The organism is Pedobacter sp. UYP30, assembly GCF_040547165.1.
In the GTDB taxonomy this organism is placed as follows: Bacteria; Bacteroidota; Bacteroidia; order Sphingobacteriales; family Sphingobacteriaceae; genus Pedobacter.
On sequence record NZ_JBEPPD010000011.1, the window covers coordinates 57,672 to 115,342 of the forward strand.

General features: G+C 38.3%; 28 protein-coding genes and 1 pseudogene (2 of these 29 cut by a window edge). 5 read left to right on the forward strand and 24 right to left on the reverse strand.

Annotated features, from left to right (window positions below; translation table 11 throughout):
• The 7 genes from ABIB40_RS13160 to ABIB40_RS13195 all read right to left on the reverse strand — a co-directional run.
• Positions 1-160, reverse strand: the start of a protein-coding gene (locus tag ABIB40_RS13160) for a RagB/SusD family nutrient uptake outer membrane protein (RefSeq protein ID WP_354359801.1). The gene continues 1,568 nt to the left of window position 1, outside the view; 160 of the gene's 1,728 nt are visible here — the first part of the coding sequence; it begins with the start codon at positions 158-160; its stop codon lies off the left edge, out of view.
• Positions 161-190: 30 nt separating this feature from the next.
• A complete protein-coding gene (locus ABIB40_RS13165; RefSeq protein WP_502931062.1) occupies positions 191-3,364 on the reverse strand; it encodes a SusC/RagA family TonB-linked outer membrane protein in 3,174 nt (1,057 codons plus the stop codon).
• An 827-nt stretch (positions 3,365-4,191) separates the two neighbouring features.
• Entirely contained in the window at positions 4,192-5,637 is a 1,446-nt protein-coding gene (locus tag ABIB40_RS13175) for an arylsulfatase B (RefSeq protein ID WP_354359803.1), read from the reverse strand.
• A 372-nt stretch (positions 5,638-6,009) separates the two neighbouring features.
• Positions 6,010-7,521 (reverse strand): rhamnogalacturonidase, encoded by a 1,512-nt coding sequence (locus tag ABIB40_RS13180; RefSeq protein WP_354359805.1) that lies wholly within the window; start codon positions 7,519-7,521, stop codon positions 6,010-6,012.
• A gap of 71 nt (positions 7,522-7,592) precedes the next feature.
• On the reverse strand, positions 7,593-9,734 hold the full coding sequence (locus ABIB40_RS13185; protein WP_354359807.1) for a glycoside hydrolase family 31 protein: 2,142 nt from the start codon (positions 9,732-9,734) through the stop codon (positions 7,593-7,595).
• A gap of 221 nt (positions 9,735-9,955) precedes the next feature.
• Positions 9,956-10,159 (reverse strand): hypothetical protein, encoded by a 204-nt coding sequence (locus ABIB40_RS13190; RefSeq protein ID WP_354359809.1) that lies wholly within the window; start codon positions 10,157-10,159, stop codon positions 9,956-9,958.
• Between the two features lie 173 nt (positions 10,160-10,332).
• The gene (locus ABIB40_RS13195; RefSeq protein ID WP_354359811.1) at positions 10,333-12,324 is read right to left on the reverse strand and encodes a sialate O-acetylesterase; all 1,992 of its coding nucleotides are present in this window, start codon (positions 12,322-12,324) and stop codon (positions 10,333-10,335) included.
• Positions 12,325-12,827: 503 nt separating this feature from the next.
• Here ABIB40_RS13195 and ABIB40_RS13200 point away from each other — a divergent pair.
• The gene (locus ABIB40_RS13200; RefSeq protein WP_354359813.1) at positions 12,828-17,003 is read left to right on the forward strand and encodes a hybrid sensor histidine kinase/response regulator transcription factor; all 4,176 of its coding nucleotides are present in this window, start codon (positions 12,828-12,830) and stop codon (positions 17,001-17,003) included.
• A 356-nt stretch (positions 17,004-17,359) separates the two neighbouring features.
• Here ABIB40_RS13200 and ABIB40_RS13205 read toward each other — a convergent pair whose 3' ends face one another.
• The 11 genes from ABIB40_RS13205 to ABIB40_RS13255 all read right to left on the reverse strand — a co-directional run bounded on the left by ABIB40_RS13205 (position 17,360) and on the right by ABIB40_RS13255 (position 38,880).
• The gene (locus ABIB40_RS13205; protein ID WP_354359815.1) at positions 17,360-20,551 is read right to left on the reverse strand and encodes a glycoside hydrolase family 2 TIM barrel-domain containing protein; all 3,192 of its coding nucleotides are present in this window, start codon (positions 20,549-20,551) and stop codon (positions 17,360-17,362) included.
• Between the two features lie 591 nt (positions 20,552-21,142).
• A complete protein-coding gene (locus ABIB40_RS13210; protein ID WP_354359817.1) occupies positions 21,143-21,517 on the reverse strand; it encodes a c-type cytochrome in 375 nt (124 codons plus the stop codon).
• 13 nt (positions 21,518-21,530) lie between these two features.
• Positions 21,531-22,796, reverse strand: a complete 1,266-nt coding sequence (locus ABIB40_RS13215) for a PQQ-dependent sugar dehydrogenase (protein ID WP_354359819.1) — start codon at positions 22,794-22,796, stop codon at positions 21,531-21,533.
• 37 nt (positions 22,797-22,833) lie between these two features.
• Positions 22,834-25,581, reverse strand: coding sequence for a glycoside hydrolase family 2 TIM barrel-domain containing protein (locus ABIB40_RS13220; protein ID WP_354359821.1), 2,748 nt, complete (start codon positions 25,579-25,581; stop codon positions 22,834-22,836).
• Positions 25,582-25,801: 220 nt separating this feature from the next.
• Positions 25,802-26,839, reverse strand: a complete 1,038-nt coding sequence (locus tag ABIB40_RS13225; protein WP_354359823.1) for an NHL repeat-containing protein — start codon at positions 26,837-26,839, stop codon at positions 25,802-25,804.
• Positions 26,840-26,864: 25 nt separating this feature from the next.
• Complete coding sequence (locus ABIB40_RS13230) at positions 26,865-28,190, reverse strand: vanadium-dependent haloperoxidase (protein WP_354359825.1); 1,326 nt, start codon at positions 28,188-28,190, stop codon at positions 26,865-26,867.
• Between the two features lie 114 nt (positions 28,191-28,304).
• Positions 28,305-28,643: a hypothetical protein gene (locus tag ABIB40_RS13235; protein ID WP_354359827.1), complete on the reverse strand. Its 339-nt coding sequence runs from the start codon at positions 28,641-28,643 to the stop codon at positions 28,305-28,307.
• A gap of 46 nt (positions 28,644-28,689) precedes the next feature.
• A complete protein-coding gene (locus tag ABIB40_RS13240) occupies positions 28,690-30,342 on the reverse strand; it encodes a peptidylprolyl isomerase (protein WP_354359829.1) in 1,653 nt (550 codons plus the stop codon).
• A 53-nt stretch (positions 30,343-30,395) separates the two neighbouring features.
• A complete protein-coding gene (locus tag ABIB40_RS13245; RefSeq protein ID WP_354359831.1) occupies positions 30,396-33,737 on the reverse strand; it encodes a VCBS repeat-containing protein in 3,342 nt (1,113 codons plus the stop codon).
• A gap of 117 nt (positions 33,738-33,854) precedes the next feature.
• Positions 33,855-35,618 (reverse strand): RagB/SusD family nutrient uptake outer membrane protein, encoded by a 1,764-nt coding sequence (locus ABIB40_RS13250; protein WP_354359833.1) that lies wholly within the window; start codon positions 35,616-35,618, stop codon positions 33,855-33,857.
• A 10-nt stretch (positions 35,619-35,628) separates the two neighbouring features.
• Positions 35,629-38,880 carry a SusC/RagA family TonB-linked outer membrane protein gene (locus tag ABIB40_RS13255; protein WP_354359835.1) on the reverse strand — a complete coding sequence of 1,084 codons (3,252 nt, stop codon included), beginning with the start codon at positions 38,878-38,880 and terminating at the stop codon, positions 35,629-35,631.
• Between the two features lie 618 nt (positions 38,881-39,498).
• Here ABIB40_RS13255 and ABIB40_RS13260 point away from each other — a divergent pair.
• Positions 39,499-41,913, forward strand: coding sequence for a GH92 family glycosyl hydrolase (locus tag ABIB40_RS13260; protein ID WP_354359837.1), 2,415 nt, complete (start codon positions 39,499-39,501; stop codon positions 41,911-41,913).
• A gap of 101 nt (positions 41,914-42,014) precedes the next feature.
• Here ABIB40_RS13260 and ABIB40_RS20725 read toward each other — a convergent pair.
• Positions 42,015-42,110 (reverse strand): annotated as a pseudogene (locus ABIB40_RS20725) (hypothetical protein); the annotation flags it as partial.
• A gap of 469 nt (positions 42,111-42,579) precedes the next feature.
• Here ABIB40_RS20725 and ABIB40_RS13270 point away from each other — a divergent pair.
• The 3 genes from ABIB40_RS13270 (at position 42,580) to ABIB40_RS13280 (ending at position 47,426) form a co-directional block, all read left to right on the forward strand.
• Positions 42,580-44,142 (forward strand): glycoside hydrolase family 28 protein, encoded by a 1,563-nt coding sequence (locus ABIB40_RS13270; RefSeq protein WP_354359839.1) that lies wholly within the window; start codon positions 42,580-42,582, stop codon positions 44,140-44,142.
• Positions 44,143-44,351: 209 nt separating this feature from the next.
• Positions 44,352-46,631, forward strand: a complete 2,280-nt coding sequence (locus ABIB40_RS13275) for a beta-glucosidase family protein (protein WP_354359841.1) — start codon at positions 44,352-44,354, stop codon at positions 46,629-46,631.
• A 195-nt stretch (positions 46,632-46,826) separates the two neighbouring features.
• Positions 46,827-47,426: a sigma-70 family RNA polymerase sigma factor gene (locus tag ABIB40_RS13280; RefSeq protein WP_354359843.1), complete on the forward strand. Its 600-nt coding sequence runs from the start codon at positions 46,827-46,829 to the stop codon at positions 47,424-47,426.
• A 257-nt stretch (positions 47,427-47,683) separates the two neighbouring features.
• Here ABIB40_RS13280 and ABIB40_RS13285 read toward each other — a convergent pair whose 3' ends face one another.
• The 5 genes from ABIB40_RS13285 to ABIB40_RS13305 form a co-directional block, all read right to left on the reverse strand.
• Entirely contained in the window at positions 47,684-49,387 is a 1,704-nt protein-coding gene (locus ABIB40_RS13285) for a family 43 glycosylhydrolase (protein WP_354359845.1), read from the reverse strand.
• 261 nt (positions 49,388-49,648) lie between these two features.
• On the reverse strand, positions 49,649-51,046 hold the full coding sequence (locus ABIB40_RS13290) for a glycoside hydrolase family 28 protein (protein WP_354359847.1): 1,398 nt from the start codon (positions 51,044-51,046) through the stop codon (positions 49,649-49,651).
• A gap of 50 nt (positions 51,047-51,096) precedes the next feature.
• Complete coding sequence (locus tag ABIB40_RS13295) at positions 51,097-53,520, reverse strand: glycoside hydrolase family 3 N-terminal domain-containing protein (protein ID WP_354359849.1); 2,424 nt, start codon at positions 53,518-53,520, stop codon at positions 51,097-51,099.
• Between the two features lie 17 nt (positions 53,521-53,537).
• Positions 53,538-56,249, reverse strand: a complete 2,712-nt coding sequence (locus tag ABIB40_RS13300) for a glycoside hydrolase family 2 protein (RefSeq protein WP_354359851.1) — start codon at positions 56,247-56,249, stop codon at positions 53,538-53,540.
• 113 nt (positions 56,250-56,362) lie between these two features.
• Positions 56,363-57,671, reverse strand: partial view of a TIM-barrel domain-containing protein gene (locus tag ABIB40_RS13305; RefSeq protein WP_354359853.1) — the 3' portion only. 1,064 nt of this gene lie beyond the right edge of the window; 1,309 of the gene's 2,373 nt are visible here — the last part of the coding sequence; its start codon lies beyond the right edge, outside the window — the gene reads right to left on this strand; its stop codon occupies positions 56,363-56,365.

The following is a 57,671-nucleotide window of genomic DNA, read 5'->3' on the forward strand; positions in this document are numbered from 1 at the left end:
GCATAACAGCCCCTTTGCATTGGTCTGTTGTTTGGTAAAAGTTTTTATCTGTAACAACGGCGTAAGGTGCTGAATCTAGAAAAGATTTTTTGCACGAACCTGTCAACAATATTATCGAACATGCTAGGCCGATAAATTTTAAATAAGTTATTTTTTTCATTTTACTTTCTTTATGATGTAGTAAACAAGGTTAAAATTGAGCATTGATACCTGCCACCCAGGTTTTTTGAATAGGGTATCTATCTCCATAGTCTAGGCCTAGCACATAGCTTGGACTGTTGCCTTGCCCGCCCTCATTTGAATTTAGACGAACTCCGTTGCCAATCTCTGGGTCGTCGCCCCTATACTTTGTAAGTACAAAAAGGTTTTCTCCAGAAACATATATTCGCAAATTCGAGATACCGATTTTAGTTAATTTTGCAGATGGAATGGTATAGCCAACCTGTAGGTTTTTTAACCTGAAGAAAGATCCATTTTGTATGCTGTTAGATACCGGCCCTTTTTCAAAATTTCTTTTAGTTCCGCCCGGGCTCACTTTAGGATATAAAGCGTCGGTATGTTCGGGTGTCCAAGAATTAGGTACCACGTCTGCCCAAATGTTTTGAGGGCCGCCTTCATCCCATCCAGATAAATATATATCGCCAATAGAATATATCTTGTTTCCATACATTCCTGTCCAGAAAGTACGCAAATCGAATCCCGCATAATTAAAGTTTAAATTAAATGCATAGGTAAATTTTGGCTGGGGGTTTCCAATAATAGATTTGTCTTTATCGTTAACTACTCCATCGCCATTAAGATCACGAAATTTAAAATCACCCACTTGTGCTCCCTGTTGTATCTCATTTCCAGCTTTATTCAAAAGATCAGCCGATGTATTGTAAAATCCATCAACCATATACCCGTAGAAAGCCCCAAGTGGATCGCCTTCTTTCATTTGTATTACGGTAGGGATCCGCTCATCGTTTACCTGTATAGGAATGTTATCATTCAACTTATATACCGATGCTTTGTAGGATGAAAAAATAAACCCTAAATCCACCCCAAGTTTTCCGATGTTATTGCTATAATTTACACTGAGTTCTACGCCATGAGATTTTATTTCGGCGCCATTTACCCATTGGGTAACAGGTGCTATACCGTCTGCCGCCGGAACGCCCGAATACAGCGGCAACGTTTTTTGATAAAGCACATTGGTTGTGTAACGAGAGAAATAATCTGCGCTGATTTTAAGCTTGTTCTCGAACATTGCAAGGTCCATACCTAAGTTGGTAGACGAAGTTGTTTCCCAAGTAAGGTCTGGATTTGGCGCATTGGTAGGGCCGTAACCTTGTACAAAAACTTTACTTGAATTATCGCCGCCTACGCCACCAAGCACATAGCCGCGATTAACGGTACCTGCAATTTGAGAGAGGTAAGGAAAGTCTGACTGTATTTTCTCATTACCCAGTTGGCCCCAACTTCCTCTTATTTTTAGGTCGTTGATGGTTTTTGACTTAAATGCCTTAAAAAATTCTTCGTTAGAAACTCTCCAACCTAAACCCACAGAAGGAAAAGTACCCCAGCGTTTGGTAGGTGCAAAACGATAAGAGCCATCTCTTCTAATACTTCCCTGTATTAAATAACGATCATCATAATTGTAATTGACACGAGCTACATACGATTGGTAGGCTTTTCTGTATTTACTGCCGCTATTATTTCTATCAAGCGTTTGCGCATCTAGCACTTGTAGATAAGGATCATTTGAAATACCCGTTGAGGCACTTGCTCCAAACCAATAGCCATCTTCTTCTTCTGTAACTGTACCTCCGGTAAATCCTATTGTGTGTTTTCCAAATGTTTTATCATACGAAAGAAAGTTGTTAAGTGTCCAATGGAAATATTTATTGAAATTATCATTCACACCCGTTTTATTAGAATATTCTCTGCTGCCCAACTTAAAAATTGGAGAGAAAGAATGAGAATCATTATCAATCCTTTCGAAGCCAATGGTTGAGGTGAATTTCAACCCGGCCACTGCGGGGATTATTTTTCCTATGTCTACAATACCCTGTGCATTGCCATAAAGGCTTAACCAATGATTAGTACCATTGTTGCGCGCAGAACCGGCAACGGGATTGTTTAAGATATTAATTGCTTGGGGCACATCAAAATATTGATTTAACTCCCGATCGGCTGGTACTAGTGCGTTGATTTCATCTTGTGTCTTATAAATAGGCACGATAGAAGGAACATTTCTCGCTTGGCCATAAACGTTATTACTATGGCGTATTTCATTAGATATGTCTAAATTTTCGTTAACGTTAAACCAGTTAAATAATTTGTGGGTACTATTTAACCTAGCGGTAAAACGTTCATTGTCTGATTTAATCTGAGTACCCAGAACTTTAGAGTAATTAACACTGGTAAAATAAGTATGATCGTCGTTGCCACCTTTTACTGCGAGGTTATAATTTTGAGACTGACCAGTACGGGTGATGGCGTCTACCCAATCGGTGTTATAGCCCTTATTATAAAGATCTTGCAATGGTGCGGCTTGGCCTTTAAGGCTTACGTAATCAAAAAACTCTTTTGCATCTGCCATCGGGCGCACCTTACCATTTTTTGCAAAACCATAATAGGCGTCTAAAGATATCTGTCTTTTGCCGCTATGCCCTTTTTTAGTGGTAATGTACACAACTCCGTTAGCTGCACGATTTCCGTAGATTGCCGCCGCTGCAGCATCTTTAAAGACTTGCACACTTTCTATATCATTTGGATTTAAAAAATTAAGCCCGTTATTTACTGGTATCCCATCCACCACGTAAAGCGGGTTGTTGTTTCCAAAAGTGCCGACGCCGCGTATTCTAATTTGGCCATTGTCACCAGGCTCGCCACCATTGCTTGTTACGGTAAGACCCGCTACTTGGCCTTGTAGCAACGACTCTGTACTTTGAACGGGCATGCCCTCCAATTTCTTTCCACTTACAGAGGCAATAGCCGAGGTAAGATCCGATTTTTTTTGGGTACCATAGCCAATAACCACTACATCATTTAGGCCGTTCGAAGTAGAAATAAGCTTTACATTAATGGTATTGGTTTTAGCGTCAATCGGTTTCTCAGAAACCTCATAGCCTAAAAAACTGAAAATAAGCACATTGCTTTTTTCGTTAACGTTAATTGAAAACGCTCCATTTAAGTCTGTCGTGGTATTAATGTTGGTGTCTTTCAACTTTATAGTAACACCCGGCAATGGCGTTCCGTCTGTTTGGTCTGTTACTTTTCCGGTAACAACCTTCTGTGCAAATGCAACACTGCTTATGCAAAGTAGCAGCGTAGCTACAATACTGCATAAAGAAAATGCTCTTAGTAAGATTTTTTTCATTTTTTGTTATTTGGTTAAAAAGATTTAAGCGCCTCCCTATATGGAAAATAGACTTTAACTCATAATTCTACTTCGGCAGACTTAGACACTAAACGGTTGGTTATCACGCCTGTATTTGCTTCCGCCAAGTTATTCCAACATTTTCGAAGCGGCAACCTGCTCTATCCTGTGATTAGAAAAAAAATCTTTTTCCCCTTATTTTTAGAACAAAAATTTCTTGCTCAACCAACTCAAAAAGCAGTTGTAACGCGAATTGAAGGGATATTTTACATACCGATACTTCTTTTTCTAGTTTTTAGAAAAATCTTAAATTAAATAGAGAAGTGGTTGGTTTCGTAGATTAACAAGAGCACATGTAGCTCGAGGCAATGTAATTAATTTAAAAATTTCGTCTTTTAGATTGCTGGAAGAAACCTCAAAACCAGGAATAATTTTACCCAGAATCTTATGGCAAAAGATTTCTTTCGCCGAGGTAACGTAGTACCGAGTTGGCCATAGAAATTTTATTTATTTCAATTTAAACAGAGTCTTAAAATCGTGTTTTTAAAAAAAAAACCTACTGCGTCACACACCAACTACACCATTTAAAAATGGCGAATTATAACTTTCTTGAATTCACCTTTTCAAATCCTTAATCTGTTTAAATAGCCCAGCCGCAATCCCTTCTGAAACTTTAGCTCTGAAATTATTAATTTCCAAACCGTTGATATCGGCAAGATAAATTGCAGACCGTTTATCTTCCCTTTTTTTGATCTACATTTATATTGTAAATTAAAACAGACCGCTGACCGAAAGTCAGGTAATTAATTTTAAACGAGCACTAAGAATTATTCTACAATCAACCAGTTTTTAGGTGTTTTAAATCCTTTTCGACCTTTTGCATATGGTGGCACCAATATATCGGGTTTTATGGTATCATAAGCCGTTACTGTTTTCAATAGGCGCTCGTAAACATCCGGATAAAGGGCTTTTACATTTTTTTTCTCAGAAGGATCTTTAAGGATGTCAAAAAGTTTATCGTCTTTTTCTTTCATTTGGGGATTTCCAGAATGCGCTTTAACTATTTTCCAAGTATTGTTTACCAAGCTGCCATATCCTAGGTATAGGTCTCTTTTTATTTCCTTTTGTTTGCCTTTAATCACCGAAAACATGTTGATTCCATCAAAGTGTTTGTGTTCCGTCTTTCCTGCTCCTGCAATAGTTAATAAGGTAGGCGCTACATCCACATAACCCATTACTTGATCTACCTGTGTTCCCCCTTTAAATTCTGCTGGCCATTTAATAATTGCCGGGGCTCTTACACCTCCATCCCATTCCTGAAATTTATGCCCGCGTAAAATCCCGCTGGATCCGCCGCCCCCAGGCGCAGCCCCATTATCACTAAAAAAAAGTACGACCGTATTTTCATCAATGTGCAACTGTTTCAACTCCGCTAAAATACGCCCAATTCCGCGGTCTAAACAATTTACCATGGCGGCATAAGTTTGCCTAGGCGTGTTGCCCCTTCCCTCTTCTCCGTCTATACTTTCGGATTCTGGTTTTCCAATTTTTGGCTTGGTATCATCATATCCATTGGCCAATAAATCTTCTTTTTTAGCTTGTAAAGGAGAATGGGGGGCATTATAAGCTACATATAAAAAAAACGGAGAGGCCTCTTTTGAGTAATCCTCGATACATTTTATTGCTTCATTTGAGATTAGGTCTGTACTGTAACCTTTATCAAAAGAAGTCTGCCAATCGTTATGCCAGTCTAGCTCACCTTGCCTCTTGTGTGTGAAATAATCTATTGCTCCGTTATAATGTCCGTAAAAATGTGTAAACCCCCTATTTAACGGCAAGTATTCTTTTTTGGCATGGCCTAGATGCCATTTTCCTAATGCGGCCCTGTTCTGATAGCCAGCGCTTTTCAATAATTCGGGTAAAAATTTCTCATTAACATCTACGCCGAACTTGCTCCAAGGCGGAATTACCGTTTCCCTCAAGCCAAAACGGTTGGGGTAGCGCCCTGTTAGCAAACCGGCTCTGGTGGGCGAACATATAGGCGAAGTGTAAAAATGGTTTAATACCGTTCCTTCTTTTGCCAGTTCATCAATGTTTGGGGTTTTAATGTCGCTTCCGTGGAAACCCACATCGCCCCAGCCCATATCATCGACCAAAATAATGATGATGTTAGGCTTTTTGAGCTCCTGTTTTTGCGCAAACAAACAAGGTGTGAGCAATACTGCAAATACGAAAAAAAATGCCCGCTTAAACCATTTGTTTTTAAACTCCATGTGTTGCCTTTTCAATAAAAACACAAGTTAAAAAATCATTTTTAACCGACAAAATAAATCTCCTCTCCCCATTAGTGATGCTTATTTAGCCTTTTTATTGAGTCGAAGCTAAGCTCGATAAAACTATTCTTCTGCCTAAATCTTTTGGCGAAATTTGATCGGCAGAAGCGAATTTACTTGCAATTGCGATGGAGTTAGCACAACAATTTATTTGATTATTATATGTTTGGCATTTGTTTTCTTAATGAGGCCAGATAACTGTAATACATAGATTTATAACTGGCTAACAAAAAAACACCTCTCTTTTTTTTACAAATGATTAACAATTTCGGGGTCCTCAAAAATCAAGGTTCATTAATTATTTTCACCCAATCATTGTATCTTATTTTCAGTTACATCATTTAAAACTGGCGAATTATAAGTTTTAAAATCCTTAATCTGTTTAAATACCCCAGCCGCAATCCCTTCTGAAACTTTAGCTTTGAAATGATTAATTTCCAAACCGTTGATATCTGCACAATAAATTGCAGGTCGTTTATCTTCCTTCTTGTAATCTACATTTATATTGTTTAATTGCAAGTTTTTTACGTGGCGCGCAAACACACCGTAAGCAGGTGTGGCAGATTTTAGCTTATAGACTTCTGGATATCCCTTACCTAATTCGGCAAAATCTACATTGTCCAACTTTTTTGCGCCGCCGCCGCCGCTCGTAAACCTCACATCGCTAATCTGAATATCTTCTAAAAAATGGGTTGGTGTACCCGTAATGTGGATGCCACTTAAAGAATCTACCATGGTAGCTACAATATTAGAAATGATAATGTTCTTCCCTACTGCAACGCTGTTTGTATCAGGATCGCGAAGTCGCTCTCCCAAAGTAATGTAAATAGGATAATTGAAAATATTCGTCATGGATAAATTTGTGATGGTAATGTTTTCCATTATGCCGCCATCAACCTCTTCTAAAGCTAAGCCAAAGCAATATTTAAAGGTGCAGTTAGACACCGTAACGTTCCTAAATCCTCCGTTAGATTCGGTGCCAAATTTAATACGTCCATTTGCTCTACCAATGGGAGGAACCAAAGTACCATCAATCAAAGTGCCCTCTTTATAGCCAGATACTTGACAATTGGTAATGGTAAGATTTTCTGTTAGTTGTTTTCTGCCCAAGGCGTAAGAGCTTTTAGGGCAAATTGCATCATCATTGGGCGCATTTACCATGCAATTAGACACCACCGTATTTGTACAACAATCTATATCAATACCATCTCTATTGGTATCAATGATGAGATTATCTAGTTTTACCATATTGCATCCGGTAACCAAAATAGCAAAGTGGCCACCATGAAAAATAGTAATGTCTTTAATAACCACGTTGCTACACAGCTTAAGCGCTATGCTTTTACTTGCCTTTCCGATCTTGCCATCATTTGCTCCTCGAGTTTCTCGCGATAAACCTCCACCGTTTATCATACCGTAACCGGTAATAGATACGTTCTTTAGGTTTTCGCCCCAAATTAAACTGTTGTGGAAATAGCTGTGTCCGCCGTCTTGATATTGCTTACCAACAATATCTTCTTCGGCATCATAAGCGCCCATATTTTGTGGCGCTCCAAGTAGGATACAACCGGCATCTAAAAAAAGATTTATGTTGCTTTTTATATGGATGCTCCCGCTCAAATAAGTTCCGGCTGGCAAATAAACAGTTCCGCCACCGTTTTTTGCCGCAGCATCTATTGCTTTGTTAATGCTACCATTATCCAGTGTCTTTCCATCGCCCTTTGCTCCGTAATCTTTTACGTTGTAGTAAGGCGCATTTTTGGCACTGCAAAAAGTTATCGAGATTATTAAAAACGATAATGTAGAAAAAATTAATTTTGACATAGCTTTTAGTTTATTTTTGATTTAATATTATTTGGTTGATGGAGCAAGTATTATAGCGTGTAAAAAAATCGTCAATCTATCAGCTCCCACTTTTTTACAACAAATTTATTCTGTTTAAAATTTCCTTGACGACTGATTTTACCTTTTCCATTATCCCACTTCAAAGTAACGGTGTTGTAAGATCCTTGCTCGTAATTAAAGGTTATGCCATCGTCCTCAAACAATGTTGTGCTTACTGGCTGCTTGCCAAACACAAGGCAGTTAAGTTCGAAAACGGTCTTCGGCGTTACATTGGTAACAGGGCGGGCCAAAGGTAGAATTGTACCTTCTTTAACAAACAATGGCAACTCGCTCAAAGCGGGTTTTATGGTATAAGTTTGGCCACCTTCAAACTTTTTGTGCGTATTATAATCGTACCAAATGCCCTTTGGAAGATAAACTTTTCTTTCGTCGCTTTTTTCTGTAAGTGGTGCCGCCAAAATGCTTTTACCAATCATATACTCGTCTGATAATTTAAACGTTTTGGGATCTTCTGGATAATCTACTACTAGCGCCCGAAACGGAGGAATTCCTTTGAAATGATAATCTGCAAATGCACTATACAGATATGGGATAAGGCTCATTCTAAATTCAAAAAGTTTACGGATTTTAGATTCAATCTCTTTTGCATTACCCATCAAAATATCTTTATTGTTCTTATCTCTGTCTATTTGTAACCAAGGTGGATTTTTTAAATACCAAGAATTAAAGAGCGTTTGGGCAGAGAGAACCGCTGTTTGGGTTCGCCTTATTAAATCTTTTGTAGAATTAGACTCTCTAACTTCTGGAGACCACAACATGCCAGAAAAACCTGAGTTTAAAATCATGTTTATGTATTGCTCATGATCATAACTATCACTATATAGCGCCGCCGGGTACGGACTTGCAAATGAGTTCGAGGCCCTAACATCTAAATACGTTCTTTGATTTAGCTTTTTGTAAGTAGAATAAATTGTTTTTTGATAGAGCAGCCCAAATAATTGATGCATTTGTTCGCCATCAATGCCCGAAGGAAACTGACTTGCTTCTGGAAAGCTCCAAGAACCGCTGCCAAAAGCGATGTTTGAATTATCGCATTCATCCATTTTGAAGCCAGATATACCTTGCTTAACAAACGTATTCGTATGGTAATCTGCAAAGATGTTCCTCGCAGCGCTATCGGCAAAATCGGGTACCAGACCATTCCAAACCAAGTAATTTCCAGCTTTAGATTTTAACGGTTCATATAACGGCGACTTGGATGAAACGAACGCATGCTCCCACAAGTTAATGCGAAAGCCTTTAGTTTTCATCGTATCGATAAATTTATTCGGCGAAGGAAAATAATCTTTGTTCCAAACAAAAGAACAAGAATATGATTGCGTTTGCCACTTCGGTTCTAGGCCGAGCACATCGCATGGAATTTTATTGGATCTAAAATAATCGGCCATTTTAGAGACTTGTTGTTGATTAAAATCAGCCTTTACGCGATACTTTACACCAAGCCCCCAGATGGCTGGCAATGTGCCGCCGCCCGAAAAAAGATTGTAACGCCGAAGCACATCTAACAATTTTGGCCCTTCAAAAACGAAAACCTCTATGCCTTTAGCGCCAGGGACATCAACCGTAACTGTTCCAGAGACAGTAGCTTTACTCTTGTACAGTTCTTCAACGGAATTGCCACCACCCTCTGCGTCAGCACTTTTTGGCTTGTTAATTTTTGAAGTTGTGCCACAATAAAAAGTGGTATACCTTGCTGTATTTACCAAAATACCGTAACCTTTGTTCGAAACATAAAAAGTTGTAGGGCCGTGGGTGTAACCTAAATCGTTTAGAGGGTTATCATTTACTATCGGTTTTACCTTTAATCCCCGCTGATTAAATGACCCCATCTGCAAGCCGAAACCATATAATTGTTCATCATCTTTAAGCGGTATTTCAACTAGCGTACCTCTTTCATTTACGGATATTTTAATGTCGTCTATGTTGAAAGGCAATGCACTTTTGGGCATTTCGTTTAGACTTGCTGTCATCGGTGCTTCTGCACCATAACCATAAGGCCCAAATTTTTCTACAACGCCGGTATGAATTTTTTTAACTCCTGGCGCAACGGTTTCAATTTGTAATGCAGACTGACCGAATACCGCATTAAATGAAATAATTAACGACAGCGTAGTTATAACGTATTTTTTCATATTTTTTGTGGTCGATAACGGAGTTATCTCATTTCAATACTTAAAAAATCAAAAGCTTACTATTTTTTTACAAAAATTTTTGTTTACCCATCTTCTTGCCCTTGCACAACTAGAGAACCAACCACAAATAAAATGAGTATTGCAGGGGTAATTTTTTATCATAATTGACTATTATATAGGTCTAATCAAGCGGATCAATTTTTAGGACCAGATTTACTTACTTATTTTACATTGATAAATGGTGATAGAGGCTGGTGGCACAATAATTTGTTCGTCTTCGGTATCACTTCAGTTTCGTTTATCTTAACCACATTTTCAGAGTTTTTGCTCAATTTGTTCTTTGCCTTTATAGAGCTGGCAGACATCGTAATTAGTTTAGTCCCTTTTAAAATCTTTGCCCCATTTAAAACTAAATCAGTTTCCATGCTTTCTGTTCTGTTTTTTATTTACAAGGGGAAACGTTAACAAATTTTCTTCTCTGCTAAAACTTTCTTCTCTGCTAAAACTTAAGGTATTCGCACGCTCATATCAGGTTTTATATTTGTTTAGTTCATACCAAATCTACGATTCAATATTACAATTCTTTAATCTTTCTCACCTAATTTTCTGATGTAAACATAGATGCGGGCAAACCTTCTTTATTAAATAACGATGCGAACGCCGTATCCTTCCAAGCGTACCGTACGTAAACTGGTTTTTTTATTTCGGGGCTGCTCACTTCTACTTGGTTTCCTTTTATTTTGGCTTTCGCCGGATGAAAGACTTTGTCTGCGCCTGCAATCTCAAAATCGGTAAGCTTATTATCTTTCGCCATTAAGCCGCTCCCAATCGAACCTTTTTCAAAAGAGATGAACATTTGATTGCCCACGGGTTTAACGCTTTTATAAAGCGGCCCAGAAGCAACCAAATTACGACCATATTGATTTTTCAATGCAAACCGCACCAATCTATCGCCAACTTCTCTCTTGTGCGTGGGATGCGCAGACTCTAAGCGCCCAATGTCTAAGGTAACCACCATGCCCGTGTTGGGTACCGATAGTGCTATACGCTGGGCGTTCTTAATTTCATTTCCTTTTTCGTGCTGCAAAGGATCCGTATAGTTATACGGCGCTAATTGCACAAAATAAAATGGAAGTTGTGCTGCCCACTTTTCTCTCCAGTCGGCTATCATAAGTGGAAAAAGCGTTTCATATTGTTTGCCCCTGCCCACATTAGATTCTCCTTGGTACCAAATTATTCCTTTTACAGAGTAGGGAATTAATGGGTTAACCATCGCATTGAAAAGTGAACTTGGAGAATTGCTATTTATTTTAGAAAGGTTTGCCCGCCCTCCCAAATCTGCATTTAACCCATACACTAAAAAATGGCCATCAATTATCTCTGAGACAAGCTTAAATTTCCATTCGCCACTCAAATCTATGGTTTCATTTCCATTTGTCATCATCATCTTACCAGAAACCGACCCTGGACCACCATTGTCTATCAGCCTAATGGCTATGCTATTTTTGCCTAGAACCAACATATTATTTGGAATATCATAGTCCCTCGGTGCATTGGCAACTCCGCTTCCTACCATACTACCAATAACTTTTCCATTGATAAATGTCTCATCCATGTCGTCAACGCCGTCTAGGTGGAATTTATAATCTTTGCTCAAATCGGTTATTGTAAACGTGCGCCTAACCCAAGCTGCTCCATCAAATTCTCCTGACTCTAATCTATCAAATCTTCCCGGCAACTTTATATCTGTCCATTTTGAATCGTCTAATTTTGGCTCGCTTGCCTTTACGTCATCAAACGTAATTCTTTTCCATTGGTCTCCGTTTTCGGGCAGGGCTAATTTTGGCCATTCTGCAAGCCATGAATTAGAGGCAGATTGTGTTCTTACCAAACGGTCTATTTCTTTGTTAAAATCTCCTTGTTTTTTAAGACTCTCGCCGCTTGTCCATGCTTCTACAGGCGTGCCACCAATGCTAGACTGTATAATCCCGATAGGAACGCCCAGCTCTTTTTGAAGCTTTTTTGCATAAAAAAAAGCTGTTGCACTAACGTTGCCTGCATTTTTTGGTGTTAAAGCAACCCAATCGCCCCCAACAGAATCTTGGGGAGTAGCTGCTATGCCAAAGGGAACTTTGTAAAATCTAATGTTGGGATAATTGGCCTTGGCAATTTCTTCTTTAGACCCAACAATAGAATCTTTCGGCAGCCAACCGCTAAGAGGAATATCCATATTCGACTGCCCAGATGCGAGCCAGACCTCCCCTATTAAAACATCTTTTATGCTTATTTGCTCGTTGTTGCTTTTAACCGAAATGGTGTATGGACCACCGGCTTTGGGCGTTTGTATTTTGAGCATCCAATTGCCATTGGCCTTTGCTTTTGTAGTAACTTGTTTGCCCCAACTTGCAGAAACAACTACCTCATGGTCTGGTTTGGTAGTTCCCCAAATGGCAACATGGTCATTTTGTTGTAGCACCATATTGTTAGAAAATAGGTGGTTTATCTTTAATGTTGTTGGCTCATCGGCCTTGCGCGGATGCGCAATGAACGTTAAAAAAAACGATGCAAAACAAAGAAAAAATTTGATCATAAGAAATAAATTTTATAAAGTAATCATTTGTAAGAAAGCTAGATTTCGGTAAAAAATGTTCTACTCGATTGGTTTTTACAAAAAAGCAAAAAATTCTTCGCATATTCCGCTTAAAAACGTCCTAACTATTTGTCTATTTAAACATAAATTAGAAATATTAGCACCATTAAGATCTTATTGCGTCTTCTATAGTAATTTATGTTCACGTCAATTAATTAATCGGCATACAATTGGCCACCTTAGTTAGCCTCTTTTTTATGGTTATCAATCCCATATTACCCATTTGGCAATGTACACTGCTCTGAATAGTTATAGAAATGATTTACCAAGACTCAAATATTAAAAAAACATTGGTTTTCGTGCTAACATTTAAGAGATTAAATACAGGTATTTCGTTACAGAATGTTAAATTTGAGCAACCATTTAAAACGTCTTTCTACTTTAAAAATTACCAAACAAAAGTTAAGTATTTGTCAGTCTTTAAGCTTAAATCATAAACTTTAATGAATCATGTAAATTCTATCTTTTTTAATATTAAGACAACCTTTTTTTTATGCTTTTTCCTTACGATAGCCTTTATCTTATCGTCTATCGGCGCTAAAGCACAATCCTTTCCTTTTAAGTTTAACTATTTAACGGTAGATGATGGTCTTTCTCATACAGATGCGAACGATATTGCGCAAGACAGCAAGGGGTTTATTTGGATTGCCACATTTTTTGGTTTAGACAGGTATGATGGTTATACCATTAAGAAATTCTACAACAGTAACGAACCCGTAAACAATGCTTTTAAAAATAGGATAAACTGTATTTTCCCAGAGGCCGACGGAAATATATGGTTGGGCACAGAGGCAGGACTACAATGTTTCGATTCTAAAACAGAAAAATACATCGATTACGTAAGCAATGGCAAAGAACAGCCAATTTTCGACAAAATATACAAACTCTCTGGCAATGTCTTAGTTGGCCGCACCGAAAATAAAATTAGATTATTTAATTTAAATAACCGCGCTATTGTAGAAAAATCGGTAAAAGTGCCTAATGGTTTCGAATGCACAAGCATAACCCAAAACAACAATGGAGTTGTATTTGTGACAAGTAATTTAGGTTTATGGACCTTAGATATTCGGGGAAACCTGACGTCTGTTTCGATTACAGGCACGCCCTCTAGTGTATTTACCTACGCATATTTTGATAAATCAAACAATTTAATTCTCGCCTCTAACGATAAACTCTTTGTAACGAAAAGAGATGGAGAAGGCAAAACATTTAAAGTGACGGCACAAGTTAGGATTCCGGCGCCTGGAAAAATTAAAGGCATATTAAAGGACAACATGTCTAACTTATGGCTAAGTACCTCGTCTAGTTTATTGCGGCTAGACAGCAATTTAAAAATTATCCAAATAATTAAAAATAGAGACTCGCCACATAGCTTAAACTCAAATACCATTGACAAAATATTTATAGACCGTTCTGATTGCTTTTGGGTATGCACTTTTGGTGGCGGGGTAAACTATTTTGATCTGAACGAAAAATTGTTTTACACACTTCGCCACAGCGCCGAAAACCAGAATTCTCTCTCTGGAAACCATATTAGATCTATACTTGCAAACGGAAATGACCTGTGGATTGGCACCACTGCCAATGGTTTAAACTTATACAATTTTAAGACGGAATCTTTCGGGCATTATAAAATCTCGAATACACAACTGAAATTAAAAAGTGATGAAATTACAGCGTTAACTTTAGATAATGATAAAAATTTGTGGATTGGCAGCGCAAGCGGAATCGAAATATTAAAAGCTAACAAGACAGATCTTTGGAAGCCAACCGGATCTGAAAATTTCCCCAACCATGTAATTGATTGCATCACCAAAGATTATTATGGAAACATTTGGTTTGGAAACCACGTAGATAAATTTGGAGTGATTTGGAAAGATGGACAAAACCAATACCACGTAAAATATTATGGCTTGGGCGGCTTTTTTATCTTTGCCGATAAAAACAAACCTCAACTTCTAATTTCGTCTACGCAAGGGCTTAAAAGATTAATTGTAGATAAAAGCGGTAATGTTGTTAAACAATTTTTGTACAAAGCGTCTTCTGCCGCTAATTCATTAAGTTCTAACTATACCTACCCTATCGTTAAGCAAAATGACAGTACTTATTGGATTGGCACCATTGGCGGTGGTCTAAATAATTTATTGCTCAAGGCAAACAATCGCTACGACATAAAAATATTTGGGCAGGAACATGGCGTTTTTAACGACGTGGAGAGCATGGAAATTGACGATGCTGACAACATTTGGATGGGCGGCAATGGACTTCAAAAACTGAGCATTAAGACAGGTAAACTTACGAGATACGATAAAAACGACGGCCTACAGGGAAACAGCTTTAAAGTAAATGCCTCTTACAAAGATGCAGATGGTCGTCTTTATTTTGGCGGCATAAATGGTTTGAACTACTTCCAGCCTTCTGAGATTATATCTAATAAGATCTTACCAGAACCTACTATTACAGATATTTTAATAAACAACCGTAGCCCTCATTATGGCACTTCTAACAATGATTCTTTAAGCCAGGCCATAACTTACTCAAAAAAAATCGCCTTAAACTACCTTCAAAACAACTTTGTGGTTTTCTTTTCTGCCATGCATTACGCAAACCCGCTAAAGTGTAAATACAGGTATAAACTTATTGGTTTTGATAAGGAATGGAAATACACCGATGGTAAAAACCCCAGCGCTGCCTACAACAACCTGGACAACGATACGTACAAATTTGTTGTGCAAGCCTCTAATAACGACGATGTTTGGAGCAAGGTAACCAAAGAAATAACCTTCGAAATTATCCCTCCTTGGTGGAAATCAAATTTTGCAAAAATTGTTTATTTTCTGCTTATTTTTTCGATTTTGGTTAGCATTTATATCTATCAGGGCAGGTGGCACAGATTAAAAAGAGAAATTGAGGTACGAGCGCTGAACGAAGAAAAAAGAGAGGAGATGCACCTACAAAAAGAAGAACTATATCAGCAACAGTTGATGTTTTTTACAAACATTTCTCACGAATTTAGAACGCCTTTAACACTAATACTCGGCCCGCTAGAAAGTCTTATAAACGAAAACAAAGACTCTCATCTAAACAATTCTTATCAGCTTATGCTTAAAAATGCAAAAAGGCTGATCAATCTTATTAGCGAGTTGATGAATTTTAAAAAGGTTGCCGATAGCGTAATTAAATTACAGATACAAGAATTATCTGTCAGTCGATTCTGCCAAGAGGTAGCGGCAGAGTTTCAGCACTTGGCAACAGTAAAAAACATCGGTTTTACCGTAACCGATTATACTAAAGAAAATGCCAATAAAGAAATTATCGGCTGGTTTGACAGCCAGATTTTAGAGAAAATTCTATTTAACCTTCTAAACAATTCATTTAAATATACCGATAACGGTGGGAACGTGTCGTTCGACATCGCCACAGACATTAACCAACTTAAATCTTCATTCCTAAACGGTTTCAAAATTTTAAATGAAAATTTCCAGGCCGATAACTATATCTATTTTAGAGTTGCAGACTCTGGCATCGGGATTTCAGAAGAATCGCTCACCCAAATTTTCGAGCGTTATTACCGCATTAGTAAAAACCACTTGGGTTCTGGCGTTGGGTTGGCGCTGGTTAAAAGCCTAACATTAATGCATAAGGGCAATATTTATGTGCGCAGTGAGCGATTTAAGGGGACCGAGATTATTATCGCAATTCCGTGGGGGCAAAACTTTTACACGGAGACAGAAAAAGCGGCAGCTAAAAACGAATTTCAAACACAACTAGAGCCCATAGATAATTCTGTGCAGCTTCCTTTAGTCGACTTTTTAGAGCAACGCAGTTTACAGCCCTCAAATGGTAAAAAAAGTATTCTTTTGGTTGATGACAATCAAGAACTTCGCAATTTCTTAACCCAGATATTAAGCCCATATTACAATATCGTACAGGCTGAAGATGGAAGTGCAGCAGTAGAAATGGCAAAAGATAAAATTCCAGACTTGATTATTAGCGATGTAATGATGCCAAAAATGAATGGGATAGAGTTTTGCAGAATAATAAAAGAGGCTTTCGAAACTAGACATGTTCCTTTTATAATTTTATCGGCAAAAGATGCATTAGAAAGTAAAATTGAAGGCATGGAATCTGGAGCTGATTATTACTTTTCCAAACCGCTAAGTTCTGAGCTTTTATTGTTAACCATTAACAATATCTTTTTACAAAGAGAAAAACTAAAAGAACAATATACCAACAACTACCTATCGGAGGCAACAGAGCTTGTGCAAACAGAAAAAGATAAAACTTTCTTATCTAAATTGGTAGACCTTATCGAAGAAAACATACAGCAGCAAGATTTAGATGTAGATTTTTTATGCAGCCATCTTTTTATTAGCCGAACCAAACTTTATCAAAAAATAAAAAGCATCTCTGACCAATCTGTGGGAGAATTTATTAGAACGGTAAGGTTAAAAAGGGCAATCCAACTGATGACGCATGAAGATATAACCATGAATGAGGTTGCCGATAAAGTTGGGTTACAGAGTAGTTCTAATTTTTCTAGAACATTTAAAAGACAGTATGGAAAATCGCCTTTGCAATTTATGCAAGCATTGAAAAACGAGAAGCGCATAGATTAAAAACTTAGGTAACGATAACTTATTTTTTAACCTGCGTTTAATTATTAACCACCGTTTTACCGAATTCGCTTAGTCTAAATCAGGATTTTAAAGATTTGAATATTATAGGATTAGATTTGTTGCGAGAGAAAGAAATCTTTTAAGCCACCTTATCCTGATTCAGACAATTAAAGATTAATTTTCCTACCAATTAGAAAGCACACCAAACGGGTGGCTGGCATTTTTAAAAAAATTCACACCACAAAAAAGCCCCAAATTTTAATTGGGGCTTTAAGCATGTAAAAAATAAACTTTCTAAAATCTCAATTCTACTAAGCATTAAATCATGCCCAACTTTCTTAAGATAAAAGCTGTACTTATTCTCTAATTAATTTTAGCTGATAAGTAAAATCCGTAGTTAGGGCGTGTACCAAGTAAGGCTTAAGTGGTATTGGTCCGCAACCGTTAGATCCCACACCTAATGTTTTATGGCTTACACACAAAACAGTCCGATTACTTTTCGGCAAATCTATTTTATATGCCACGTTTTCCATTTCCTCATCGCTGTAAGGTAATGCAGATACTTGTATGAGCGAGTCGCCCTTGCTAACTCCTATACCTGCGCCATCTTTAAGCAAATTAGCCCAACGTACATCCTCGTGATTTCCACATTCCATTGGCTTTTCGTAAGGAGTAAGTTGGCCTGCAACAGAGCTGCTATATTTACCAACGTCAAAACCACTTTTACGATCTCCGTAATTTTCCATCGGGCCACGACCCAAATAACTAAATTGATTATAATCTTTATTTATAAACATCCGCACACCAATTCTGGCCAAAATAAGTTGAGGGTTATTAAAGGTAATGTGGTTGGCCACATTAATAATTCCCTTTCCGTTAATGGTATAGGTTACCTGATGGTTAACCTTAAAACCTTCTTTGCCATCTCCAACCAAATTTACGTGTATTACAACTAAGTTTTTGGCAGATTGGTCGAGCTTTACACCTTCAACATTCCATTTCATAGCATTTAAGCCATATTTTACCCAATCCTTATAAGCCCACATATCATCTTTTTGATGCGGCGCTCTCCAGAGGTGCAACATAGGTCCACCGTTTTGTTCTAACACATTTTTGCCAGCTTCTTGGAGTTGGCTGAAAGTACCAGTGGATTTATTGAAAATAATTTTGAAATTGTTTCCACTAATAGAAATAGAATCTTTATTTTGATCTACCGCTAAGCTTTCTCCATTTGATTTATCAATTACGGCTGGCAATGAAATAGGAAGTTCTAACTGTTGCTCTGCCACCTCAAATCCTTTGCTTGCCCAAAGCTTATCAGATGCCAAATCAAACGAAACCCTTAAAAAGTACTCGCAACCGGGTTTTGCTTTAACAGAGAAAGGAACTTTTAGCGTCTTCTCCTTTCCAGGTTGTATCTCGCCAACTTTTAAATCGCCAGACCCTATTTTTATTCCATCTTCACTTAACTCCCATTTTGCCGTTAAATCGCTCAGATTGAGAAATTGATACCTATTTTTTATGGTAATTATGCCGTTTTTTAAATCTGTTCCTTTAATGGTAAGCCACTGGTAGGCATGTTTAAGTTCTGGATAATGAGGTTTTGGTGATCTATCAGAAAAAACCACTCCTTTATGTATGAAATAATGATCGTTCGGCATCTCCCCAAAACCACCTCCATAAGCGGTTATATGATGGTTCGGATCTCTATCGTTATAAATACCTTGATCTTGCCACTCCCATATAGCGCCGCCCAAAAGCTGTGGATATTTATCAAAAATATCGTTATAGACATCTACCGAGCCCATTGAATTGAACATTGCATGCGCATATTCACACAGATAAAAAGGCTTAACCAACGACGTGTCATTGGCTTTATCTTCTAAACTTGCAACCTGAGTGTACATTTCACTATCGATATCGGCAGGATTTTGTGGGCCAATGCCAAAACCTTGATAGTGGGTTGGCCGACTAGGATCTATTTCTCTTACCCTTGCCAATGCAGCCCTAAAATTAGACCCACCGCTACCACATTCATTGCCAAGAGACCATATAATTACTGATGGATGATTTTTGAAATTCTGAACATTTGCCTCGTTTCTGCTAATAATGGCTTGCTTCATTCTTGGTTCTTCATTAAACTGATCCCAAGCGCCATGGCATTCTAAATTGGCTTCTGCAACAAGGTAGATTCCATATTCATCACACAGTTCGTACCACCTCGGGTCATCAGAATAATGGCAAGTGCGCACGTGGTTGCAGTTGGCTTGCTTAATAAGCACAATGTCTCTTATCATTTGCTTCTCTGTAATTGCGTGGCCATCGTCTGGCCAATTCTCATGCCTATTTACACCCTTAAGCTTTATCGGCACGCCATTTACTAAAAACAACCTTCCTTTAATTTCTATTTTACGGAAACCCGTTTTGGAAGAAATGGTTTCTGTGGTTTTACTTCCGTCTTCTATATTTAATACTGTTGTGTACAAATAAGGTGTCTCAGCAGTCCATTTTTTGGGCTTCTTTACAGGAATACTCAATTTTATTTCTACTTCTTCGCCGGGCTTTAATGCTGGGATTGTCTGTTTTCCTTCAACACCCCCCACCTTTTTATTTCCATCGAACAAGGTAACTTGTAATTTGCGTGCTGGAGATTCTTTGGTATCGTAGTTTTTAATTTTTGTAGATACCAAAAGCGTTGCGTTCTGAAACTTATCGTCAAAATCTGTTTTGATAAAGTAATCTCTAATATGAACCTTGGGCGCACTCCATAAACTTACATTTCTAAAAATGCCGCTTAACCGCCACATATCTTGGTCTTCTAAATAACTTCCTGTGGTAAATCTGTAAACCTCTACAGCCACCATATTTTTGCCAGGCTTTACATATTTGGTAATGTCAAATTCGGCAGCGTTACGGCTGTTTACGCTGTAGCCAATCTTTTTACCGTTTACCCAAAGAAAAAAGCCAGCATCAACTCCATCGAAGGTCAAAAATATACTACGTCCGTCCCAATTTGCTGGCACTTCGAAATTTCTTCTATAACTGCCAACCGGATTTCTTTCTTGGTAAGCGGTCCAACTAACTGGTGGCGTACTCATTACATTCGGAAAATCTTTTTGAAATATGTAGGTAAAATTGCTGTAGTATGGCGTTCCATAACCAACAACTTGCCAATTAGAAGGCACTTTAATATCGTCCCAACTAGATACGTCGTAGTCCTTTTTATAAAAGTTCTCGGGTCTTTTTTGTGGCCAATCTACGTAATGGAACTTCCAGGATCCATTTAAGGTTTTTACAAAAGAAGACTGATCTCTTTTAGCATTTAGAGCCTCGGTTAAATTTGCATAAGGCATCAATGTAGAATGAAAAGGCTCTTTGTTAATGCCTATACATTCTGGATCTTGGATTTCTTTCGGGACAAAAGCGGTGTCTCTTGGGCCAAAAAGATGGCTAGATTGGGATTGGGCAGTTGCAACTTTATCTGATAAGACAAAGGCAAAAATTACCGCTAATTTTAACAGGTAATTCTTAATAGAAATTTTATACATTTTATATTCTCGCTAAAACTGGTGTTTTATTAAGACGCAAATTAATTAAACTTATAAATGTGGACTGTGCGAAACATCCATTTTTATTGACAAAATGTATGGAATTACGCCAATATTGGCAGTTGTTTTAAAAAACAGCCTTTTAGCAATTTTGATCTAAGGATTTTGCGGAGGTGTTGATGTTTTAAACAACTTTCTGGCAGGGCTATTTGGTAAAAAAAGTATTGAGCTGTAATTTCTGCTCCTTCTTATTTCACGCCTATTTTGAGCAGAAATTCAGCAAACCGTTTTTTCGTTATTTCAAAGGCAGTGGAAAACCTCACAAATAAGTGATAAATACAATAAAAACTAATAAAATGTCTGTCCTTCGACTACTTATCCCGACCATTCGGGAGGCTTCGGAGGACACCATTTTATTAATTTTCCTTAAGTTAATGACATTGTCCCCTCCTAAAAAAAAGAGGGGAAGATTAGTTTACGGTAACTTTGCGTTGTCTGATTTCTCAGGGAAGCAATCTCTTTTGTAGCGCCACCTTGGAGGTTTTATAATCAAACTCCAATCCTAACAGGATACCCAAGTTGGCTTTTAATCTACTTGGTTGCTAAAATATAAGTAATCATCTTTTTAACGTTAGCTGGCGCAATATCACCGTGAGGAGACATGGCCATCGGGCCCCAATTTCCACTTCCGCCCTTTATAACTTTTTCTACAAGCATGGCGTAATTCTTATCTGTTGGCTTATATTTTTGGGCAATTTCTTTAAAAGAAGGCCCTATAAGTTTAATTGTTGGTTTATGGCAACTTAAACAATCCGCTTTTGAAATAAGCAAGCCTCCTTGAACTACGTCTGACTTTGCAGTAGATACTTTTGTCGTTTTCTTTTTCGTTACCGTTTGAGCAGACACTTGGGAAGATATGCTTACGCTTAGTGCTATTGTTGCTATAATTGCTATTCTTTTTAACATGTTTTTATTCGAATTAATTCTTTACTATTTTAAAAATTCCACATTTTTTATTGCCGGGACCAGTATCTGGGTTGGTAAGTATGTAAAGTTCGCCATTTTGATCTTCATTTATTCCAGTAATCTTTAAATTTTCTGGAAGATTTGTCAACTTAACACTTCCCCTATTCCACTTTGCGCCGTCTTGTTTAAGGTAAAACAGTGGGCCAGTCCAGTCGGCAAAAAAGTATTTACTTTTCAGCGCGGGTATGGCGGTTCCATTATAAACATAACCACCCATAATACTTATACCTATTTTATGGCTATATTCATCAATCGGCATGGTAAGTCCCTTAATGTCGCAACCTGTATCTGGTGTATTTTCATTGTTATGGCAATGGTTCCCTTCCATAATTTTCCAACCGTAATTTGCTCCCTTTTTTACAATGTCTACTTCTTCCCACAAATCTTGTCCAACTTCTCCAACAAAAAGTTGTTTCGTTACTTTATCAAAAGACATACGGTAAGGATTACGGAAACCGTAGGCCCAAATTTCTGGTCTTACATCGGCTTTGCCAACAAACGGATTGTCTGCCGGAACTTTGTAGCCACTGTCTGTGTTCACATCTATTCTAAGAATTTTTCCAAGCAACGTGTTTAGGTTTTGTCCATTACCAATAGGGCCGTGTTTATCATGCTGACCTCCACCATCGCCAAAAGATACATACAAATAGCCATCTGGGCCAAATTTAAGACATCCGCCGTTGTGGTTGCCGTCTGGTTCATCCACCGTTAAAACAATCCTGCCGCTGTTTGGATCTACTGGTCCGCTTTCTGTAAGCTTATATTCTGCCACAACTCCAGTATGATTAAATCCTTTCGTATCTATAGGCCGGCTATAGAACACATAAAATTTCTTGTTCTTTTTAAAGTCTGGATGAAGTGTAATACCTAAAAGCCCACGCTCCTCATAACCATTGTTTATTTTTATCGTTTTACTTCTTAAATCTAAAACAGGAACATTGCTTTGTTTCCCGTTTTTGAAATTTAAAATCACACCATTTTGCTTACATACCCACATTTCTCCGTTTCCGGGAAAGGCCATATCTGTAAGTGCCTCTAAGGTATCGGTAATTTTTTGTGCCTTTAAAGTTATGGTCGGTAAACCTGGCTCTCTTTTAATAGATTTCTTTTTGGGTATAACATAAGATGAACAAAAAACTGCAGCGCAGGCAAGACTAACAACTAGTAGTGCAACGGCAAGAACGCTCAATCCATTTGTTTTTAACAATAACTTTCTCATTTTTTTAATTATATAAATTTGCTTTTTACTTTTTTAACTAAAACTTAAACCATAGCGTTCCCGATACTGGTCCGCCTTCATTTTTATTTTTTTGACTTTGTGGCCCCATCTTATCTGCCGCTTTAAACTTTGTTCCTATTGCACTTATGCCTTGCAAAAATCCAATGTCGCCTTTCGGAAACGGTGGCTCTACATTGTTGTTTTTTAATGGGGCTTTCTCTCTTGCAGGATGATAAACTTGTAAAAACATATTTTTATCGTCTGTAAATACAGTAAAATTTGATTCTTTGTTTTCTATAACCGCCCAGTTTACCTCTGCGTGATAACCCTTAAATTCTGGATAATTCCAACTTTCTCCAGTAACGGAATTATTATAATCTTTGTGCCAAACGCCATATTTTTGCCCGCGAAGTCGGTTTTTCCAAACGCGATAAGGCCCACGTCCTAACCATTTTAACCCAGTTACCTTGTCTTCTGGGTATTTAAAAGTAATGCCCATAAAGTCTGCGTCTCCTGTTTGGGTGTAGGTATAATCTAATCTCGCAGGGCTGCCATAAACAAATGTCCACTTTACCAGCAAAGATGCCTCTCCCGAATAAACCGCTTCAACAATATATTGTTTTCCGCTTGCATAATTTTTAAAAGACTTTAATTCAGTTTTTGGACCTGCCAAAACGGGCCCATCAGATAGTGATATTTCTTTACCTCCTTTTCCAACATGCTGTATAAAACCGGTATTTTTATTGAAATTATATGTTGTTGCGCCAACACTTACCGCCAAAACGCTATCCTTTTCTGTGGCCGAGATATTTCCTGCGGAAGGGCTTTGTGACGTAAAATTCTTTCTAAGGTCTGGCGTGTTAATTCGCCAAGTCCAGGTAAACAATTCTTTGTTATCGGGATTGTAAGCTGTAACATATAAGGCATCTGCGTTCTTCCAATTTTTAGGCAAATTTAGGTTTAATTCACCCTTTTGTCCGGGTTGCAGCTCCAAAGGAAGTGGTTTACCCTGCACAAGCGTTTTAGCATCGGTAGATTTACTTCCAGAGGTTGGGAATTCTACCAACTTCCACACAAATTTACATTGGCTAAGTTTGGTAAAATCGTATCTATTTTCAACTTCTATTTTACCATCAAAGCTTTTGTCAATTGGCTTCGGGTTAATATAAATTGGTGACCAGATTTCTTTAATCGTATAAAAACTAGCTTCTTTTTCTCGGTGCGGCCCTAAAATGCCATCCGGTGCATGGTCGCCGTCACTATCGTAAGTATTGTTCTTGTCTGCACGCAGTACCGATTCATCTAAAAAAGCCCAAATAAAGCCACCCGCACCATGAGGATGTTTTACCATCATCGACCAAAAGTCGTCTAAGCCTGCACCTGCCCCACCATCATATAATCCATGTATAAACTCAGTTGGAAAAAAAACCTCTTTGCCAGTAGCTACAGCATCCACAATTGCTTGATAATCTGGATAATGATGTGTATCTGTACCATTAAATTTCTCCCATGGATGGATTACCGTTCTATCCTGTGGATCGTACCAAGCATAATCGCCATCTAAATCTCTATTCCAACCACCTTCATTGCCATTGTCCCAAAAAACAATACTCGGGTGGTTTACATCTCTCACTACAAGTTCTTTAACCAGCTTGCGCCCGACGTTAGTATCGTATTTAGACTGCCAACCTGTAAGTTCGTCTAACACATACAATCCAACTGAATCGCAAACATCTAAAAAATCTTGATCTGGCGGATAATGAGACATTCGCACCGCATTGTTGTTCATCTCTTTCATTAGGTTTGCGTCCATTAAATCTATCTTATGACTTGTTGTACGCCCACTTTCTGGCCAAAAACTGTGCCTATTTGTTCCTTTAAGGATAACTTTTTTGCCATTGATATAGAAGCCGTCTTCTTTGCGCAGCTCTACGGTGCGAAATCCAAATTTTTGCTTAACAGCATGTATCACCTTACTTCCATCTTTTAAAGAAACAACAACTTGGTATCTATTTGGAAACTCAGCGCTCCATAACCGCGGGTTATCAATTTTACTTCCAAAACGAACCGAATCTTTACCTACGTTGATAGAAAAGGGCTTGCCAAAATTCTTACCATCTAACGTTTGGATTTGAGCCTCTAGCTTTTCGCCTTTTTTTGTATTCCCGGTAAACACATCCGCTTGGAATGAACCATCTGCTTTCGCGTTTATAGCCATTCTGTCTATATAGGTGTTGGGCACAATTTCTAAATAAACCGGCCGAAAAATGCCGCCGAAAACCCAAAAATCGCTTTCTCGTTCTGCCTGATTTACAGATTTATTTGCAGACATTTTATCTACAGTAACCTCGAGTAAATTTTGTGCATTAAACTTTATTAAATCTGTAATGTCATATTTAAATCGGTAAAAAGCACCTTGGTGAATAGGCCCGGCTAACTTTCCGTTTATCGTTACCTTAGTATCCGTCATAGAGGCTTCAAAAACTATAAATACCCTTTTGCCTGTCCATTTTTGGGCGAAAAACTGATGCTTATACAAACCTTGCTCGCTTGCCTTATTCTTATCGTGACCGTAGTTAAAAGTACCAAAGCCCTGCAACTCCCAATTAGACGGTACCGGGATTTTCGTCCATTCGCCACTTTTGCGACCGCCAGTACAATAAAAATCCCAAAGCACGGTACGGTCTTTGTCGGTTCCTGAAAGATATTTTACAACAGTTTCTTGAGAAAAAGCATTGATAAAAATCAGCATAAAAAAGAATGGCAACGTAATTTTTTTTATCATCTAGATGGTTTCATAAAGCTATAAGGGTTTTCTGTTGCCATTAAACATGGCAGCTTTCCCCAACAGCTTTTTTTTAGGATTTAATGTGTCACACAAATTAAACCAAAGGTAAGCAATACGAATAAGCAATTCGTTCATATTAATTGACAATGCGTACTTAATAACGCATCAACAAAAAATAAAAAACTAAATATTTTTGACTTTAAGCTAAAGATTTACTTTACTTAAAATCTCCAAAATGTCTTGCTTTAAGTTTATCATTTAATAGCTGAATGGTGGTTGATGGACCTAAATTAACTGGAGAACTCCAAGCGCGAAGCTCCCAAACAACTTTTTTTTTGGGGGTAATTTCTACGGCCTGAACAGGTTGATTTTCTAAATCTACATTGCTATCCCATTGGTTAAACCAATTGTTCACCAGCGTATTCCCGTTATCTAATCTTACAGCCAATTGTGGGCTAGTAATTTTATAGCCGGGCAGTTCACTCAATTGGCAATTCCATACCGTTTTTTTACCATCTGGGGAAATTTCTCTAACAAAACCGTTGTTACTTGCCACCAAGATGTTTCCGTTAGTTAACTCTACTGCCGACCAAACGCCAGGTACGTCGATTGATGAAAGTTGTTTTCCGTTGGTATCATACTCCACTACTTTACCAAGATCCATGTGGGCAATTAAGAGCGTGCCTCTAGCCGTTAATCTCGCATGCCTTACTTGGCCATGCGTACCGCTTTTAAATGGTATGGTAAATTCCTTTTCTACCACGTTGGTTTTCATGTTCATTACAAACACTTTTGCAGGATTACCATTTTGAACGAAAACCACATGATTTTTTCCAAAAGGTTCGGCGGTGTGCGTTTCAAATCCTTCGGGTGCGTTATAGTTCCACAATATCTTTTTGCTCCGGCTTATTAAGGTAACACCATATTGATGGGCGAATAATACGTCCCCATTTTTCATCAAAACAGCATCACTTATTTCTCCACGTCCTACAGAATCTAAGTAAGACCAATGAACCTTGCCGTTGCGCACAATGTACATATTACGCGATTTGGCTTCTCCTGCATAGAAGAAATCGAAATGATTTAATCCATTGCCAGGCAAAACTTTAGGACTTAATTGATTTGAAGAACTGCTAACGTTTATGTTTTGAGCCATAACCATATTATAGCAGGCTATTAACAAAGACAATAATAGCAAGCGCCTTAAAAAGGCACTCCTGTCTTTTTTATCTACAATAATTCGATTCCCCTTCATTTCTGTTGTTTTTAAAATTCTTACGTTAGTTAAGCCTTTTAGCCACTTTTTCCAAAACCCAATTGCCAACATCAGCACCTTGCTTAATTCCCTGGTCTATGGCATCCATAAAATGAATACCTCCATAAAACCTAGAAATTGCTGCCTGTTTTGCCGCTTGGTTAAAGGACGAGAAAGTTGCGGGCGGAATGCCGAATGATGCCTCTATATCGTCTTTAAACTTAAAATTATCACCAAAGTAGTGCGTTAAAATAGTTGCACTGCAAACAGAAACCACAGAATGGCCACTGGTATATTCTGGAAAAGGAGGCGTTTGTAGCAAGGGTTTCCAATTTGGATTGAGAATAGCTCTGATCGCTGTTTCTGGCCTGATCCGATTGGTGGCAAATTTAGTATGCCAGCATGTAATAAAAGCATCTAACAAGCCGACAGATTCTACCGTAAAGATTTTCATGGTTTCAGAAAAACTTTTCTTATCTATTTTACAGGCAATGCCGGCAATGCCCATCCAATGTGCACCTGGAGATATTTTTTTCAATCCAATCATCATGTGCCCTTCATTCTGAACTGCAAAAGGATTACAATCCCAAAAATTGGCAATGTCTTTTTCGTTCTGTGTTAAATCTTTCCCTCCTTTTACCGCATTGGACAATAGCAATTTGTAAAATTTAGATTGTTTATTTGTAGAAAATGTAGCAGGTGCTACTGGGTTAAATTGCGCTGCAGAATCTAGGGTCAATCGTCTTATCGTTTCAAAATATGGTTCTATAGGAGGTATGTACGCCGGAGGGGTAAGTTCCCAGCTTCCGGGTTTGTGGGCGATGCTATATCTGGGGAAATTACTTATTTTGGAATATCCATCTTTTTTGGCATAAGCCAATATTTGTTTGCTGATGGTATCTGCATAAGCTATTGAAAAATTAATTTCGTCATCATTAAAGCCGCTACTTCTGCAAGAGTCGATGAACTTTTTTTCATAATCCTTGATTAAAAAACCCGAGGGCTGTAGTTTTTCTGCTGTTTTAAACATGGCTACTACCGCACTTAACGAACTGTTGTAACCTAGCATTTTTTTATCTCTGTTGATTTTGGGATAATCGTTCAAAACGCCATACATACTCTTTACTGTAGAATCATTTTGCGCCACCACTTCATAGCCCGCCAAACAGGTATAGGCATAAAAACGGGCAGCTAAAGGTGGGTTGGTAACATCGTGTATCATAACCTCGGTCATGTCCTTAATTACTTTGCTGATGTCTTCGTTGGTTAAAATGGGTATTTTATGTTTACGGCAACTATTAGTGGTAACGGCTAAACCGATCAATAAAAAGATTATAAATATCTTATACATAATTTTAATTTGCTGATTTGCTTTGATCCTTTTTTCATCAAACTAAAAATTAATATGATGAAGCATTGTAAATAAAGTAATAGGAGAGAACTGATTGTTATTGGTCACCTGTATTTACCAGTCGGCTGATACATAGCAATATCCGCCGGGGGCATTTACCGCGGCACTCATAAAAACATAAGGAAACGGACCCTGAAAATAACCTGTTTGGTAATTATTCGGGTTTCCGTTTCTCCAGCTTCTTCCCTCGCCTACGTCTATCCGAGCTTCGCCATATGATTGGACATATAACGTATAATACAAGTTACCGTAAGTGCTAACACCATCATAAAATATTGCTGTATTTATATTATTGTTATATCCATAATCAGGAGACCGAACATCTCCGCCATATGCAAATGCACCAGTTGTTGTAATTGCTACAATTGCTAAAATCATTAATAATTTTTTCATAATTTTTGTTTTACGTAAATAATTTAAAATATATAGTTGTTCTCTCCTATTCTGTTGTTAACTTGTTGATTGACAGAGCATACTTACCCTTTAGCTCTTTTAATTTCTTTTCCTTCAATATTTCTGCGCTCTCGGTTATCAGTTCCCTTTCTATTGCTTCTCTCGCAAGGTGCAAGGGCTGAGGTTCTTGTCCTTCTTCTTTTGTTTTGACAAAAACGTATCCCCGGTTATTCCATTCAAAAGGACCAATAGCCGTGTTTAGTTTAGCGGTAAATATATTTGCAACCATGTTTGCCTGATATGGGTAGTTCTTATTACTCAGCAGTACATCAGGCCGGTATGATAATAAGCCTTTTAATGCTGAAGTATCAGAAAAATTGATGGTTCCAGCCAGAAGCATTTTATCAAGATGAAAAAGGCTAGTCCCAGCCGCAATTATATCTTTGAAGGTAAACACAGAAACATGACACGTTTTGGGGGCTAAAAAGCGCTGCTGATTTACTTTATAATAATCAGAAACAGCCCGTTCAGATGGCTTTGTATTATAAAAGTTATCACGAGAATATGCATCGAGTACAAGGCGGTTTTTAAAATTCTTTCTATCTAGGATATATTGCTTGTCGTTTGTTAGCCCAAACTTAAGGCAGTCGGCGTATAGATATTTCTCTATTACTATGCCTTTCAGCGTTTCTTTCAATGCCTCTTTATTTGTAATGACTTGGTTAAAAGGGTTATTTTGATAATAATCCACAAAGTCTCTCATTAAAAGAGGCTGGTTTTTTTTATTAAAGAAATATGTCAACAGCGTATCATTCTTCATAGTTTTAGGAATATCCTGAATAAAAGGACCCTTTATCTTCTTTGAAAGTGCTTGGACTACGCTTTCATTCATCACTATCCCGGCTAGGCGGAATATAGAGTCTTGCTTTCTGTCAATAATCTGCATTTCTTTCAACCGTCGCAGATTCGAATAGATATTCTGTTTCTCAGCCACAAATGGCTGTTGCTGTTTCTTTTCGACTTTGTTGATGTACGCCACCAACATTTTGCCATTTTTGAAAGGAGCTTGGATAACATTCCCCCGAGTTGATCTGTAAATCTCATCCTTCACAGGTAAAAGTTCACCAAAAGGAAAAAAAAGTTGAGTTTTTCTATATTGAATCCGCCTTTTAGTGGCTATTTCAACGATCTTTCTAAAATCAGCTTGTGTTTCAATTGGCGCCCTGTTCTGCAAAACTACATCAAAAGAATTTTTACTGTCAAATAAGAGAAACTCCAAATGGAACAACTTATCACTCTTTTGGTAAACTGCCTTTAGTTCATCATCTGAAAAGGTTAGTTTCGGTTCTTCTATTTTATTCCAGAGGTAACCTTTATACTTACCCATCATGGTGATTGCTGCATAATTTACCCTTTTACTAATAACTGCCGCGCTGTCGTAATTTCTGCTGTATGCATCAGCTAAAAAGTACGAATCAGCAATGTATTTTTTCAGCCAAGCTATAGTATCAGGTATCTTTTGCTGCTCAATCCCCTTTTTTTGATTCTTCTCGAATTCATATCTGGTTATTTCAATTGTCCCGGTTTTTAATACTATCTCATTAACATCGCCAGGTTTATTTTTTTTAGCCTCACAGGATGCAAATAAGTAACCCGAAATCATGATCAGTATGGTTAATGTTTTGTTTTTTGCAGTCATTACTATAATTTTAAGGGCATGGTAATTTCTAAGGCATTATTAAAAATATAACTTTAATTTAGTTTATATGCTTTCATTCTCCCTTTGTCCATACTGAACAAAAGCATATTATTTACATCTATAGTTGACCGTACATCGCCCACTAGTTTAAAGCCAGACTGTTGTTGGTTTATATAGCTAAAACTCCCTTTGCCGTCGCCTTTCAGCAAAGAACCGAAACTGGCATCGTATTTCCCGAATCGTAGGTTTGCGTGGTTGGTATTTCCACAGAGCAACATATCCTCTTTACCGTCTTTATCATAATCGAAAACAGAGATGGTATAAACCGGTGCATATTGCGCCTGTTCTGGCAATGCGATGCGTTTAAATTTTCCGGTTGCAGTGCTAATAAAACAATTTGTAAGCAAATCATTTGCCCTAAGGTGTTTGGCACCCTTCATTTCTTGGGGGGTAAAAACATCGGTAATTGTTGCATTGGCGTAGCTCTTATAATCTTGAAAACGGCCTCTTAAAAAAGCAATTTGATCTAGCAATTGATCTCTACTAGCGCAAGGGTAACTTTTGTGTTCTATATATAAGCAAAGTATTGGATCTACGGAGCCATTATCATCAAAATCTTTGTAATACATTTCCGCAGGTTCTCTATCAGAAGCTTTACACTGCGAATTAGCGCCCAAGTTTCCGGCGATAATGTCTGGATGTCCGTCTCGGTTAATGTCTGCCACTTTAACACAGTTCCACCAACCAACATATTTTTTATCAAAATATGTTGTAGTTTCGTCTTTTAGTTTGCCGTTTTCGTTTATAAAAACGGTTATTGGCATCCACTCCCCAACAATTATCAAATCGAGCTTTTTATCGCCATTCATATCTGCCCAAGCGGCATCTGTAACCATACCAATATTTTTTATTGCCGGATTATATTTTTCGGTTTCATCCGTAAAAACGCCTTTGCCATTATTTATCAAAATATAGCTCTGCGGAGCTTCTGGATACCTGCCGGGTATAACCCTTCCACCTACAAATAGATCCGGATAACCGTCGCCGTTTATATCTGCAGTTCTAACACAACTTTTGCTGCTGATCATTTTTGGCAAAGCATTTTTCTGTTCTGTAAATTTTCCGTTTCCGTCGTTAATGTAGAGCCTATCTTGCAGCAAGGCATCTGCAGGATAATAATAGTTGTATCCGCCAGAGCACACATAAATATCGGGTTTACCATCGCCGTTGGCATCAAAAATTAAAGCATCTGCATCTGTACGGTTCTTAGTTGCCTCAAATGCAGGCACAGCAAGAGGCTTAAAACTTTTATCTTTTTGTTGGAGATAAATCTTTGCAACCTGGCCGTCGTGCGCACCTACATAAATATCTTCCAAACCATCGCCATTAATATCGCCTTTGGCCAACATAGTACCAGAAAACGAAATTGGGTTTACCATAAGGGGTTGTCTGTTAAAATCATTTATCTCTTCGCCGGTAAACAAGGTTTTTACAGGAGCGGGTACTTCGTTAAATAAAGGTTTTGGTTGCTTTGTTTGTTTAAAGTTGAGGGAAGCGTTGTCTTCATTTAAGGTGATGATTTGATTTGCCTTTACTTTGCTTAAAACCTGCATTTTACCACTAGGCCAAATAACTTTTAAAGAATCTATTATAGAAACGTTGGCAAGACCGAAATGCAAGACCGGCGAAACGCAAGATTGGAAACCACAGGAAGGCATCTGCTCTAAATACTGAGTTTTCGTACCTGAGTATGTAATTACCTTTGTACCTATTCCGTAGGTATTTTTCTGATTGCCTTTAAGGTTAATCTCTAAAAAATGATTTTTAGATTGTACATTGCTTTGATTTTCATACACAAAAGCGATCTGGTTTATGTTGTTGACCACTAGGTCTAAATCGCCATCGTTATCTAAATCTGCATAAGCTGCACCATTGCTGTTAGAGGGTACATTTATTCCCCATTGGGCACTTGCGTTAGAAAAGGTAGCATCGCCATTGTTCTTAAAAAAATAGTTTTTCACATCAGACGAAGGCATTTTATTCACAATTTTTAAAAGGTCTTCTTGCGTTACACTTCTATCTCGCAGATTATCTCCCATATACTTTAAAAAATCCATATTGGTATAATCTCTTGTGTAACCGTTGGTTATAAAAAGATCTTTCGTACCGTCATTGTCATAATCGGCAAAGAGTGGTGCCCAACTCCAATCTGTATTAGAAATTCCAGAAAACTGCCCAATTTCTGAAAAGGTATTGTTCCCGTTGTTTACCTGGAGCATATTGCGCATATATTGGTAATAAAAACCAACTTTGAGATTTAAGTTAAAAGCTTCGTAATTGTCTGCCCCAAACAACAGTTTTTGTCTTTTATTATCTTCTGGGAGCATATCCAACGTATAAATATCGGGCAGGTTATCGTTGTTGATATCTGCAATGTTGTTGCCCATAGAATAAAAAGAAGTGTGCCCAATTTCCTTTTGGAGTTGATCTACAAAATGTCCTTTTCCATCGTTAATGTACAGCCTATCAGGAGCACTGTAATCGTTAGATATATAGATATCCGGCCATCCGTCTCCGTTTACATCTGCAATGCCGGCAGCTAAACCAAAAGAAAAAGTGGAATTAAGGATACCTGCTTTTTTGCTTACATCTTTAAATTTCCCATTATCGTTTCGTAACAATCTAACGCCAGCCTGTTCATCTGCTTGAGCATTCATTTCTTTAACAGAAGCTTCATCTAAAATACTTAGACGATGTATGTTGTGGTTAACTAAAAGCAGATCCAAATCTCCATCTCTATCATAATCAAAGAAATAGGCCTGGGTAGAATAGGATGGAAAATCCAATCCATAGGCTGCAGTCTGGTCTTTAAACACGGGAATTCCTTGCGAATTATTGCCCATATTTATAAACAGCTGATTAACACGTTTGGCCGAATCTAACTTGCCAGAGTAACATATATAGATATCTAGCTTTCCATCGCCATTAACATCGGCCATGGTAACGCCAGTTTTCCACGGGCCTGGCCTCCCGGCCACTCCAGCTTGGGTGGTAATGTCTTCAAACTGCATCTTCCCTTTATTAAGATAGAGCTTGTTGTCGACCATATTACCCGTAAAATAAATGTCTTGTAATCCGTCTCCGTTCAAATCGCCAATGGCAACTCCAGCACCATTATAAAAATACTGGTACAGCACCACATTGGTATTTAGCCCTTCTGTTAACTTATTGTTAAAGCCTATATGCGTGTTTTCGTAACTGAGCGGCTTAAACAGTACTTTGTCTTCGCTTGTTTTAGTTTTGCTTTGCTTACATCCAAACCAACCGACAACAATTAACACAAAAAAAGCAATGCGCTGAACGAGCGACAAAATGGATGGAGATTTGTATTTCATGGATATTTGGTAGAATTAATTTGCCGCAGCGTAAGCATCAGCCAACAAGCAGTAATTTACAAAAATAATCCACACCTCGAAAATTGAGGTGCGGATTATTTGGGAGCGAATTTACAATTAGTAACCTGGGTTGTTTTGTCCCTTAAGTTTAGGGTTTGCATTTATTACATCCGCAGGAATTGGCAACCAGTTCTGATAATCGAAATACTTGTTTTGAAATCCGGCTACTATAGTGTATTTAAGCGTGCCTCCGGATGGGTCGATCAGCATTCCGTACATCGGCTTAGTTAATACAGCTTCGCCCTTAGTAGTAATTTCCCATCTTCTGATATCGTACCAACGACGGTCTTCTAAAGCAAGTTCTACACGGCGTTCTCTGCGAATATCTGTTCGCATAGCAGCTTGTGATAATCCAACTGGAAGTGCAGGTAATAAAACCCGATCCCTAACCAGTCTAACAGCTTCGTAAACACTTGCGTCAGGACCTACTGCCTCGTTTTGCGCTTCTGCATAGCTTAACAACGTTTCTGCATAGCGATAGAAAATATAGTTAGAAATATTAGGAGCTGCAAAACTTGCCTGGCCTTTGATAGATTCATCCAGCGTTTTACGGGCATAATATCCTGTATTTGAATTGTCACTTTTTGAGCCTAAATCAATCTCGTTATCGCCGCCCAACCTTGTTTTCATTATGTCTCCCTGCCAATACGATCCATCATATACGATTGATTGTTCAAACCTCGACTCTCTATGTAAATAAGGATGTTGTGGATCATAGCCAGATGCTGGATCTGTAATGGGTTTACCGTTATCCATTTCGTAATCATCCACAAGGTTTTCAGTAGGTGAAAAACCTCCCCAGGCTTGTGTACCACCGTTAACTTTAACAGGTCCCATAAAGCCTTCTCTTCTGTGCCCCTTGCCTGGCAATGCATAACCACGTGCGAGAATAGTTTCAGAATTCCAATTGTTTATTGCCAAGAACTGGTCTCTATAAGCTGTAGAATTAGTGCCAGAACCAGTAGTTGAATTAATAGCTAATGGACCTGGGCCGGTATGTGGTCCGTTTGAAGTTTTAAACAAACTGTACACATTTAAATCCATTACCGACTTTAAGGTAGCAGCAGCCTTAGCCCATTTGGCAAGGTCGTTTGTTTTATTTACTAAAGGGCTGGCAGCAAAAAGCTCCACATCTCCCTTTATCATTAGCGCGGCTCCCTTTGTAATCCGACCAACATCTTTACCACCTTGAGTAGTCGGCAAAACAGCAATTGCCGCGTCACAATCTGCTTCTATAAATGCTACGGTTTCATCAGCTGTTGCCCGAGCATAAAAGATATCACTTCCATCCAGATTAGTTAAGGGTACCGTGATTAAAGGTAATCCGCCGTAATTCCTAAATAAAATGGAGTAGCAAAAGGCCCGAAGGACCCGTACTTCAGCAACTCGCTGTACATACCAGGTAGCATCATATATACTTTTATTGGCTTCTGCTTCCTTTAAAAATACATTACACCTCCTGATGTTCTCATAATTACGCTGCCATCCCAATTGGTCGGCAGGGCCGTTAGTAGTATTGCCTGAACTGAGTGCGCCTGAACGTATCAATGCCTGCCCCTCGTGGGCGACTGCTGTACAATTATTGTTATCAGTCCAACCTTCAAGTGTACGATCTGTTCCGTTATTACCGTCAGGTAAACGGCTGTAAATATCATTTACAAAAAGTTCGGCATTCGCTTGAGTCTCGAAAGTGGTCTTGCTGGTTAAGAGGCTTGTTCCAGGCACATCCAGAAAGTTATCTTTTTTACAGGAGCCGATACTTAGTACCAGCAAACCAAGTAAAAAGATTTTTGCTATATCTTTGCTATGTTTAAATTTCATATTCTTATTATTAAAATGTTGCATTAACTCCAAATGTTATTACTTTTTGCTGGTAATACCGTTCTGCATTACCCTGAATTTCAGGATCAATTTTTTCCTTCATCCACGGAGTCCAGTTAATTAAATTCTGACCTGAAGTGTAGATTCTCAAAGATTTTAGCGAATTTCCTAACACCTTATTTGAAAACGTATAACCAAATTCAGCACTTCTTAAACGGATGTAAGAATTATTTCTCAAGAAATGTGTGGAAGCTTGCGTGTTGTTAGAAATTGGCCCTTGGTGTATGCGGGGATATGTAGCATTTGGAGTATTCGGCGTCCAATGATCATCATAAACCATTTTCTGAACGGAACCCGCCTCACTGAATGGGGAAGAATAAAAACCACTAAGTAACAAATTACTTAGGGCAGAGCCCTGAAAGAGCAAATCTAAGTCGAAATTTTTAAACGTTAGGTGTGGTGCAAGTCCATATATAATCTGAGGAACTTCGGGATTTCCAATATCCGTTTGATCGAACTGATCAACCTTTCCATCCGGTTTACCATCATTTGCAGAACTGTTTAAATCAGCATATTTAATATCACCCGGCCTAAGATCTTTTATGTTTCCATAAGTAGGTAGCGGAATCCCAGGCTTTAATTGATAACCTACCTGATCAACAAAATCATCAGCAGTATAATAACCTAAAGACTTAAGTCCGAATTGCTCGCCAAGCGGACGTCCTGTTTCGCTTCTAGTAGGGTTATTAAATGTGGTAGGATTTTCAAAGATCTGTATTATTTTACTTTTAGCATAAGTAAAGGTACCTCTTACATCTAAGCGTAAATCGTTAGAGAATTGTTTAAAGCTACTTAAGGTCAGGTCAATACCCTTGTTTGTTACTTTCCCTGCGTTAACAGGCCCTAATCCAACACCATACTCTCTTGGTAAAACCCCAGCTTGGGTAACTAACAGATTATCTCTTTTTTCGGAAAAATAATCTGCTTCAATACCTAACAAGCCATTCCACAAGGTGGCTTCAATTCCTATGTCAGTCTTTTGTGCTTTTTCCCAGGTAATATTGGGGTTACCTTGAAGATTTTCAGATATACCCTGTGTGATTCCATTACCTAATACTGCAGAAGCTCCATTAACTCCGAATTGATCCAGGTAGTAATATTGATTTGCAACACTCGTAATGTTCGGGTAGTTTCCCGATTCACCGTAGGAAGCTCTCAATTTAAGATTATTTATCCAGGCGAATTTTTTCATGAAATTTTCTTCAGAAATGCGCCATGCGGCAGAGAAGGCAGGGAAAAATCCAAAACGGTGTCCCGGTCCAAAAACATAACTTCCGTCATACCGGCCTGCTGCCTCTGCAAAATATTTACCTGCATAGCCATAAGTAAGCCTGTAAACATATCCCAGTTGCTTTTGCCCGCCTGAAAGTCCGCTCACCCGTGAGTCAGCCGGTGCGGTACCACCGAAATCCAAATCTTCTAAGGTTAAGTTATAATTTGCCCTTTCTGCCTGAAAGAATTGCCATTTTACATCACGGTACTCCGTAACAAAAAGTCCTGTAATTTCACTTTTACCGAAAGTACCTGCATAGTTTAACAAACCCTGATAGGTAGCCATTTTATTTTCATTCGTTCTTTGTCTCGTTAGTGTTTGCCCTTGATAAGATATTGGGTAAGTATAAACCACTCCAGGCCCATAAGTTGGAATTGGCCCACCAGGAACTTGATCTGGAAGCTTAGGATTGGTAAGAGGTATAGGAAGATCACGATGGCGAACTGTAGAATTGCCAACCGGGCTAAATCCAAGGGGATCAGCGCCTCTATCATAACTTACTATACCCTTTATACTTAATCCTTTAATCGGCAACTTTTGATCGACAGATAATTGTGTTAGCAAAGAATTATTGTTAACCGTTTCATAGCCGCTTTGGTAAATCTCACCGTATAAAGACTGGCCTATGTACCCGGCACCCAGTCCATTGCTGTAGCGAACCGGAGTAGTAGGAGCTTGTCTGTATGCCTGTCTGAAAATACTACCGGCACCAACTCCAGGATAATGTTGATCTTCCTGAAAACCGTTAATTTTCAGATCCACGGTAGTGCTTTTTGTAGCATTTGCGGTTAATCCAAATGACCCGTTAAATTTATTCAGAAACGTCGTACTCCACATACCTTCCTGGCGGTTATAACCAAGGGAAGCAAAATATTTAACATCTTCACTACCACCTGATAAAGTAAAGTTATGATACTGAATTGGAGCATTTTTAGAAATGATACCATCCAAAGGCCTTTGATTAGGGTGGCCGTCAGGATCCTGCCCGTTTCCATATAATTCAATATCCCTGTCAGAAAACGGAAGTTTAGAAGCTTTATCATTAAGCGCAGCTTCATTCGATATTTTTGCAAATTCAACTGCATCAACGAACTGAGGCGTTATGGTAGGATTTTGGAAACCGTAATACATGTTATAGGATAATTGAGGTTTACCCGTCTTTCCTTGTTTGGTAGTAATAACAACTACACCGTTTGCACCCGCCACACCATAAGGCGCCACCGCAGCAGCATCTTTTAATATAGTGATTGTTGCAATTGAGTTAGGATCTAAACGGCTGAAATCACGAGGTACTCCATCCACAATGGTTAACGCCCCAGTACGTCCGGTAGTAGCGGGACCTCTGATTGTAAACGAAGAACCATCAGCTCCCGGCTCACCGCTTCCCTGCCTTGCTATTAGACCCGATGCTCGCCCGACTAAACTATTAGTAAGATTAACTACAGGTTTTTGCTTAATATCTGTTAAATCGATGGTGGATACTGCAGCTGTAGTTGATGTTTTCTTTTGAGTACCGTAACCTACAACTACAACTTCGTCTAACACGTTATTAGAAGAGGTAAGTTTAATGTTTAAGCTAGTTTTCCCGCTTATTGGCACTTCTGCGCTTTCATAGCCAACAAAAGTAAAAACCAGCGTGCCATTATCTGGCGCTTCGATTTGGAAAGTTCCATTCGCGTCAGTAGTAGTTGCTGTTTTGGTTCCTTTTACAAGAACGCTAACCCCCGGTATGCTCTCCCCCGTTTTTGCATCTACCACTTTACCTTTAACCAGCAACCGATTGTTGCTAACGCTAGCAACATAGTTGATGTATGAGTTTAAAGAATTGTGGGCATTTGCCAGCTGAGAGAGGAAGACCAGAAGAAAACAACTTAGGTAAAAGACAAGGTATCTTTTACTAGAAGAATTTTTTAGTAATTTGTTTTTCATAGTTAAATCATTTGAATTGGTTTTAAGTGGGAATAATTGTTTTTTGGTTTTTTGTTCATGTTAACAAAATGTTGGTTAGTAAATGATTTTGCTTCAAATAACTAGGAAACCGAGAGGACTGGGAATTCATCATGCGCAGCTAAATTATTTGGCAATACAAATAAATGACATAATTTATTTTTTGTACTGACCTATAATCCATATTAATTGTCAATACGTGCTTATTTCGCACGAAGGTCCGATTTTAAACTATTGGAGGCGTTGTATTGAGTTAAATGCTTTAACCAACCCACCGAGATACTAACTAGATCAAACAAAAATTCATTTGGCTTTTAAGTAGTTTTCCCTCAATTACCTCCATTGTTTTACTTTTAAAACAGAGCCAAATGGGTATTGTCTGTTTGGAGTTAGTTAGGTTTTTTGTTGCTTGGCTAAAGCTATAAGAAAAGAGGAATTGTCAGATTTGGACTGGTTCGAAATGAATAGGCATTCTCACTATTCCACACCTCACAGAACGAACTGAACACTAGTAGAGTTTTATTTTGAATAATATCAAACGCCTCAAATCTTCAATATGTATCCTAGCATCTCAGCGACTTACCTTAACTTTATAAAATTATGGCGAAAAATAGTAATTTAGGCGTTGCAATAAACATTAGTTTTCGTTCAGCTCAACCTGCCGTGACAGCGTGTTGCCTTGGCAACGTGTCACGATTATTAGATTTTAAGTTAAAGTGCATGTGCAAAAAGCAATCTAAACTACGGAGGATATTACAAAAAGGTTCCCTATCAACAATTCTATTATGTCTATTTGTTAATTGTTTCGGACAAAAACAAAACCTTGTAGATTATGTAAATCCGCTTACCGGAACTTCCTACAGTACGACTATTTCTTCAAAAAAACATAGTTCAGGACCTACAACAGAGTTATTGGCAAATGTAATTCCCGCGGTCGGCCTACCATTTGGAATGACACAATGGACGCCACAAACCCAATTGACAGAAAAAAAGTGTGTCGCACCATACTATTACAAAGATAAAGAAATGAGTGGTTTTAGGGCAACCCATTGGCTTAGTGGTTCTTGTACACAAGATTATGGAAGTTTTACCATCATGCCTATTTCAGGCAAATTGAGAACTTCGGCAGTAGATTATGCTTCTGGCTATCAGCATAAAAATGAAAAGTCTTCGCCAAACTATTACAGTGTGTTTTTGGATAAATATCAAATCACTTCAGAAATAACAGCACTGGCTAGAAGCGCAATGATGCGTTTTACTGCAGGCAGCACTGATGATTTTTATTTAATTATTAAGCCTAATAGTGATAGGGCAAAAGGATTTGTTAAAATTGACCAGAAAAATGGCGAGGTCGTGGGCTATAATCCTGTTTATAGGATTTATCAGGGTTCAGGTTCTCCAGCTGGATTTAACGGTTTTTTTGTAATTCAATTTCAGAAACAGGTTGAAAAAAACGGCCTCTTTTCTGGCAACGATTTTTTGGATGGACAAAGCACCGGTAATAAAGTTGATCTTGGAGCTTTTCTAAAATTCAAGATGCAAAAAGGGGAGCGACTGACAATTAGAATGGGAACATCATTCACCAGCATCGCCAACGCAAGAGCAAATTTAAAAGCTGAAATCAATCATTGGGATTTTGAGAAATTAAGAAAACAGGCGGGGGATATATGGAATACGGCTTTGGGACAAATTAAGATAGAAACTTCCGATAAGAAAGACAAAGATATTTTTTACACGTCTTTTTACCATAGTATGCAACATCCTCGATTATTCAGCGATGTGAATGGAAGCTATCCAAAATTTGCACACCAGTACGAGAATGCCCAGTTAAAGGGGAAAGATTATTATGACGATTTTTCTATGTGGGATATCTATCGCGCACAGCTGCCGCTTTATCAAATTTTGCAGCCCAAAAAGATTGGAGAATTTGCTAATTCTATGGTTTTAAAAGGCGATCAAGGTGGTTGGTTGCCTATCTTTCCTTGCTGGAACAATTACACGGCAGCCATGATAGGAGATCACGGTTCCGCATTTTTGGCATCCGCTATCGTGAAAAACATTGGCGGTTTTGATCAGAACAAGGCCTACAATTTGATGCGAAAAAACGCATTTGAAACTCCGGATTCTACCGAATCTATGGAGGGAAAAGGAAGAAGAGCATTAGGGGATTATAAAAAATATGGATATGTGCCGTTAAACAACCACATTTTAGAAGCATTTCACACCAATGAGCAGGTATCTAGAACGATGGAATATGCGTTCGATGATTACTGTGTAGCGAAAATTGCCGAAAAGTTAGGTAGAGCAGATGATGAAAAAGAACTGTTTATTAGGGCTAAAAATTACAAAAATGTATTTGACAAAAAAGTACAATCGATAAATGGACGGTATGCTGACGGAAGTTGGTTAGGCAATTTTAATCCAGACAAAAGAGCCAGTTTTATAACCGAAGGTACACCACGACAATATATGTTTTATGCCCCGCAAGATATAAAAGGATTAATTGATTTAGTTGGTGGAAAGAGCGCTTTAGAGAAAGCATTAGATAGTTTATTTTTAAAAGGCGAATATTGGCATGGAAACGAGCCCGGACACCAAATTCCTTTTATGTATAATTATACTAATACACCTTGGAAAACACAAAAAATAGTTCGACAAGTTTTAGACGAGGAGTACGCCGATGGCCCAGGTGGTTTAAGCGGGAACGATGATGCCGGGCAAATGAGTGCGTGGTATGTGTTCGCTTCATTAGGGTTTTATCCCGTAGATCCTGTCTCAAATAGATATGAAATATGTAGTCCGCTTTTTGATAAAGCGATTATAAAGTTAAAAAATGGTAAAACAATACAGATTTTAGCCAATGGCAATAAAGGAAAAAATCGGTTTATCCAGTCCTTAAAAATAAACGGTAAGCTATACGATAAAACTTACCTTACCTACGACGACTTAATGTCTGGCGCAAAATTAGAGTTTTTGCTGGGAGAAAAGCCGAATATAAATTGGGGAACCCATTAAGGACACTTATGGCTTTAGAATTGTCTCATTGACAGACGGATTCTATATCAAAGACGGATTCAGTTTTTCATCAACTCCTACTAAATCAGTTAAAAAAACTACTACTTTATAACAGTCGCCCCAGGCCCTATGTAAGACCTTTTTAATCCGCCAAAATCTATCATGATTTTTTGAACAACCCTACCCGGATCCCCACATAAGTTTTTAAGGTGTGTTCGCCTGGTTTGTTAAAACTTATCTTTGTTGTGCCTATGGCGGAGTTTCTAATCACATTTTGTTTCCAAGTAAAAGAATATTATTAAGATTTGGTGGTCGCCTATTTGTTGCCAGTAATAAATTTTGTAAAATCTAAATGTCCTAATTTTCTAATGTACAATGCATAGAAATTATCATTAGTAAAAAAATAATATCTTCCACCTCTACTCAAATCAATCATCAATTTCAAATTTTGAATTAATTTAATGCAGATCTAACTAAAGGTGAGCGCGCAAAAAACATCAAGTCTCAAATACCCAATTTTTCATAGCAATATATTATAAATTAAAAAATGAATGTATCCGTAATGATAAAACGGCATTTTTCAGATGGAGAATATTATTCATATCTCTCAATCTATTTTTTGTACATTCGGATTTTCCTATCCAGCTAGATATAAAAAAAACCAATATGAATAAATTTTTTATCAGATTAGCACTTATACTAACGCCATTTTTTTGTTTTGCACAAAGCAAAAAATCTATACTGCCAACAACTAAATTCGAGCAGTTATCGGCCAAACAAAGCAAGCCTAACGGTGAGTTTCTAAAACTTCAGGACAGTCTAGAAATAATGGCAAAAGGCTTGGTTGAAAAGCTAGCCATAGATCGGAGCAAAATACCCGTGTTTGATGTGGTTAAAGATTTTAAATTCGACAACACAGGAACGCAACTAGTTACCAAACAGTTTCAGCACTCCATAGATTCTTGCACAGCAAACGGTCCGGTTAGATTGTTTTTTCCAAAGGGAACTTATCTAACTGGCACAATCATTCTAAAATCTGGCACACATATAGAGCTCTCGGCAAATGCCAAAATTATTGCCAGTACCGATGCAAAAGATTACCCAATTATTTACCCAGAATATAAAGCCAATACCGATCTACAGGTAAATAAATCTCTTTTCTATGCGGAAAAGGTGCACGACATCTCTTTTACCGGAAAAGGAATAATAGATTTTAGGGGCGATGATGCCGTTTATTTGAACACAGGCAACAATGATACCCGAAGACCTTTCGGCATGCGTATTATAAGTTCGAAAGACATTTATGTAGCAGGCTTGATGTTCATTAACTCTCCGCAATGGATGCAACATTACCTTAATTGCGAAAATTTGATGATCGAAAATCAGAACGTTTTTAACCATGCCCACCAAAATAACGATGGAATGGATATTGATGGATGTAAGAATGTGTACATTAGAAACTGTAAAGTTGACAGTGATGATGATGCAATTTGTTTAAAAAGTAACGGTCCCTCAAAATGTGAGAATGTATTGATTGAAGACTGCATTGCATCCAGCCACTGCAACGCTTTGAAATTAGGCACAGAAACAACTGGCGGTTTTAAGAACATTGTCTATAGAAATTGTAAGGTTGTTCCGTCTGTTACCAGTCACCACTATATAAATGGTACCGAGACTTGCCATACAGCCATCACCCTTATCATTACAGATGGCGGCAAAATGGAGAACGTTTGGTTTAACAATATTGATGCGGATGATTGTGTAACCCCACTTTTTATTACCCTTGGCAATCGCAGCCGAAAATATACAAAAGACGCCCCTCAACCAGGTATTGGAAGTATAGAAAACGTGTTGATTTCCAACTTTCATGCAACAAGTGCGGGTCCAATGTCTTCTTCGGTAACAGGGCTAGATAACAATCATCAGTTGAAAAACGTAATTCTAGAAAACATTACTTTAGAATTATCGCACGCCGGAAAAAAAGAAGATAGAAGTATTGATATGGTGCAGGTATTAAAAAGGGTAAAAGCTGGTTATCCTTCTCCAGATGGTTGGGGAGATTTGACAAGCGCAGGTTTGTATTGTAGGTACGTTTATGGTTTGAAAATCAATAACTTGAAAATTAAATCTTCAAATCCAGAACCTCGCGAACCTGTTATTATTGACGAATGCAGCAAAGTTGAAACTCAAAGTATCACCAACAATAACCAAGTATATAAAATTAAATAATACTATAGTTTGATAAATGAAAATTTAAGGGTTAAGAATGTAAACTTTATCCATAAATATAAATACAACTGTCCAAAGCGTTTTAAATAAAAATGCCGAAATGGGGTTTGCTACAGTTGAAGATTTTATGAGAAATGAAATAATTTAAGTTAATGACAAGAAGTATTAATCTTATAGTGTTCTTTATCTGTAGCTGCTGCTTACCTGCAATGGCGCAAAAAGTGACGAAAGTTGCACCGCAGTTAGGTAAAGCCTCAATCAAGGACATAGTTGCCGCCATGACGCTTGAGGAAAAAGCAACACTAGTGGTTGGGGCAGAAAGTAAGGCTTCTAGCGGCAAATTAGCTGATGGCACCGCAATTGGCCAAACAGATAAAATGGTTCCCGGTGCAGCGGGCAATACTGCCGCAATATTGCGTTTGGGCATCCCCTCTCTTGTTTTTGCAGATGGCCCTGCCGGATTACGGATTGCGGCGACACGAAAAGACGACAACACCAAAACCTATTTTGCAACTGGCTTTCCTGTGGGCAGCTCCTTGGCTTCTACTTGGAACGTAAATTTAGTGGAAAAGGTGGGCAAGGCTTTCGGTAATGAAGTAAAAGAATATGGAGTGGATATTTTGTTAGGCCCGGGTGTTAACATTCATCGAAATCCGTTAAATGGACGCAATTTTGAGTATTATTCTGAAGACCCATTGCTTTCTGGTAAAATGGGCGCAGCACTTATAAACGGCATACAATCTAACGGTGTGGGCACGTCTATTAAACATTTCATTGCAAACAATCAAGAGACGAGTCGTGGCAGCGTTAATGCCATTATAAGCGAAAGGGCGCTTAGAGAAATTTATTTGAGAGACTTCCGCATTGCCATTGCAGGATCAAATCCTTGGACAGTTATGTCTTCTTACAACAAACTTAACGGAACTTACACCGCAGAAAGACATGATTTATTGACCACCATTTTACGCGATGAATGGAAATTTACAGGTTTTGTGATGACAGATTGGTTTGGCGGCAAAGATTGGATCGCAGAGATGAAAGCTGGAAACGATCTTTTAATGCCAGGTAGAGAAAATCAGATTAAGGCCCTGGTTGATGCGGTAAAAAACAAGACATTAAACGAGTCTGTATTAAATACAAATGTTGAACGCATTCTTGCAGTTATATTAAAATCTCCAACTTTTCTAAAGTATCAATATAGCGATAAGCCAGATTTAAAGGCACATGCGAATATAGCCAGAGAAGCAGCCGATGAGGGAATGGTTTTATTGAAAAATAACTCTAAAGCCCTTCCAATTTCTAAATCGGTAAAAGTTATAGCTGCGTTTGGCGACTCATTCTACAATCCGATTGCTGGTGGCTACGGTAGCGGCGACGTAAATAAAGCGTATGTTATTTCTGGAAACGAGGGATTACTCGATGCCGGCTTTAAGATTGACACCAAACTTGCTGGTGTTTACTACGAGTATTTTAAAAACAACAAAGAGCTAATGTTGCCTGGCATTACTGGTGTTAGGCCGCCGGGGATATTGCCCGAAATGGTGGTGGCTGATAAAAATATTGAAGAAAGCGCAGAAAATAGTGATCTTGCATTGATAACCATTGGTAGGAATTCTGGCGAAGGCGAAGACCGTAAATTAGAAACCAATTATAAGTTAACTCCCGAAGAAAAGCAGCAGATTGCCATGATTGCCCATACTTTCCATAAAAAAGGAAAAAAGGTGGTTGTAGTGTTGAACGTTGGCGGAGCGATTGAGATGGATCCGTGGCAAAGTGATGTCGATGCAATTTTGCTGGCTTGGCAGCCTGGGCAAGAAGCAGGTTTTGCCGTTACAGATGTTTTAAGCGGTAAAATAAATCCATCTGGTAAATTGCCAGATACTTTTTTTGAAAAATATAGCGACGTTCCATCTGCAGGAAATTTTCCGGGAACACCGAAAGACAAACCCGAACAAGTTATTTACAAAGAAGGCATCTATGTGGGTTATCGCTACGCAGACAGTTTTAACATTAAACCCAGCTACGAATTTGGATATGGGCTATCTTTCACAGATTTCTCAATTACAAATCTTAAGTTGAGCGCAAAGGACTTTAGCGGCTCAATTATGGCAACAGCAAAAGTTAAAAACATTGGCCATGTTGCCGGGAAGCAGGTAATACAATTGTACATAAGTGCGCCATCTAATACGATAGACAAGCCAGCGCAAGAACTTAAAGCCTTTGGTAAAACCAAGTTATTAAAGCCTGGCGAGTCTCAAACTTTTACCTTCAGAATTACGGCGGCCGATTTGGCATCTTACCACACAGAAAAATCCCAATGGGTTACCGATCCTGGAAAATATACTGTTAAAGCAGGTGCTTCATCTCGAGACATTCAGCAAAAGGCTTCCTTTGAGGTGCCTAAAAGTATCCTTGTAGAAACTGATCATGCGGTGTTGAAACCGCAGATAGAGTTCGAGGATGAGAAACCGACTACGGCAAAAAACTAATGACCATTTTAAATTAATGAAAATAGAATAAATTATCTTTCCTACAAAACCTTCGTAAATCTACCTCTATTTTTTTCGTCTTGTGGGTACGAAGTGTTGCATTATTGATGTAACGAATACTTTAAAAAAAATGTTCCATAAATTTAATCGATTACTAAAAAAAATTATCTTTGAACAACCATTTATTATAAAGCTATGCCTGATCTGTTAACTACAGATGCTGAGCTATACGCTGCCGTCAAACTTGACAATCAAAAAGCATTTAACATGCTGTATGATCGTTATTGGAAATTAGTGTATAAAAAAGCATTTTCTTACATAGCAGACTCAGAAGTCTGTCAGGAAATTGTGAACGATATTTTTTATAACATTTGGAAAAATAGAGGCACCAGAGAGATCAACTTATTTAAAAATTATTTAACTGTTGCTGCCAGATATAGAGTTTACAGTCATATCAGAGCGAACAAAGAATCTTTACTGTTAACCTATATAGATAACTATCAAGACATTAAGGCTGTTTTATTGGATGAGAATGATGGCGAAAAAAACATTCGCTCTGAAGAAATGAAAGGCGACATTGAAATTGCGCTTAAAGATTTGCCAAAGCGTTGCCAAGAGGTTTTTTCTTTGAGTAGAAACAGTCAGTTAACTAATGTAGAAATTGCTGACAAACTCTCCATTTCTAAAAGATCAGTAGATAACCAAATATCTTTGGCTGTTAAATATTTAAGAATTGTGTTTACAAACTATAGCCTATTCCTTGTAGTCATTAGATTGTTTTTTACAAAGAGCTAGAATAACTGTCCCTTTGTAAAAAATCATTCAATATAAGAATGATTAGCCTGCTCGCTCGTCTTTATAGATAGTCCTTAACATCCTTTTTCCTAATGGAGAAAATCAAGTAAAATAGGTTTCAATTTCCTTACCAAGAGGAAAATTATGAATCTACGCTTTACAAAAACACCACTTAAGAAAGTATGTATTTTAACATTCAACGCTTGAATTCAATTATCAAATAATTGTTTTTAGAAATCCGAAAAAACCAACAACCTTTACTTTGCCTCTTTCTCAACCCCCTTGGTTATTCCATTTTCTCCAAACGAATCTATGGCAAACCAATACTTTTGATCTTTATTTAAACTTCTTATGGTTAATTCGCTTTGGTCGTACACCTGATAAACGCGATTCAATTGACCTTTTTTAATTCCGAATCTAATGTTATAACCAATAGCGTTAGGTTGCTTTTTCCAGCTTAGGGTAACATTACGTGTATCGTTCACATCTCTTACCACGCTAAACGAGGCTACTTTTAAAGGTTTATTTTTATTTCCACTACCAAAAATCCTAAAACCAGAAATGGCAAACGTGCCGCTTGGAACTCTATAGTTCGTCACTTTAAAATATCGAGCCTTAACGGGTGTTTTAAACGCTTGGTATTGGTGGGTAAGATCGTTTTCATTCGTAGTTTTATCAACCAACTTTATCCAAGTTTTTTTATCGTTGGAATATTCTAAAAGGTATTGTTGCGCCAATACTCGCGCACGACCAAAAAGTTGGGTGTTGTTTTCGGCAAAATTAAGTTGTATTGCATTAACGGTACATTTAGAGCCTAAATCTACACTCAGCCATTCCCCTTTTTTTCCAGTTTTTGCGCTCCAATAATCTCTAATTTCTTCATCAACTGCTAATGAAGATAGATTTTTTTCTAGACTTGAAGATGCTTTCGTTGGTTTTTTATAGGATAACAGCATCCAACCGGGGAAGAGTTCAGCTACATCCTTTATTTTATGACTTGGCATAACCATCGGATAATCGGCAAACTCGGTATGCGCGATCATGTTATTATCCTTATCAAAAGTTACCGGTATTAAACCTAACCGACGTTCGAATTTATGCTTTACGGAAATAATCATGGTGACTATACGCCAGTAATTTCCATATTTATCTGTAAAGGTTGCCGCATGTCCGGCACCACTAATAAAACCTTCGGGTTTCGCGGAAAAAGGATTGGTTTGTGAGTAAGTAAAAGGCCCAAGAGGCTTTTCGGCAACATAATAGCCATCTGCATAACTTTTGTATTGAGTGCCTGGCGCCGAATATTGGTAGTAATACTTACCATTGTGCTTGGTCATCCATGGCGCTTCAGTCCAAGGTCTCCCAGGCAACGTATTATAATCTCCAGAACGTTCCCACCCACGCATTTCTGGATTTCCTCTAACAACATCTACAGGTTCTCCAATTGGATTTAATTTATTGTTTGCATCTAGTTCTATTGCCTTAAGGTAACCGTTGTTTGTAGAACCATAATATAGGTAAACCTTCCCATCCGTATCTTCGAAAAGATCAGGATCCCCTACTGATAGAGGAAACGAATGATTGTAAACTTCCCATTGACCTTTTATTGGATCTACTGCCTTATAAATAATATTACTATTAATAGGCATAAAATATAACGAACCATTAATTACCGCTGCTGCCGGTGCATCTTTTTCAAAGGGCAAGTCTTTTGTGGTAACAAAAGCCCAGTCTAGCAAATCTTTAGAATGCCAATACCCGCCAGACGATGTCGCAAACAAGTAGTAATTATCTTTATATAGAATAATAACAGGATCAGCGGCGCTACGGCGTGAAGGTTTTTCTAAAGAAAACTGGTAACTAATGTTGATGGGATTGCAGAAAGTTTGGGGCATTCCTTGCTGTGCCTTTAATGCTAAAGAGGCCGATACGAAAATTAAAATAGTAAGGATTTTTTTCATTTAATGATTGTAATTTATGTTTAGAGTCTATGCCCTTAAGTTACAAAACTTAAGGAATTTAAACTTAATATTTTTTTGTTTTCGCGTAGTTTAGAGATGTGATATTATCATTCAAAAACTAAAAAAAAACCTATAAAGCTATTTAGGACGAAACATGTTGTATATTAGTTTATCGTCTAGTATAGATGATTTAACTACTCGAGTTAGTATTTCACAACCTAAATCTAGCCCAAATAATCATGATTATTTGGGCTAGATTTTTTACTGAATTACCTTAAAGTCTGAATTTTTATTTTCAACTAAATTTTGATTTCCGCCAGGGTTTGGTGCATTTATACCGCGTAAAATTATTTTATGCGCATCATCAAGAACAATGGCCGGTCTAAAGTCTGGTTTTTTCAAAAAGAATTGAATGTTATCTAATGAAATATTTTTGGCATGGCGAATGTAAAATCCATAAGCAGGGAGTGTATTTCCAAACATCCTATTTTCAGGATAACCTTTTTCATTTTCAGGAACCTTTTTATTGGCTTGCGCTACCGTTCCTCCACCAATACCATTAACAATCACATCTCGAATAATTACATTTTCTATATAAAAACCAGGTACCGCAGAAATAATACTTGGAATTAAACTTCTGGAGTTGGCAACCACATTGCTAATCAAAACATTTTTTAATGACCCCGTTGGATTATTTCGACTGCCCAACCTTAGAAATATAGGTGTTTGAATACCTACCATAGAAATATTCGATATAGTAATCTGATCCATTATGCCACCATTAACCACCTCCATCGCAATTCCGGAGATGCCTGTAATAGAATCCGTAACACCTTCAATCTCTTTAAACCATTTCCAGTTGCGTGATTCGGATGCACGTTGGACGACGCAATTTGAGACTGTAATGTTTTTAAAACCGGCATGAGAGGCTGTGCCAAATTTGATGGGATTACAATTGGACCCAATAATGCAATTGGTTACGGTTATGTTTTCACACAATTGTTTACCATCACTTTTAAAACATATACCGTCATCGTCAGCATCAATACGTGAATTACTGATTATCACATTTTTACTATCAATGTCGATGCCATCATTGTTCCAATTTCCATGACTGTAAATATTAATTCCATCGATGCGTACGTCATCATTTTCAAATAATCTCAACGTCCAGAAAGCACCGTTTCTAAGGTTGATATCCTTAATAACGACATGCTTGCTTTTTCGTACATGCACCAGATATGGCCTGTTGTTTCCACCCTCTCCTTGTTGGAAAATCTGTTGATCACCACTACCGTCGATAATTCCATCGCCTTCAATAGTAACGTTTTCTACGCGATCAACTCGAATAAAACCTTTCTCAAGAAAATGAGCACCAGGATAAGAATCAAGCTTTGTAATTCCTTTTAAAACGGCTGACCGATTTACATGGAGAGAAACATTGCTTTTTAGAAAAATGGTGCCTGAAACAAAAACTCCTGTTGGTATGATAACCGTACCACCGCCAGATGCAGCACATTCATCAATCGCTTTCTGTATAGTAAGTGTATTGTCTGTTTTGCCATCTCCTACGGCACCCAATTTGGTAACGTCAATATCCTTACTGGAGACGTTAAATGAAGAAAAAAGGAGTACTAAGATAATAATTGAATATTTCATTTTTTAAATAATATTTTAACGGTTATTAATTTGTTTACGCAAAGTCATGCTTACTCTTCTACAATAAACTCTTTTTTCAATTTGATGTCCTCGCTCGATTGACCAATGCGCACCTCGAAAGCACCTGGCTCAACAGTCCAATTCATGTTTTTGTCCAGCAATGCAAGGTCATCGGGCTTTAGTTTGAAGGTTACTGTTTTGGTTTCGCCAGGATTCAAACTTATGCGCTCAAAGCCACGTAAATCACTTTCGTAAGTAGTTACACTGCTCACCATATCTTTCAAATAGAGTTCCACAACATCATCTCCTTTACGAGTACCAGTATTCGTTACATCAACCTTAATCTGAATATCCTCTTGGTTCCGGATTTTAGCTGGCACCACCAAATTGCTGTATTTAAATGTAGTATAACTTAATCCATACCCAAACGGATATAAGGCGTCGTTAACGCGCGTGTTGCCGTATCCGTTTGGCCCGCTACTTGGCTGATTGGCGTGCGAACCGTTTTTAAATGGAAAGTTGAATTCTATCTGCCCTACCGATTTAGGGAAAGTAATTGTCAATTTGCCTCCCGGATTATAATCTCCAAACAGGGTTTCTGCTACTACCTTACCGCCTTCTGGCCCAGGGAACCAGGCTTCTAAAATTGCTGGCACATAGCGATTTTCCCAGTTGATGGTTAATGGCTGACCATTAATCATTACCATAACAACTGGTTTACCTGTTGCCTGTAACGCTTGCACCAATTTTAACTGCCGCCCGGGCAATCCTAAGCCGGTATGAGACCTGCCCTCTCCTATTCGTTTTTCATCCTCGCCAACCACAACCACTACCACATCAGATTGCTTTGCCATATCTACGGCTTTATTAATTTCGTTCTGTTCCACTTCTGTAAGCGGGGTTTCTATAATTTCACTTTCGGGCCAAGTGGCATCAACAACATCGCAGCCTTTTGTATATTGAACAGTTCCATTTTTTCCGACACGGTCTTTTAGGCCTTGCAGTACTGTAGTAACGGGATTATGTGAAGGACCATATCTGCTACTGGCATAATTTACTTCGGTGGCTAGAGGACCGGTAACCAATATCTTTGGCATCTTTTTTAAATCAAGCGGCAAAAGACCGTCTTTATTTTTAAGAAGCACCATGCTTTCGCGATTCATTTGAAGCCCCATTTCCTTAGCCTGCTCGTTTTGAACAAGTTTATCCGCCGCTTTAGGATCTTTCACATAAGGTTCATCAAACAATCCAAGTCTAAATTTTACCCTAAGTACATCTCCAACTCGGCTATCGATGGTTTGCATAGAAATTTTACCCTCGTTTACCAACTCTCTAAGTGGGAGAATGAAGGTTTGAGGCATGGTAAAGTTACAGCGCACATTTAGTCCCGCCTCTACAGTTTGCCTTACAGCTTCTTTATAGGTATCGGCTACGTGATGTTTTTCGTAAAGATATTCTACTGCCTGACTATCGCTTACCACATAACCATCAAAACCGAATTTTTGGCGCAACAATTCAGTTAGAAAATAATAACTTCCCGTAATTGGCACTCCGTCCCAGTCGTTATAACTGCTCATTACGCCCATTGGATGTGCCTCTTGTATTACCCGGCGAAACGGATAAAGATAAATTTGCTCCATCTCTCGGGGCGCAACATGCGGATCGGTACGGGCTTTCCCATCTCTTCCTCCATTTGGCACGCTGTAAACTGCATAATGTTTAAGGGTAGATGCAACTCCTTGCTCTTGAACGCCCAAAACCATTTGTTTGCCCATTTCGGCAATCAAATATGGGTCTTCGCCATAACACTCTACTACACGCCCCCAACGCTGATCTCGAGCCGGATCTAAAATTGGAGTGTAAACATTGGTATAACCAAGGGCTTTAGCCTCTCTGCCCACCACATTACCAGCAAGTCTTACCAAATTTTTATTCCACGTACTTCCAATGTTTATTGGTGATGGCAACGACGTCGCCCTATCATGATTTAACCCGTGAATACCCTCGTTTGTAAAATCTACCGGAATGCCCATGCGCGTTTCTTCAATAAACCATTTTTGTATGGTATTGATGGCATTTGCATGTTTACTATATGGAAAAGAATATTGTGTGGGCGCCATATCACCGTTCCAAGACAAATTGTTCAACTCCTCATCAATATTGGCTATGCCGTCTTTCCAGATTTCATTTTTCCAATTCGGAATTGGCATCTCATCTTTTAAAACACGTTTGTAGCCGTAAAGCGTAGCCATTTGGCAGGTTTTCTCATCAACTGTCATTTTGCTTAGCAAGTCTGCAACACGCTTATCTACAGTTTGGGATGGGTCTTCAAAAACATCCTTCTTACCATTTTTGTTAAAATCTATCCACCCCTTGTGGTAAATATCTTTACTTTGCGCGCTAGCGCCAACAGCCAATGTTAAAAGTGTAAACGATAATGCACCTATCCGTAGAATTTGTTTTGGGCTATTCATAATTATAGTCTAGTTTTTTATTCTCCTTTTAAATTAAATGATTTTGTTTGTGGATCACAATTGAACGCATTTGTTATCAAGTTAACATGTGAACCAGAAATTATAGCGGGCTCAAATTGTATGTCGATAGTTTTTGTTTCCCCCGGCAACAGTGAGAAAAAATTATCCGTATAAAAAGCAGGATTAATCGAAGATCCATCCGCCTGCTGAAGTTTTAGCTGTGTAAAAAAAGAAATAGATTTAGACGGGTTTTTCACCGTTACCTTAATGTTTCCTTTATGATCATACGTTGTCGCTGTTTTTAGCCGTATTTTTGGGAGCTTGTTGATGTCCTCAAAACCAGAAACTGCAGGCCCAGTCATAGTCCATGCGCCTTTGTAAATATCTTTTGAACGCCAATAAAAAGCATCATTAACCAATTTCCCATGGCTGTCCTTCAACCTCAGCTTAATAAAATGAACCTGAGAAATGTTGGTTGGAAAATCGATTTTTATGGCATCGTTTACAACACCATCTTTAGGAATTTGGATGGTGACAGATTTATTCCAAACCGGCTTAGCATTTAAATCATATACCGTTGCCTCTACTTGGTAGTTGGAAAAAGAAACCCTAAAATCATTATAAACTGACACCGTATTTTTAATGTAATCAAACTGTGCGTGCAAGGGTGCTAATGCATTTTGAGAATAATAAAGCGCCGCGGTTGGCTCTAAATACCAATCATACATCCGCGAAGCTGTTTGAGGCAATGGACTATTGTGGTACCAAAATAAAAAACCAGATGCAAAACGATCGCCGTAATTAAACTTGTTATAGTTCCATACCTCCCATATTGCCCGATAGTTCATCGCCCCTACAAATTGTGCTTTCTGTGCAAACTCATCAATAGAGGATGATTTTCCAAATTCATCAACTGCCTCACGATACTTTGTTGTGATTTGATGAAAGCCGTTTCCATCCAAATAATTCCAAACCGAATCGGTGATAGGCCATTGATCTTTAACGGGCATCATCCGCTTTATAGATTCAGCAATAGGAATACAAGGCGTTCCGTATTCGGGATTAAATCCATCAACCCTACTCCCCCGTTTTGATGCTGTATTCTCAAAATACTGCATCGGGTTTTCGTATTTATAAGGACTGCCATCGTGTACTCCACAACACTCAGATTGCACTTGATACCCGCGTGTAGAATCTAGCTCGTGAATCAGCTTACCGGTACCTGGCAGTTCGCCGCCTTCATTTGCAGCTACATAATAGGCAGAAGAAGCATGGTTACGGATGCGCTTAACAGTGCTTGTTACATTTTTAAAGTACAATGCCGAATCGACAGGCAGGTGTGTATCGGCGGTAATCCAAAACTCGTTCCATACCAGAAACCCGTATTCATCGCATAGCTGATAAAAATAATCAGACTCTGCAATACCACCGCCCCACAGCCGCAGCAAATTAACCCCCGCTTGTTTAGTATAACGCAACTCTGCATAGGTACGTTGTGGAGAATTACGCAACATTGCTTCTGGCACCCAATTGGTACCGCGTACAAATATAGGCTGACCGTTTACATAAAACCTGCGAGATTTGTCTGGAGTTTTTTGGTCGGAAGTAATCTCTCTGATGCCAAATTTTGTATGGATAACGTGGCTGATTTTACTGTTTACGGTGTAGTTTAAAGTTAAATTGTATAAATTTTGCTTTCCTTTATTTATAGGCCACCACAGTTTGGGCTGGCGAATAATAAGACTTTTATATTCTTTCGGAGAAAAAGTTATCGTCTTGGTTTCATTTGGTTGCAGCGTAACTTTTTTACTAAAATTACTTTTGCTCTCTAAAATATTGCCAGATAAAATTCCGGTCTGTATCTTCTTAGTAGCATTTTTCACTTCCACGGAGATGGTTTGTGATGATGTTGTTGTATCTGGCAGGGGCAATTTGGTTTGAACAAATGGATTTTCCAAAACCACATCGCCAGTAGTGTATAATTCCACATCACGCCAAATGCCGGTATTTCTATCTCTTATTCCGTCGGGCGACGTAAAATCCCATCCCACACTCATTAACATCGTCACATTTTTTCCTATTTCTCCATCACCACCATTGTGGTTTTCGCCCGGGGCACCTGTTTGCGTTACGCCAGGTTTAAAATACGAGCCCGGAAAATCTACTGGTTGCATGTCTACAGCGAGGGCATTGGGACCACTTTTCGATACCAAATCTGTAACATCAAAACTTTGCGTATTAAACATGCCCGCCATAGTGCCTAATTTTTTGCCATTGAGCCATAACGTGCAACGATAGTTTATTCCATGAAACTTAAGCCATGTTCGGCGTCTCGTAAAGTTTTTCGGCACTCGAAACTCTGTACGGTACCAATAATGATAAAATTCCCTTCCCACATCGGCCATGTCGGGTATAAGTTTTTGGCTTCGTTTATTGTTTATCCCAAAGTAAGGATCAGGATAAACTTTATCTGCAACCAAAGAAGTAAGAACCGTTCCTGGCACAACGGCATTCAGCCAAGATTTTGCAACATAGTCTGGAGCAGAAATCACTTTCCCGCCAACGCTTAATGAACTCGCTTGTTTCAACACCCATTTATTCGCTCCATTGTGAATTAGAGGAGATCTTAAGAAAACGGATTGGCTACTTGAAGGGTTAGATACGCTTGGGGTTTGCGCATATCCTTTTACCCCAAAGATGATCAGAGCAAGTAAGAATAAATATTTCATGGTTTTTGGTTGTTGATACGGAATCGGTGTTTTTTGTAAAATCAATTGTAATGTAGTTAATCTCTAGGCAATTAAATAGAAACACTTCGCAAGCTTACCATACATGTTTTTTTTTAAAACGTTCGAATAGTAAACGATACTGGTTTACCCGTCCAAAGAAAATCAATGGTAGAGTTTCCGACAATTTTATAGTTAGTTGTGCTAGAAAACTGTACAGATTTGATTCGCTTGCCCATAACCTGCAGCGTGAAACGTGTTTTTAGCGCATTAAGATGATTTCCTTTTATCGAAATATAATCTTTACCATTTTTCCGGTTGGTGGTAAAACTAACTAGATTATATTGCCCGTTCTTTAAAGAATTTGGATCAGAACCATTGTCATAAAACCATTCAGATTTTACATTTTCTCCCTCATCTCCCCCATAATATTTTAAAATAAGGTTTTTCCCGTCATATTGATCTGTATTCGTAATCTCTTTAGACATTGGAATTATACTGCCCGCTTTTACAAAAATTGGCAAGCTATCTATTGGGGCGTAAACTTCTGCAGAATCTCTATAGCTCTTTAGATCATTAAACCCGATCCATTGGCCTTTTGGAAAAAGGACTTTTTTTGTAGTATCTCCTTGCGCTATAACGGGTGCTACCAATAAGTGTTCACCCCATAAATATTCTGTATTTACATTACTAAGCCGCTCATTGTCCTGTTCAAAATAATTAACCGGCAACATTAAAGGCCTACCAGTTGTGGTATTTTTGTAGGCCATGGTATAATTGTAAGGAAGCAACTGGTAGCGAAGTTTGATGTATTTAACAACCCTATTTTTAGTGGTATCATCCCAAAAAATCGGCTCAGGAGAATATTTAAAATTGCGGATACTGGCGTGGGTACGCATAACGGGCGTAAAGGCTGCAAACTCAAGCCATCGAGAATATAATTCTGGATTGATGTTTGGGCTACTTGTAAACCCACCCGCATCAGAGTGCATGTAGCCAACGCCGCTTAAACCCATATTAACCATGCTGGGTATTTGGGCTTTAAGACCTTCGAAGCCTCGAAAAACATCTCCTGTCCATGGGAAAGTAGAATACCTTTGCATCCCTGCAAACCCAGACCTTATCATGGTAAAAATGCGTTTGTTAGGGAAATCTTTCCGGTATCCATCAAACTCCGTTTTAGCCCATATTAACGAGTAAAGATTGTGTACTTCTTGCTCTTTCCCTAACGAAAATTTTAAGCTATCGTTAACAGATTCTGGCTCCCCCAAATCAAACCACCAGCCAGACAGTCCTTCATTTATCCGATCTCGGTATTGGCTCCAAAAGAATTTCTGGGCTGCCGGTTTAAAAATATCCAACAAACCTGTGGGATAGCCTGTCCAAAAATTCTTGAATATATAGGGCTTTCCTGGGTCGTAAATG

Bases quoted from the DNA above. Each gene is read 5' to 3' on its own strand.
- ABIB40_RS13165 (WP_502931062.1), bottom strand. From the start codon at position 3,364: ATGAAAAAAATCTTACTAAGAGCATTTTCTTTATGCAGTATTGTAGCT.
- ABIB40_RS13175 (WP_354359803.1), bottom strand. From the start codon at position 5,637: ATGGAGTTTAAAAACAAATGGTTTAAGCGGGCATTTTTTTTCGTATTT.
- ABIB40_RS13180 (WP_354359805.1), bottom strand. From the start codon at position 7,521: ATGTCAAAATTAATTTTTTCTACATTATCGTTTTTAATAATCTCGATA.
- ABIB40_RS13185 (WP_354359807.1), bottom strand. From the start codon at position 9,734: ATGAAAAAATACGTTATAACTACGCTGTCGTTAATTATTTCATTTAAT.
- ABIB40_RS13190 (WP_354359809.1), bottom strand. From the start codon at position 10,159: ATGGAAACTGATTTAGTTTTAAATGGGGCAAAGATTTTAAAAGGGACT.
- ABIB40_RS13195 (WP_354359811.1), bottom strand. From the start codon at position 12,324: ATGATCAAATTTTTTCTTTGTTTTGCATCGTTTTTTTTAACGTTCATT.
- ABIB40_RS13200 (WP_354359813.1), top strand. From the start codon at position 12,828: ATGAATCATGTAAATTCTATCTTTTTTAATATTAAGACAACCTTTTTT.
- ABIB40_RS13205 (WP_354359815.1), bottom strand. From the start codon at position 20,551: ATGTATAAAATTTCTATTAAGAATTACCTGTTAAAATTAGCGGTAATT.
- ABIB40_RS13210 (WP_354359817.1), bottom strand. From the start codon at position 21,517: ATGTTAAAAAGAATAGCAATTATAGCAACAATAGCACTAAGCGTAAGC.
- ABIB40_RS13215 (WP_354359819.1), bottom strand. From the start codon at position 22,796: ATGAGAAAGTTATTGTTAAAAACAAATGGATTGAGCGTTCTTGCCGTT.
- ABIB40_RS13220 (WP_354359821.1), bottom strand. From the start codon at position 25,581: ATGATAAAAAAAATTACGTTGCCATTCTTTTTTATGCTGATTTTTATC.
- ABIB40_RS13225 (WP_354359823.1), bottom strand. From the start codon at position 26,839: ATGAAGGGGAATCGAATTATTGTAGATAAAAAAGACAGGAGTGCCTTT.
- ABIB40_RS13230 (WP_354359825.1), bottom strand. From the start codon at position 28,190: ATGTATAAGATATTTATAATCTTTTTATTGATCGGTTTAGCCGTTACC.
- ABIB40_RS13235 (WP_354359827.1), bottom strand. From the start codon at position 28,643: ATGAAAAAATTATTAATGATTTTAGCAATTGTAGCAATTACAACAACT.
- ABIB40_RS13240 (WP_354359829.1), bottom strand. From the start codon at position 30,342: ATGACTGCAAAAAACAAAACATTAACCATACTGATCATGATTTCGGGT.
- ABIB40_RS13245 (WP_354359831.1), bottom strand. From the start codon at position 33,737: ATGAAATACAAATCTCCATCCATTTTGTCGCTCGTTCAGCGCATTGCT.
- ABIB40_RS13250 (WP_354359833.1), bottom strand. From the start codon at position 35,618: ATGAAATTTAAACATAGCAAAGATATAGCAAAAATCTTTTTACTTGGT.
- ABIB40_RS13255 (WP_354359835.1), bottom strand. From the start codon at position 38,880: ATGAAAAACAAATTACTAAAAAATTCTTCTAGTAAAAGATACCTTGTC.
- ABIB40_RS13260 (WP_354359837.1), top strand. From the start codon at position 39,499: ATGGCGAAAAATAGTAATTTAGGCGTTGCAATAAACATTAGTTTTCGT.
- ABIB40_RS13270 (WP_354359839.1), top strand. From the start codon at position 42,580: ATGAATAAATTTTTTATCAGATTAGCACTTATACTAACGCCATTTTTT.
- ABIB40_RS13275 (WP_354359841.1), top strand. From the start codon at position 44,352: ATGGCGCAAAAAGTGACGAAAGTTGCACCGCAGTTAGGTAAAGCCTCA.
- ABIB40_RS13280 (WP_354359843.1), top strand. From the start codon at position 46,827: ATGCCTGATCTGTTAACTACAGATGCTGAGCTATACGCTGCCGTCAAA.
- ABIB40_RS13285 (WP_354359845.1), bottom strand. From the start codon at position 49,387: ATGAAAAAAATCCTTACTATTTTAATTTTCGTATCGGCCTCTTTAGCA.
- ABIB40_RS13290 (WP_354359847.1), bottom strand. From the start codon at position 51,046: ATGAAATATTCAATTATTATCTTAGTACTCCTTTTTTCTTCATTTAAC.
- ABIB40_RS13295 (WP_354359849.1), bottom strand. From the start codon at position 53,520: ATGAATAGCCCAAAACAAATTCTACGGATAGGTGCATTATCGTTTACA.
- ABIB40_RS13300 (WP_354359851.1), bottom strand. From the start codon at position 56,249: ATGAAATATTTATTCTTACTTGCTCTGATCATCTTTGGGGTAAAAGGA.